56 protein-coding genes, 3 tRNA genes and 1 pseudogene (2 of these 60 running past the window's edge) are annotated in these 55,210 nt (G+C 61.4%); 32 read left to right on the top strand and 28 right to left on the bottom strand.

Annotated elements, in window-relative coordinates; all coding sequences use genetic code 11:
• Both AC5J09_RS20300 and AC5J09_RS20295 read right to left on the bottom strand, forming a co-directional pair.
• A protein-coding gene (locus AC5J09_RS20300; protein ID WP_494298346.1) for a hypothetical protein crosses the window boundary here: on the bottom strand, positions 1–264 show its 5' portion. 426 nt of this gene lie to the left of the window's left edge; the window shows 264 of its 690 coding nt (coding positions 1–264); it begins with the start codon at positions 262–264; its stop codon lies beyond the left edge, outside the window.
• A 62-nt stretch (positions 265–326) separates the two neighbouring features.
• Positions 327–599: pseudogene (locus AC5J09_RS20295) on the bottom strand (transposase domain-containing protein); the annotation flags it as partial.
• Here AC5J09_RS20295 and AC5J09_RS20290 point away from each other — a divergent pair.
• Complete coding sequence (locus AC5J09_RS20290; RefSeq protein ID WP_494298345.1) at positions 598–822, top strand: hypothetical protein; 225 nt, start codon at positions 598–600, stop codon at positions 820–822. The pseudogene AC5J09_RS20295 and the gene AC5J09_RS20290 sit on opposite strands and share 2 nt — an antisense overlap.
• Before the next feature lie 142 nt (positions 823–964).
• On the opposite strand, the gene AC5J09_RS20285 is transcribed toward AC5J09_RS20290, so the two are convergent.
• From AC5J09_RS20285 to AC5J09_RS20260, 6 genes are all read right to left on the bottom strand, one after another.
• Positions 965–1,038 (bottom strand) — tRNA-Cys (locus AC5J09_RS20285).
• A gap of 218 nt (positions 1,039–1,256) precedes the next feature.
• A complete protein-coding gene (lexA, locus tag AC5J09_RS20280) occupies positions 1,257–1,973 on the bottom strand; it encodes a transcriptional repressor LexA (RefSeq protein ID WP_379941060.1) in 717 nt (238 codons plus the stop codon).
• Positions 1,974–2,193: 220 nt separating this feature from the next.
• Positions 2,194–2,358 (bottom strand): hypothetical protein, encoded by a 165-nt coding sequence (locus AC5J09_RS20275; protein WP_013844460.1) that lies wholly within the window; start codon positions 2,356–2,358, stop codon positions 2,194–2,196.
• Between the two features lie 194 nt (positions 2,359–2,552).
• Positions 2,553–2,628 (bottom strand) — tRNA-Ala (locus tag AC5J09_RS20270).
• Between the two features lie 267 nt (positions 2,629–2,895).
• A tRNA-Ser gene (locus AC5J09_RS20265) sits at positions 2,896–2,985 on the bottom strand.
• Positions 2,986–3,179: 194 nt separating this feature from the next.
• Complete coding sequence (locus AC5J09_RS20260; protein ID WP_100675104.1) at positions 3,180–3,392, bottom strand: hypothetical protein; 213 nt, start codon at positions 3,390–3,392, stop codon at positions 3,180–3,182.
• Positions 3,393–3,842: 450 nt separating this feature from the next.
• On the opposite strand from AC5J09_RS20260, the gene AC5J09_RS20255 reads away from it, so the two are divergent.
• Genes AC5J09_RS20255 through AC5J09_RS20240 form a run of 4 tightly spaced genes read left to right on the top strand, consistent with a single transcriptional unit; the run spans position 3,843 to position 7,878 of the window.
• Positions 3,843–4,883: a septal ring lytic transglycosylase RlpA family protein gene (locus AC5J09_RS20255; protein WP_494298344.1), complete on the top strand. Its 1,041-nt coding sequence runs from the start codon at positions 3,843–3,845 to the stop codon at positions 4,881–4,883.
• Between the two features lie 56 nt (positions 4,884–4,939).
• Entirely contained in the window at positions 4,940–6,094 is a 1,155-nt protein-coding gene (locus tag AC5J09_RS20250; RefSeq protein WP_494298343.1) for a D-alanyl-D-alanine carboxypeptidase family protein, read from the top strand.
• 57 nt (positions 6,095–6,151) lie between these two features.
• Positions 6,152–6,856, top strand: coding sequence for a dTMP kinase (gene tmk / locus AC5J09_RS20245; protein ID WP_100675101.1), 705 nt, complete (start codon positions 6,152–6,154; stop codon positions 6,854–6,856).
• On the top strand, positions 6,853–7,878 hold the full coding sequence (locus AC5J09_RS20240) for a DNA polymerase III subunit delta' (protein ID WP_494298342.1): 1,026 nt from the start codon (positions 6,853–6,855) through the stop codon (positions 7,876–7,878). The genes tmk and AC5J09_RS20240 overlap by 4 nt, the downstream gene beginning before the upstream one ends.
• On the opposite strand, the gene AC5J09_RS20235 is transcribed toward AC5J09_RS20240, so the two are convergent.
• Positions 7,873–8,178, bottom strand: a complete 306-nt coding sequence (locus tag AC5J09_RS20235) for a pyrophosphohydrolase domain-containing protein (RefSeq protein ID WP_100675099.1) — start codon at positions 8,176–8,178, stop codon at positions 7,873–7,875. The two genes, AC5J09_RS20240 and AC5J09_RS20235, sit on opposite strands and share 6 nt — an antisense overlap.
• 286 nt (positions 8,179–8,464) lie before the next feature.
• Here AC5J09_RS20235 and metG point away from each other — a divergent pair, with 286 nt between their 5' ends.
• The 4 genes from metG (at position 8,465) to AC5J09_RS20215 (ending at position 13,323) form a co-directional block, all read left to right on the top strand.
• Entirely contained in the window at positions 8,465–10,015 is a 1,551-nt protein-coding gene (metG, locus tag AC5J09_RS20230; RefSeq protein WP_494298341.1) for a methionine--tRNA ligase, read from the top strand.
• Positions 10,016–10,028: 13 nt separating this feature from the next.
• Positions 10,029–10,808 (top strand): TatD family hydrolase, encoded by a 780-nt coding sequence (locus AC5J09_RS20225; protein WP_494298340.1) that lies wholly within the window; start codon positions 10,029–10,031, stop codon positions 10,806–10,808.
• A gap of 1 nt (position 10,809) precedes the next feature.
• Positions 10,810–11,646: an MBL fold metallo-hydrolase gene (locus tag AC5J09_RS20220; RefSeq protein ID WP_494298339.1), complete on the top strand. Its 837-nt coding sequence runs from the start codon at positions 10,810–10,812 to the stop codon at positions 11,644–11,646.
• Positions 11,647–11,895: 249 nt separating this feature from the next.
• On the top strand, positions 11,896–13,323 hold the full coding sequence (locus AC5J09_RS20215) for an ISNCY family transposase (protein ID WP_275596165.1): 1,428 nt from the start codon (positions 11,896–11,898) through the stop codon (positions 13,321–13,323).
• Between the two features lie 292 nt (positions 13,324–13,615).
• Here the strand turns inward: AC5J09_RS20215 and AC5J09_RS20210 are convergent, their stop codons facing one another.
• A complete protein-coding gene (locus AC5J09_RS20210) occupies positions 13,616–14,356 on the bottom strand; it encodes a hypothetical protein (RefSeq protein WP_494298338.1) in 741 nt (246 codons plus the stop codon).
• 234 nt (positions 14,357–14,590) lie between these two features.
• Here AC5J09_RS20210 and AC5J09_RS20205 point away from each other — a divergent pair, with 234 nt between their 5' ends.
• Complete coding sequence (locus AC5J09_RS20205; protein WP_324763379.1) at positions 14,591–14,983, top strand: GFA family protein; 393 nt, start codon at positions 14,591–14,593, stop codon at positions 14,981–14,983.
• Positions 14,984–15,010: 27 nt separating this feature from the next.
• Here AC5J09_RS20205 and AC5J09_RS20200 read toward each other — a convergent pair whose 3' ends face one another.
• The gene (locus tag AC5J09_RS20200) at positions 15,011–16,519 is read right to left on the bottom strand and encodes a winged helix-turn-helix domain-containing tetratricopeptide repeat protein (RefSeq protein ID WP_379940803.1); all 1,509 of its coding nucleotides are present in this window, start codon (positions 16,517–16,519) and stop codon (positions 15,011–15,013) included.
• A 132-nt stretch (positions 16,520–16,651) separates the two neighbouring features.
• On the opposite strand from AC5J09_RS20200, the gene AC5J09_RS20195 reads away from it, so the two are divergent.
• Entirely contained in the window at positions 16,652–16,864 is a 213-nt protein-coding gene (locus tag AC5J09_RS20195; RefSeq protein ID WP_494298337.1) for a DUF1127 domain-containing protein, read from the top strand.
• Between the two features lie 11 nt (positions 16,865–16,875).
• Positions 16,876–18,042 carry an MFS transporter gene (locus AC5J09_RS20190; protein ID WP_494298336.1) on the top strand — a complete coding sequence of 389 codons (1,167 nt, stop codon included), beginning with the start codon at positions 16,876–16,878 and terminating at the stop codon, positions 18,040–18,042.
• Positions 18,043–18,129: 87 nt separating this feature from the next.
• On the opposite strand, the gene AC5J09_RS20185 is transcribed toward AC5J09_RS20190, so the two are convergent.
• Positions 18,130–18,885 carry an SDR family NAD(P)-dependent oxidoreductase gene (locus AC5J09_RS20185; RefSeq protein ID WP_494298335.1) on the bottom strand — a complete coding sequence of 252 codons (756 nt, stop codon included), beginning with the start codon at positions 18,883–18,885 and terminating at the stop codon, positions 18,130–18,132.
• Between the two features lie 168 nt (positions 18,886–19,053).
• Here AC5J09_RS20185 and AC5J09_RS20180 point away from each other — a divergent pair, with 168 nt between their 5' ends.
• From AC5J09_RS20180 to AC5J09_RS20155, 6 genes are all read left to right on the top strand, one after another.
• Positions 19,054–19,635, top strand: coding sequence for a L,D-transpeptidase (locus AC5J09_RS20180; protein WP_100673983.1), 582 nt, complete (start codon positions 19,054–19,056; stop codon positions 19,633–19,635).
• A gap of 189 nt (positions 19,636–19,824) precedes the next feature.
• Positions 19,825–19,965 (top strand): hypothetical protein, encoded by a 141-nt coding sequence (locus AC5J09_RS20175; protein ID WP_003529619.1) that lies wholly within the window; start codon positions 19,825–19,827, stop codon positions 19,963–19,965.
• 162 nt (positions 19,966–20,127) lie between these two features.
• Positions 20,128–20,712 carry a hypothetical protein gene (locus AC5J09_RS20170; RefSeq protein ID WP_324763374.1) on the top strand — a complete coding sequence of 195 codons (585 nt, stop codon included), beginning with the start codon at positions 20,128–20,130 and terminating at the stop codon, positions 20,710–20,712.
• A 133-nt stretch (positions 20,713–20,845) separates the two neighbouring features.
• Positions 20,846–21,433 carry a protein-S-isoprenylcysteine O-methyltransferase gene (locus AC5J09_RS20165; protein ID WP_494298334.1) on the top strand — a complete coding sequence of 196 codons (588 nt, stop codon included), beginning with the start codon at positions 20,846–20,848 and terminating at the stop codon, positions 21,431–21,433.
• Between the two features lie 9 nt (positions 21,434–21,442).
• On the top strand, positions 21,443–22,228 hold the full coding sequence (locus AC5J09_RS20160) for a hypothetical protein (RefSeq protein ID WP_494298333.1): 786 nt from the start codon (positions 21,443–21,445) through the stop codon (positions 22,226–22,228).
• Entirely contained in the window at positions 22,225–23,109 is an 885-nt protein-coding gene (locus tag AC5J09_RS20155) for an SDR family NAD(P)-dependent oxidoreductase (RefSeq protein ID WP_338283082.1), read from the top strand. The genes AC5J09_RS20160 and AC5J09_RS20155 overlap by 4 nt, the downstream gene beginning before the upstream one ends.
• A gap of 683 nt (positions 23,110–23,792) precedes the next feature.
• On the opposite strand, the gene AC5J09_RS20150 is transcribed toward AC5J09_RS20155, so the two are convergent.
• From AC5J09_RS20150 to coaD, 6 genes are all read right to left on the bottom strand, one after another.
• Positions 23,793–24,614 carry a transporter substrate-binding domain-containing protein gene (locus AC5J09_RS20150; protein WP_494298332.1) on the bottom strand — a complete coding sequence of 274 codons (822 nt, stop codon included), beginning with the start codon at positions 24,612–24,614 and terminating at the stop codon, positions 23,793–23,795.
• A gap of 291 nt (positions 24,615–24,905) precedes the next feature.
• Positions 24,906–26,036 carry a tRNA guanosine(34) transglycosylase Tgt gene (gene tgt / locus AC5J09_RS20145; protein WP_275597970.1) on the bottom strand — a complete coding sequence of 377 codons (1,131 nt, stop codon included), beginning with the start codon at positions 26,034–26,036 and terminating at the stop codon, positions 24,906–24,908.
• Positions 26,037–27,119 (bottom strand): tRNA preQ1(34) S-adenosylmethionine ribosyltransferase-isomerase QueA, encoded by a 1,083-nt coding sequence (gene queA, locus AC5J09_RS20140; RefSeq protein ID WP_440853603.1) that lies wholly within the window; start codon positions 27,117–27,119, stop codon positions 26,037–26,039. It abuts the gene before it with no gap.
• Between the two features lie 181 nt (positions 27,120–27,300).
• Positions 27,301–27,810, bottom strand: coding sequence for a peptidylprolyl isomerase (locus tag AC5J09_RS20135; RefSeq protein ID WP_003529604.1), 510 nt, complete (start codon positions 27,808–27,810; stop codon positions 27,301–27,303).
• A gap of 24 nt (positions 27,811–27,834) precedes the next feature.
• Positions 27,835–28,407, bottom strand: coding sequence for a peptidylprolyl isomerase (locus AC5J09_RS20130; protein WP_018097677.1), 573 nt, complete (start codon positions 28,405–28,407; stop codon positions 27,835–27,837).
• A 26-nt stretch (positions 28,408–28,433) separates the two neighbouring features.
• Positions 28,434–28,925: a pantetheine-phosphate adenylyltransferase gene (gene coaD, locus AC5J09_RS20125; RefSeq protein ID WP_018097678.1), complete on the bottom strand. Its 492-nt coding sequence runs from the start codon at positions 28,923–28,925 to the stop codon at positions 28,434–28,436.
• 225 nt (positions 28,926–29,150) lie between these two features.
• Between coaD and AC5J09_RS20120 the strand changes: the two genes are divergently transcribed.
• Positions 29,151–29,282, top strand: a complete 132-nt coding sequence (locus tag AC5J09_RS20120) for a hypothetical protein (protein ID WP_003529597.1) — start codon at positions 29,151–29,153, stop codon at positions 29,280–29,282.
• Between the two features lie 243 nt (positions 29,283–29,525).
• Here the strand turns inward: AC5J09_RS20120 and AC5J09_RS20115 are convergent, their stop codons facing one another.
• The 3 genes from AC5J09_RS20115 to AC5J09_RS20105 all read right to left on the bottom strand — a co-directional run bounded on the left by AC5J09_RS20115 (position 29,526) and on the right by AC5J09_RS20105 (position 33,423).
• Positions 29,526–30,926, bottom strand: coding sequence for an MATE family efflux transporter (locus tag AC5J09_RS20115; RefSeq protein WP_494298331.1), 1,401 nt, complete (start codon positions 30,924–30,926; stop codon positions 29,526–29,528).
• A 167-nt stretch (positions 30,927–31,093) separates the two neighbouring features.
• On the bottom strand, positions 31,094–32,353 hold the full coding sequence (locus AC5J09_RS20110; RefSeq protein WP_494298330.1) for a TCR/Tet family MFS transporter: 1,260 nt from the start codon (positions 32,351–32,353) through the stop codon (positions 31,094–31,096).
• A gap of 161 nt (positions 32,354–32,514) precedes the next feature.
• Complete coding sequence (locus AC5J09_RS20105; RefSeq protein ID WP_100673993.1) at positions 32,515–33,423, bottom strand: LysR family transcriptional regulator; 909 nt, start codon at positions 33,421–33,423, stop codon at positions 32,515–32,517.
• A 117-nt stretch (positions 33,424–33,540) separates the two neighbouring features.
• Between AC5J09_RS20105 and AC5J09_RS20100 the strand changes: the two genes are divergently transcribed.
• Complete coding sequence (locus AC5J09_RS20100) at positions 33,541–34,539, top strand: aldo/keto reductase (RefSeq protein WP_494298329.1); 999 nt, start codon at positions 33,541–33,543, stop codon at positions 34,537–34,539.
• A gap of 41 nt (positions 34,540–34,580) precedes the next feature.
• On the opposite strand, the gene ypfJ is transcribed toward AC5J09_RS20100, so the two are convergent.
• Positions 34,581–35,516, bottom strand: coding sequence for a KPN_02809 family neutral zinc metallopeptidase (ypfJ, locus tag AC5J09_RS20095; protein ID WP_018097684.1), 936 nt, complete (start codon positions 35,514–35,516; stop codon positions 34,581–34,583).
• Positions 35,517–35,730: 214 nt separating this feature from the next.
• Here ypfJ and AC5J09_RS20090 point away from each other — a divergent pair, with 214 nt between their 5' ends.
• The 3 genes from AC5J09_RS20090 to AC5J09_RS20080 all read left to right on the top strand — a co-directional run bounded on the left by AC5J09_RS20090 (position 35,731) and on the right by AC5J09_RS20080 (position 40,895).
• Positions 35,731–36,774, top strand: a complete 1,044-nt coding sequence (locus AC5J09_RS20090; RefSeq protein WP_494298328.1) for a zinc-dependent alcohol dehydrogenase family protein — start codon at positions 35,731–35,733, stop codon at positions 36,772–36,774.
• Between the two features lie 201 nt (positions 36,775–36,975).
• Entirely contained in the window at positions 36,976–40,467 is a 3,492-nt protein-coding gene (gene carB, locus AC5J09_RS20085) for a carbamoyl-phosphate synthase large subunit (protein WP_494298327.1), read from the top strand.
• 83 nt (positions 40,468–40,550) lie between these two features.
• Positions 40,551–40,895 carry a DUF6894 family protein gene (locus tag AC5J09_RS20080; RefSeq protein WP_494298326.1) on the top strand — a complete coding sequence of 115 codons (345 nt, stop codon included), beginning with the start codon at positions 40,551–40,553 and terminating at the stop codon, positions 40,893–40,895.
• A gap of 3 nt (positions 40,896–40,898) precedes the next feature.
• On the opposite strand, the gene AC5J09_RS20075 is transcribed toward AC5J09_RS20080, so the two are convergent.
• Positions 40,899–42,341, bottom strand: coding sequence for an MFS transporter (locus AC5J09_RS20075; protein ID WP_494298927.1), 1,443 nt, complete (start codon positions 42,339–42,341; stop codon positions 40,899–40,901).
• Between the two features lie 318 nt (positions 42,342–42,659).
• Between AC5J09_RS20075 and greA the strand changes: the two genes are divergently transcribed.
• Together greA and AC5J09_RS20065 are read left to right on the top strand one after the other, a co-directional pair.
• Positions 42,660–43,136: a transcription elongation factor GreA gene (gene greA / locus AC5J09_RS20070; protein WP_003529568.1), complete on the top strand. Its 477-nt coding sequence runs from the start codon at positions 42,660–42,662 to the stop codon at positions 43,134–43,136.
• A gap of 80 nt (positions 43,137–43,216) precedes the next feature.
• Entirely contained in the window at positions 43,217–44,272 is a 1,056-nt protein-coding gene (locus AC5J09_RS20065) for a glycosyltransferase family 4 protein (RefSeq protein ID WP_494298325.1), read from the top strand.
• Positions 44,273–44,277: 5 nt separating this feature from the next.
• On the opposite strand, the gene AC5J09_RS20060 is transcribed toward AC5J09_RS20065, so the two are convergent.
• The 4 genes from AC5J09_RS20060 to AC5J09_RS20045 all read right to left on the bottom strand — a co-directional run bounded on the left by AC5J09_RS20060 (position 44,278) and on the right by AC5J09_RS20045 (position 47,751).
• Positions 44,278–45,300, bottom strand: a complete 1,023-nt coding sequence (locus AC5J09_RS20060; RefSeq protein WP_494298324.1) for a glycosyltransferase — start codon at positions 45,298–45,300, stop codon at positions 44,278–44,280.
• Entirely contained in the window at positions 45,297–46,328 is a 1,032-nt protein-coding gene (locus AC5J09_RS20055; protein WP_494298323.1) for a glycosyltransferase, read from the bottom strand. Before AC5J09_RS20055 ends, AC5J09_RS20060 begins: the two co-directional genes overlap by 4 nt.
• 18 nt (positions 46,329–46,346) lie before the next feature.
• On the bottom strand, positions 46,347–47,183 hold the full coding sequence (locus tag AC5J09_RS20050; protein WP_494298926.1) for a glycosyltransferase family 2 protein: 837 nt from the start codon (positions 47,181–47,183) through the stop codon (positions 46,347–46,349).
• Between the two features lie 97 nt (positions 47,184–47,280).
• Positions 47,281–47,751, bottom strand: coding sequence for an Lrp/AsnC family transcriptional regulator (locus tag AC5J09_RS20045; protein WP_003529557.1), 471 nt, complete (start codon positions 47,749–47,751; stop codon positions 47,281–47,283).
• Positions 47,752–48,185: 434 nt separating this feature from the next.
• Here AC5J09_RS20045 and trxB point away from each other — a divergent pair, with 434 nt between their 5' ends.
• The 7 genes from trxB to AC5J09_RS20010 all read left to right on the top strand — a co-directional run bounded on the left by trxB (position 48,186) and on the right by AC5J09_RS20010 (position 54,889).
• Complete coding sequence (trxB, locus tag AC5J09_RS20040; protein WP_494298322.1) at positions 48,186–49,160, top strand: thioredoxin-disulfide reductase; 975 nt, start codon at positions 48,186–48,188, stop codon at positions 49,158–49,160.
• Between the two features lie 233 nt (positions 49,161–49,393).
• Complete coding sequence (locus AC5J09_RS20035; RefSeq protein ID WP_003529555.1) at positions 49,394–50,290, top strand: LysR family transcriptional regulator VtlR; 897 nt, start codon at positions 49,394–49,396, stop codon at positions 50,288–50,290.
• 645 nt (positions 50,291–50,935) lie between these two features.
• Positions 50,936–51,226 carry an ArsR/SmtB family transcription factor gene (locus AC5J09_RS20030; RefSeq protein WP_100674004.1) on the top strand — a complete coding sequence of 97 codons (291 nt, stop codon included), beginning with the start codon at positions 50,936–50,938 and terminating at the stop codon, positions 51,224–51,226.
• 48 nt (positions 51,227–51,274) lie between these two features.
• Positions 51,275–52,396, top strand: coding sequence for an alkene reductase (locus tag AC5J09_RS20025; RefSeq protein ID WP_494298321.1), 1,122 nt, complete (start codon positions 51,275–51,277; stop codon positions 52,394–52,396).
• 70 nt (positions 52,397–52,466) lie between these two features.
• The gene (locus tag AC5J09_RS20020; protein ID WP_494298320.1) at positions 52,467–53,261 is read left to right on the top strand and encodes an aminoglycoside phosphotransferase family protein; all 795 of its coding nucleotides are present in this window, start codon (positions 52,467–52,469) and stop codon (positions 53,259–53,261) included.
• Between the two features lie 58 nt (positions 53,262–53,319).
• Complete coding sequence (locus tag AC5J09_RS20015; protein ID WP_494298319.1) at positions 53,320–53,829, top strand: GNAT family N-acetyltransferase; 510 nt, start codon at positions 53,320–53,322, stop codon at positions 53,827–53,829.
• A 46-nt stretch (positions 53,830–53,875) separates the two neighbouring features.
• Entirely contained in the window at positions 53,876–54,889 is a 1,014-nt protein-coding gene (locus AC5J09_RS20010) for a transglycosylase SLT domain-containing protein (RefSeq protein WP_494298318.1), read from the top strand.
• On the opposite strand, the gene AC5J09_RS20005 is transcribed toward AC5J09_RS20010, so the two are convergent.
• Positions 54,879–55,210: the 3' end of an NAD(P)H-binding protein gene (locus AC5J09_RS20005; RefSeq protein WP_494298317.1), read on the bottom strand. The gene runs 709 nt beyond the window's last position; the window shows 332 of its 1,041 coding nt (coding positions 710–1,041); the start codon falls outside the window, past its right edge; its stop codon occupies positions 54,879–54,881. The two genes, AC5J09_RS20010 and AC5J09_RS20005, sit on opposite strands and share 11 nt — an antisense overlap.

The following is a 55,210-nucleotide window of genomic DNA, read 5'->3' as shown; positions in this document are numbered from 1 at the left end:
GTTGCCCGCCACCAGTTCTAGCGTCGCCTTGGTTACAGATCTCATGCCAAGCCGCATGGCCGGGTGAAGGTGCATTTCTTCGTCCGGCTGATACGTGGGGAAGCAATCCGCTGCGAAAACGATGTCCTGCTCGGCTTCCTCCAGGATTCGCATGTAGGTAAACGAACCCTCTCGTCGTTCGAAGCCCAAGAGCGCCAGTCTTTCGTCGCCGACGGAGTTTAGCGCCGCAAGCAGGTCAGCTTTAATCTCTTTTTGGGTCCGCACCGTGTTTCCCTTTAACTTCCAATCACCGTCTCACAGGGCCGCAGGTCAGGCAGCTTGATCTCTTCGTCTTGACCGGCGTTAGCCTCCAACTCCTCGAGCTGCAACTCCATCTGTTCGAGAAGCCTGGCCTTGCGCTCCGAGCGGCTGCCATGGATGTCGCGCTTCAGCTTCTCGATCTCGAGCCGGAGCCGGGCAATCAGTGCATCCGAGTGCGAGTTCACCGCCTGAGCCCGAGCGGCAACGGCTTCCGCCCCACGTCGTGCCGCGCGTTTTGCGAGGATCATCGCGTGCGCACTGGTGAGGTCGTCGGCAAGCTGATCGGCCGCATCGGTCATGACGGCATGGAATCATATTCGCTCCCGCCGTGCCAGCGGTTTTGCTCATCCGGCCGACGTCGACGCCAGGTTTTTTTGCGGCATTCGCCAGTCGCCAGTCGATGCCTTCGATCAGATAGCCGAGCTGCGCCGGCCTGATCACGGCCGTGCCATCGGCCGGGCGGTTTCCAAACGAAAGCCGACCAAGCGCAAGGCAAAGAAAAATGACCCGCCGGTCTTGTAGAACGATGTTGCACGGATTTGCCGAGTGTGCCGGGAAGCCGTTGAAAATCAAGGGAATCCAGTTGCAACGAGATGCGACATCCGCATTCGCACAACACGAAGCTCTTTGCCACTTATCGCTTTGATATCATTGTGGAAAATTTTGGAGGCCTCGCCCGGAATTGAACCGGGGTACAAGGATTTGCAGTCCTCTGCGTCACCACTCCGCCACGAGGCCTCTACGATTTGCGATTTTTCAAATCGTGGCGCGGATTTAGAATGATTGCCCGCAATCCGCAAGAGGGTACATTTGGAATAGGGTCTTTTTTATTCTGTATAATATAGCTTCGGTTCTGTGGAGGCGTGGCCATAGCGCCCCAAGGCGCAATGCCCCCACTTCTAACGCGTTGAAATTGCGTACTTCCGTGAGAAACGCCTGCACACCTCGTCGGGAGGCTAGTGGTACCGCCGGATGAGGCCGACAAGCCTGCCTTGGATCTTGACCCGATCCGGACCGAATATCCGTGTCTCGTAAGCCGGATTGGCGGCTTCGAGCGCAATAGAGGCGCCCTTGCGACGGAAACGCTTCAGAGTTGCTTCCTCGTCGTCGATCAGGGCGACGACGATATCCCCGGGGGTGGCAGTGCTTCCGTTCCGGATGATCACCGTATCGCCATCGAGGATGCCGGCCTCGATCATCGAATCACCCTTGATCTCGAGAGCGTAGTGCTCGCCGCTGCCGATCATTTCGACCGGTACGGAAATATCGTGCATGTTGTTCTGGATTGCGGAAATCGGCACGCCGGCGGCAATGCGGCCCATGACCGGGACAGCGACCGACGCGATCTCGGCCGGGGGCGCCGGTTTCGGTGCGGGGGGCGGGGCCGCAGGCTTGCCCAGACTGCCTTCGATCACGCTCGGCGAAAAGCCGCGGCGGACCTGCGAAGCGCCGGCATATGCCTCCGGCAGCTTGATGACTTCGAGGGCCCGCGCGCGATTCGGTAGCCGGCGAATGAACCCGCGCTCTTCGAGTGCGGTGATCAGACGATGGATGCCCGATTTGGAGGCAAGGTCCAGGGCATCTTTCATCTCGTCGAAGGACGGCGGAACCCCGGATTCCTTCATTCGTTCATGAATGAACAGAAGCAATTCCTGTTGCTTGCGGGTCAGCATGGCGTCACTCCAGAATCGCGAAACAAATCAAGAACAGAAACTATCTGTTCCATATGTGTTCCGCAAGTGCCTAAAATTCCGTGAATACCGCTTGCTGCTGAATGCCTGCCCGCTTCTCATGCGGCGTGCGATGGCGATCGCTCGGAATCTGGGGGCAGGGGCGATACGCTCTCGCATGTTTGGCTTACAGCGGCCGGCCCAGTCGCTCGCCTATGCCATGCTAATAGGCAAGGCGCAGTCCGCCCGGCGTAAGAACGTCGAATTCAGGCTCGGGATAGGGCCCGTACCACTGAGTATAGGTCGTGTTGGTCGAGCCTGTGCTGGCGCACCCCGAAAGGGCGAAGAGGGAAAAAATTACGGCTGCCACCAAAGATTTAACAGGCATGTTTTTCTCCACTCGCGGGAGTTGCCCAGACCTCGAACGGGTCAGACTAAAACTTTCTCTCAAATCAGCTTTTTTGGCAAGCGCAGCCGAGCCGCGGCATCGCCCGGGCTCTGCAACCTGACGTCCGGCATCGGTGGATGTTAGCTCAGGTAAGATCCGTTACCTGGGTCTCCGGGCTGGACAAAAGAGGGGAATGGTGGAGTCGAAGGGAGTCGAACCCTCGACCTCCGCAGTGCGATTGCGGCGCTCTCCCAACTGAGCTACGACCCCACTGGTCACCCATTGTATAAGATTTTTCGGCCCCGCGCGCCAGTGCATTCCGTTTGCCGGCTTCACCCTTGCCGCCCGGTAGGGCACGCTGCAATTCACCCACCCGAATATCGCCCCTTCGCGATGGAGTCCCAAGCAGCTTCTTCCGCTCCGGCAGGTGACGCAGAGCGTCGGAAGGGCAGGGCAGCCACGAGCCTTGCGGCTGGGGAAGACGGCCATCAGTGACGAGAAGCTGGGAATTCCGGCGTGCCCGGATCAACTCCGAAATGGCGGAAGAGGTGGGATTCGAACCCACGGTACGCTTTCACGCACGCCGGTTTTCAAGACCGGTGCCTTAAACCGCTCGGCCACTCTTCCAGGTGATTGCGGAGCTTCGTGAAATTCGTTTCCGAGTTCTCGATAAACCGGCGATCGCTACCGGGTTTGCTGCCCATTCACCAACGGCTGGCTTTTTAGCAGCTTTGATCACAGCGTCAACTTGCTCCGGAGCATTTGCTTGCATTCGAGGCGTGCCGCGCCGCATACGCCCGTGGCACGGTTGTGGGCCATCGTCACGGGCGCCGTCCGCTGTCCGGCGCCGCAGTCGGACTTTCGTCGCCTGCCCGGGCGACGTAGGCCGCGACATCCCGACTTCTGCCGTCCAGGAGCGCCGCTCCGGCAAGCAGATAAACGGCAATCGCCAACATCGACAGGAGCATTATGCCTAGGGGGAGGCCGGTTGCCGCCCGTCGCTCCGGCGGCCCATAATCGTATCTGTCGTCCATTGCGAGATCCTCTCGGACTTGGGCCGGAGCACGGGCACCACGCCAACCGGGGACGGAGCCTCAGAGTTGCACCGACGGGAAGCTTCGGCCAGCTCTGAGGCCGCCGCACCCCGCGGCCGACGAGCCACGCGGGTGCTTATTGCGATATGTATCGGCAGGGAAACCCGGCAACGGGTTTCGGACCTTTGGCGCGCTCTATCGGACCATGGTCCAGCGACTCATTTACGTTTCGTAAACCATAGCGAGCGTTTTTTTGCCTCCGTTCGTCCTCCGGTTCGCAATTTCGCCTTGTTGTTGTCATGATTGTTCGACTGTTCCGTTTCGGGACGGCGAAATTCTCGCGGGGGGAACTACTGCACGATTGCGACGATCGTTGCGCGTTCGGTCGGATGCGCGAGCGCTGCAGGAGCGGATTTCGGGTGCGGCTTTGCGAATGATCTTGTGGGACAGATGACATCCAATAACGGTGCGGCATATCTTGTGAGGGGGCTCCGTCTCGCAGCGGTTCCGTTGCTTTGCGCGGTGCTTGCGGCCTGCGGGTCGACGTCGAGCGTCAAGAAGACCAAGTCGCGGAGCAAGGAATACTTCGCCGAGTCCGTCTATGGCGTCAAAGCCAGCCCCAGAGTCGCTACCGGAAACAACATTCCCAAGGGCGGTGGCCGCTACCAGGTAGGGAAACCCTATCAGGTCAAGGGCAAGTGGTATCAGCCGAAGGAGGATTTCGGCTACAACAAGAGCGGGATGGCCTCCTGGTACGGGTCTGCCTTCCACGGCCGGCTGACGGCCAATGGCGAGGTCTATGACAAGCATCACCTTTCGGCCGCTCACCCGACGTTTCCGTTGCCGAGCTATGCGCGCGTGACCAACCTGGAGAACGGCACGTCCGTCATCGTCCGTGTCAATGATCGCGGCCCCTATGAATACGGCCGGATCATCGACGTCTCTTCGAAAACCGCCGACCTGCTGGACATCAAGCGCAAGGGAAGCGCCAATGTTCGCGTTCAATATGTCGGTCGTGCGCCCCTCGAAGGCAATGACATGCCCTACCTCATGGCTTCGTACGTCAGGAAGGGCGACCGTGGCCCGAGCGTGATGCCGGAAGGGCAGATCGCCTCAGGCGTGATGGTGGCTTCCAACGAGCCGCTGCGCGACATGGTTCCGAATCTCCGCGCCGTTCCGGTTCCGAACAGATCGACGCTCGATGCCGGCGTGCCGGTGAACGCGCTCGCAAAGCCGGCGCAGGCCTCGGCGGCACCAAGCGCCTTCGGCGAATTCGTCGTTCTGCCGCAGATCGGCCCCATGCCGACGTCGCGCCCGCAATTGATCCCGCTGCCGGATGGCAGCATGGCCTATGCTGCGGCCTACGTCGAAGTTCGCGTCAGCGACAAGCCTTCGCCCTTCGAGGCGATCATGGTCGATCGCAATCCGCTGACCCCCGATTCCATTCTCGCCTATGCGAAGCGCCAGTACCGAAACGCCGACTCGCGCTGACGCCGGTTGAAGAGGGCTTTTCGCGCTGATATGCCCATGCAGAACCGGAGTTTCTCATGCGCATGAAGTGGCTTGCGGTCGTAGGTTTCCTCGCGGCCATCGTTTCGGGGCAAGCGGTCGCGCAGACGCCCGCCTTCGACACCAAAGCGAAGCAGATATATCTCGTCGATGCCGAGACGGGCACAGTGCTCTTTTCACGCGACGAGGATGCACCCGTCCCGCCTGCCTCGCTCGCCAAACTCATGGCGATGGAGGTGGTTTTCGAGGCCCTGGATAAGGGCGAACTGACGTCCGAGACGAGTTTCCAGGTTTCTGAACATGCGTGGCGTACAGGCGGGGCCCCCTCCGGCACTGCAACGATGTTCGCCGCGATCAAATCCAGGATCCGCGTTGCGGATCTCATCCAGGGCGCAACGGTGCAACTCGCCAATGATGCGTGCATTGTCCTGGCTGAGGGAATGGCTGGCAGCGAGGCTGCTTTTGCCGAACTGATGACCAAGCGGGCCCGCGAGCTAGGGCTGCCGGTCGCCACATTCAGGAATGCCACGGGGCTGCCGCATCCGGAAAACAAGATCACGATGCGCGAACTCGTCGCCCTTACGCGGCACCTGTACGAGGCGCACCCGAATTACTATCGGCTCTATTCGCAGCCGGAATTCGAGTGGAACAAGATCCTTCAGCGCAACAAGAACCCTCTGATCGCGGCAAATGTCGGCGTCGACGGGTTGGCGACCGGCTTTGCGGAGGGTTTCGGCTTCTCGCTCGCCGTCTCGATGCAACGCGGCGACGGCCGCGTCTTTCTCGCGATGGGGGGCCTCGAGAGCGAAAAGGAGAGAATCGACGAGAGCCGCAGGGTCCTGGATTGGGCGATGACCGCTTTCGAGAAACGGCGCATTTTCGCAGATGGTGAAACCATCGGAGAGGCGAGCGTCTACGGCGGTGCGGATTCCCGAGTGGCGCTCGTGGCGGGCAGCCCGGTCGACGTTCTGCTGCCGGTAAAAAATCCCGAACGGCTGACGGCACGCATCGTCTACAAATGGCCGCTCAACGCACCCGTGGCTGCCGGTCAGCAGGTCGGCGTCGTCAAGCTCTGGAACGGGGACAAGCTGCTGCGGGAAGTTCCCGTGAAGACGGCGAGGGCGGTCGAGTCCGGAACGCTCACGAGCCGGGCGCTCGACGCGCTGCAGGAACTGCTGTTCTTCTGGCTGTGACAAATGCGCTTTGCGACGGTTCCTTCCGCGGGACCGATCGGCTAAACAGAGACGATAATGCACGCCGATCCGGGAATTGAAGTGTCGCTGACCAAGGGTTTGTTCATAACATTCGAGGGGGGGGAGGGGGCCGGCAAGTCGACCCAGATGCGCCTTCTTGCGCAAGCGCTGAGCGCGCGCGGCTACCGCGTGCTCACCACGCGCGAGCCGGGAGGCTCCGCGGGTGCCGAAGCCGTTCGCCACGTCCTTCTTTCGGGCGCGGCGGAGTCCTTCGGAGTCCGGATGGAGGCGATCCTCTTTGCGGCCGCCCGCAGCGACCATGTCGAGGAGGTGATCCGGCCGGCGCTCCAGCAAGGAACGATCGTCCTTTGCGATCGGTTCATGGATTCCTCGCGCGTCTATCAGGGCGTGACGGGCAATCTGGAACCGGCTTTCGTCGAGACCATGGAACGCGTTGCGGTGAACGGTGTCATTCCCGACTGCACCATCATTTTCGATCTTCCCGCCTCGGTCGGGCTGGAGCGCGCCCGCCGGCGCGCCGCAAACGACAGTCCCGACCGATTTGAAAAGGAACAGCTGGCGACGCATGAAAAGCGGCGCGAAGCCTTTCTCGATATTGCCGCGGCCGATCCGGAGCGATGCCGCGTCGTCGATGCCAACCGTCCGCCGACCGCGATCGCTGCCGAAGTATTGAGTCTCGTCGAGGCGCTATTGCCGCTTGAGGGCAAGCCGCAACCCTCGAATGCGGAAGCGACGTCATGACCCCGGAACAGCCAGGTGTGCTGGAGGGCGCGCTTGCTCCCGTGATGAACAGCAAGCTCTTCGGTCATCGGGAGGCGGAAGCCTTTCTCGCGCAGAGCTACCGGTCCGGTAAGGGTCATCACGCGATCCTGATCGAAGGGCCGGAGGGGATAGGCAAGGCCACACTCGCCTTCCGCTTCGCCAATCATGTCCTGAGCCATCCGGATCCGGCAGACGCCCCCGAAAGGCTTGCCGACCCTGATCCCGCCTCTATCGTCACGAGACAGCTCGGTTCGGGCGCATCGCACAATCTCCTGCATCTCGCGCGCCCAGTGGACGAAAAGACGGGCAGGACGAAGGGCGCGATCACGGTCGACGAGGTTCGCCGCGCCGGCAAGTTCTTCGGCCAGACGTCGGGCACCGGAAACTGGCGCATCGTCATCATTGATCCGGCCGACGATCTCAACCGCAACGCCGCCAATGCCATTTTGAAGATGTTGGAGGAGCCGCCGCGCCGTTCGCTGTTTCTGGTGCTCACCCATGCGCCGGGAAAACTCCTGCCGACCATCCGCTCGCGTTGCCTGCCTTTGCGGCTGAAGCCTCTGGACACGGAGGCCCTGCGCCAGGCGCTTGCGCATCTCGGGCTCGATCTCGCGGGCCTGAATGCAGAGCGCGTCCTCGCCGCCGCAAACGGCAGCGTTTCTGAGGCGCTGAAGCTCGTCAACTATGGCGGGCTGGATATAGCCGAGGCTTTCGAAGACATTCTGGCGGGGCAGGCTGTCCGCAAGAACATGCACAAGCTGGCCGACGTGCTTTCGGGCAAGGACAGCGAAACGATCTTCGATTTCTTTTCGTCGCTGCTGTCGGGGCGCATCATGCGGATGGCTCGCGAGGCGGCGATCGCCGGCGACGTCGGCGCGGCCGAACGGTTCGCCAGGCTGTCCAGCACCGTTGGCGAACGCCTGACGCTGAGCGCGGCCTATAACCTCGACCGCAAGCAGACGGTTCTTTCCCTCCTCGATGATCTCAAGGAAGCTCTATAGGTCGGGAGCGAACTTCCATTTTCGCTCGATTGCCGCAGCCAGGTCTATATCGTTGTGGTGGGCGAAGAGCAGAACGTGGCCGAGGAGATCGGCCGTTTCGTCGGCGATCGACTGGCGCAGCGTCTCCGGGGAGACCTGCCGGTCGCGCCCCCGTCCTGTGGCGTTGTTCCAGGCCTGCGTCAGTTCCCCCATTTCCTCCTGCAGTTTCAATATAAACCAATCCGGATCACGGCTGATCGAATGCATCGCTGCATAGCCCGCCGACGCTTTCTCGAATTTTCGTCTGAGTTCGTTGAGCACACACTCTCCCCCCGTTTGTTTTTGTTTTGTTCCAGACGATCTTTCGTGTCAATCCCGTTTGATATCGCGGGAAGCCCCGCGGCTGGAGAGAAGCTTTCTCTTGCGCTCCGGGTGGAGAAGGGTATGCGAGGTTTCCGCGGAGCCCGAATTTTCCCCCTCGAAGACGGTTCACGGCCATGGTCAGGTCGCTCCGGCCTAAATTCAACGTGATCTACCGGTTTCCTACCCGAAGGCGATGCGGTAATAGCACCCCATAGTTTCTGTCCCGAGGATATCGAAGCCCGCTATGAGAGATACGTCCCCGTTCTACATCACCACCGCGATTTCCTATCCGAACGGCAAGCCGCATATCGGTCATGCCTATGAACTGATCGCGACGGATGCCATGGCACGCTTTCAGCGGCTTGACGGGCGTGAGGTCTTCTTCCTGACTGGGACGGACGAGCATGGACAGAAGATGCAGCAGACGGCGAAGAAGGAAGGAATTTCGCCGCAGGAGCTTGCCGCCCGCAATTCGGCCGAGTTCCAGAATATGGCGCGGCTGCTCAACGCCTCCAACGACGATTTCATCCGCACGACCGAACAGCGCCACCACGAGGCCTCGCAGGCGATCTGGATCCGCATGGGCGAGGCGGGCGACCTTTACAAGGATTCCTATGCCGGGTGGTATTCCGTTCGAGACGAGGCCTATTACCAGGAAAACGAGACGGAACTGCGCGGCGACGGCGTACGTTACGGACCGCAGGGAACGCCCGTGGAATGGGTGGAGGAAGAGAGCTATTTCTTCCGGCTGTCCGCCTACCAGGACAAGCTCCTCAAGCACTACGAGGAAAATCCCGACTTCATCGGTCCGGCGGAACGGCGCAACGAGGTCATTTCCTTCGTCAAGTCGGGCCTGAAGGACCTCTCCGTCTCGCGCACCACATTCGACTGGGGAATCAAAGTTCCGAACGATCCCGCTCATGTCATGTATGTGTGGGTCGACGCGCTGACCAACTACGTCACCGCCACCGGCTATCTGACCGACCCGACGGGTCCGCGCGCGAAGTTCTGGCCCGCAAACATCCACGTCATCGGCAAGGATATCATCCGTTTCCACGCCGTCTATTGGCCGGCATTCCTGATGTCGGCCGGTCTTCCGCTTCCCGAGCGCGTCTTCGCTCACGGATTCCTGCTCAACAAGGGCGAGAAGATGTCGAAGTCGCTCGGCAACGTGGTCGATCCGTTCAATCTGGTCGAGCATTTCGGCCTCGATCAGATCCGCTATTTCTTCCTTCGCGAAGTCTCGTTCGGCCAGGACGGCAGCTACAGCGAGGAGGGGATAGCGACCCGCATCAATTCCGACCTCGCCAACGGTATCGGCAATCTCGCCAGCCGTTCCCTGTCGATGATCGTCAAGAATTGTGACGGCCAGATTCCGCTCTGTGGACCGCTGACCGACGAAGACAAGGCGATGCTCGCCGCCGCCGACTCGCTGATCGACACCGCACGCGAGGAAATGGGCAAGCAGCTCATTCATCGCGCACTTGCGGCGATCATCGCTGTCGTTTCCGAGACCGACCGCTACTTCGCAGGCCAGGAACCCTGGGCGCTGAAGAAGACCGATCCGAGCCGCATGGCAACCGTGCTTTACGTCACGGCGGAGGTCGTTCGCCAGGTCGCGATCCTTCTGCAGCCATTCATGCCGGAATCGGCGGGAAAACTCCTGGATCTCGTCGCCGTACCGGCCGACCGTCGCGATTTCGCCCATCTCGGCGAAGCCGGGCGCCTCGTGTCCGGAACGCCGCTCGAAGCACCCAAGCCGGTCTTCCCGCGCTACGTCGCGCCGGAAGCCTGAACGAGACGAAAGCATGCTGATCGACACCCATTGCCATCTCGATTTTCCGGATTTTGAGGCCGAACGCGACGCAATCATCGAGCGAGCGCGCGAGGCCGGCGTGGCGCAGATGGTGACGATTTCGACCCGGGTGAAACGGTTCGACACGATCCTCGCCATCGCCGATAAATATCCGAGCGTCTTCTGTTCCGTCGGCACGCATCCTCATAATGCCGATGAGGAACTGGACGTGACGGCCGACGATCTCGTTCGGCTCTCCGCCCATCCCAAGGTCGTCGCGATCGGCGAGGCGGGGCTGGATTATTTTTACGACAACGCGCCGCGCGACGCGCAGGCGGAGGGATTGAGGCGGCATATCGCGGCGGCGCGAACAACCGGACTGCCGCTCGTCATCCATAGCAGGTCGGCCGACGACGATATGGCTGCGATTCTAACCGAGGAATCGGGGAAGGGCGCCTTCCCCTTCCTTCTCCATTGCTTCTCGTCCGGCCCGGACCTCGCCCGAATCGGCGTCGAGCTCGGCGGCTATGTGTCCTTTTCGGGGATCCTGACATTCCCGAAATCCGAGGAACTGAGGGACATCGCCAGGACAGTCCCGCGCGATCGGATGATCGTCGAGACGGACGCGCCCTATTTGGCACCGAAGCCCTTCCGCGGCAAGCGCAACGAACCGGCCTACGTGGCGCACACGGCCGAGGTGCTGGCGCAAGCCATCGGCGTCTCCAGCGAGGAGATTGCCGAAATCACCACCGAAAACGCCTTCAGGATCTTCTCGAAGATGCCGAGGCTTTGAAATGGCATTTCGGCGGGTCTTCACCATTCTGGGCTGCGGCTCGTCGCCGGGCGTGCCGCGCATCACCGGTGATTGGGGCGCCTGCGATCCGTCGAACCCGCGCAACCGTCGCATGCGAGCGGCCTTGCTCGTAGAACAGTTTGCGCCGGACGGCGGCAAGACGACCGTGGTGATCGACACCGGCCCGGATTTCCGAGCCCAGATGATCGCGGCGAATGTACGCCACATCGATGCCGTGCTCTACACCCATGCCCATGCGGACCATCTGCACGGGATCGACGATCTGCGCGGTTTCGTCATCGAGAATCGCAGGCGCGTGCCGATCTGGGCCGATGCGTTCACGATGGCCCGTATTCGCGACGGCTTCCGCTATTGTCTGGAGTTGCCGCCAGGCAGCGGCTATCCGCCGATCGTCGAGCCGTACGTTATTCCCGACGACCTGCCGCCGTTGACCATCCATGGCGCCGGCGGGCCGATCTCGTTCGAGCCGCTGATGCAGTTTCACGGCAACGTCCATTCGCTCGGCTTCCGCATCGGCGGTTTTGCCTATTGCAGCGACGTCAGCGACTTTCCGGCAGAAACGGTCGGGAAGCTCGGCGGGCTCGATCTGCTCGTCATCGACACGCTGCAGTACAAATTTCACCCGAGTCACTTGTCTCTGGTGCAGTCGCTCGTGTGGATCAACCGACTGCGGCCGAAACGCGCCGTGCTCACGCATATGCATGTGCCGATGGATTACGAGACCGTGTGCGCCGAGACGCCGGATCACGTCGAGCCGGCTTACGACATGATGCGCATGGAATTCGATATCGACCGGCCGTCGGCGGAAGACGCATAAAGTCCCATATCAGAGATCTTATATAAGTCACTGATCCGATGCGACTTACGCCTCTCTCGGATCACAGCGGCTTGTTCCATAATCTATCTTATGCGATGTTTACATGTAGCGGCAGTTTAGAGATGCGACATATGAGCCAGTTAGAGATGCGACAGTCGTCGCCTCTCGGGATGCTGGTCAAACGTCAACGTTTGGAAGGAAGACTGGCGACGTGAAGCGTGGTTGAGACCATGAGCGTTCGGAGTCGTCATGTCTTGTTTGATCACCATGTCGCAGAAGGAATTGCATCGTCTTGAACTCATACAGCGGATTCGCGGTGGCAGCCTGACCGTCGTCGAGGCGGCCGCGTTGCTTCGTCTCAGCCGCAGTCAGGTCCACCGGCTGTTGCAGGCCTATGACCTGGACGGCGCCGACGGTCTCGTGTCGAAGAAGCGCGGCCGTCCGAGCAACCGGCGTCATAGCGAGGATTTCCGCAACCTGGTGCTCGATCTGGTGCGTGAGCATTACGGGGATTTTGGACCTACGTTGGCCGCCGAGAAGCTGCTGGAACGCCACCGGATTGCCGTCAGCAAGGAGACGCTGCGTCAGTGGATGATGGAAGTCGGCCTCTGGGTGTCGCGACGCGAGCGCAAGAAGCGGGTTTTCCAGCCGCGCGGCCGGCGCGATTGTTTCGGCGAACTCGTTCAGATCGACGGCTCGCTTCATTGGTGGTTCGAGAACCGCGGTCCCAAATGCGCCCTGCTCGTCTATATCGACGATGCCACCGGCAAGCTGTTGCACTTACGCTTCGCCGGATCGGAGAACACCTTCGACTATCTGCACGCGACGAAGGCCTACCTGCAGCAATGGGGCAAGCCGATCGCCTTCTATAGCGACAAGCATGGCGTCTTCCGCACCACCCATGCTTCCAAGAAGGACAGAACCAGTGGCCTGACGCAGTTCGGACGAGCCCTTTATGAACTCAACATCGACATCATCTGCGCCAACACCCCGCAGGCCAAGGGACGCGTCGAGCGCGCCAACCAGACGCTGCAGGATCGCCTCGTCAAGGAACTGCGGCTGCGCGGCATCGACACGATCGCCGCGGCGAATGCCTATGCGCCGGAGTTCATGGCCGACTTCAATCGCCGCTTTGGCAAGGCGCCGCGCAATCCGAAGGACATGCACCGGCCGTTTGCCGCGCATGAGAACCTCGATGGCGCGATGTGCCGCAAGGAGATCCGCAAGCTGTCGCAGTCGCTGACGCTGCGCTATGACAAGGTGATGTTCATCCTCGATCCGACCGACCTCGCCACGGCGCTGGCCGGCAAGAAGGTCATTGTCTGCGACTATCCCGACGGTCGCCTCGAGGTCACCCATGAGGGGACGTCCCTGCCCTACAGAACCTTCGACACGCTGCGCTCGGTGCACCGCTGCGAGGTGGTTGAGAACAAGCGCCTTGATGACATGCTGGCGGTGGTGGCCGAAATGCAGGCCGGACGAGAGCAACAGCGCAGCAAGGGCGGGCCGCGCCGCACCGGCCAGACGGACCATATGTTCGGCATTCGCGACGGCAGCCAGAGCAATGGCTATCAAAAGCGCGGCACGAAGCCTGGCCGGAAGACGGATTTTACCAAGGATCCGGTGGTCATCGCCAAGCGCCAGCAAGCCCTTGCGCAGCTGAAAGCGGCGGAGTGATCGGGATGTCAAAGCTAAAGTTTATCTTGCAGCTGGAGCCATCCGCCGCCGACCGGGCTGCGCAACCCTGACCAGCTCCACCCGGCCGGCGGCTTGCGTCTCCGTACTTTTTAAATATAGCAACTTGCAAATGCAGTAGTAATGGATAGGATGTTGTCGCGTTTCTAAGTTGACTACTTTGTCTCATCTTTAAATAGCTGTGACATTACATGTAGCGGGGGTACATTCTATTTCCAAGTGCGACATGGCAATGAAAACAATGGCTTGCCTCTTGCAGATCTTTGCATGTGTCTCAAGAGATAGTGATCTCGGCTTCTGTATCGGATTCCAACTCTAAACAGGCTGTCCATAGAGGTGTTTTGTAATAGGTACCGTCCTGCAGAAAATCTAGCCCTTCGCGCTCTTCCTGCAGCAATCCCAGCCAGCACAAGGGCCGAACAATGTCGTAGCGGAACTCCGCTCTGATCGTCGAAGCTTGGATAATCATATCTGCTTGCGCCAGCGAGTACGACTCGCTCGGGTATAACTCGCTCACCAGGTCGTCCAGCGAACAGCCCTTTCTCGCCTTGATATTGATAAGATTGAGAAAGACGTGCCACCACCGCATCCGCACGCGCACATCGTCCCGTGTCTGCCCGTAGTCGATATAGGCATAAAGATAGTCCGTCGCGATCTGATCGAAGAAGGTGTGGGGTCTTGCAAGAAAATCCCGACCGCGTTTGGTGGGAAACAGTCGGTCTTTTTTTCGCCGCACAAGCCTTAGGTGCTTGAGCATGTCGTGGACCACCGAAAGCGGCGGCATGTCAGCTTCGTTCAGAACCTTGTTGACGCTGTATAGGTCCTCCGGCGTGTTGCCGGGCCAATCGAAGTGAACAGCGGCCCAGTGCACAAACTTACGGTTCATCGCACCGGACGCAGTCAGACCGATGCCGCCTTCGGTCTCGGCATAGGAGATGGCCATGACCATGCCGCGAACCAGTGGCGACATGGCCACTACGTCCACGTCCGCAACGAGCTTAATTTCCGGAAGCATTGCGCGCGCTCCTGGCGAATCCGGTCGCTTGAATTTATCCGGAACGATCTCCCAAGAGCGCGGAGATTGAAACCCCGAAAAGCTAAGCAAGGGAAAGAAAGCCCCTCACCCGGCCCGGCTCTTGCAACCCGGACCAGCCCGTCACATTCTACCAGATAGACATGCGACAAGCCGCACCTCTCGGGATGCCGGACAACGTCAACGCTGGACCGCTTGTTTTAAGGGAGACACGGTATGGACCGATTCACAGGCGGTTGCCTGTGCGGCAACTTGCGATTGGTGGCGTCGGGACGACCATACCGAGTCGGTCTCTGCCATTGTCTCGACTGCCGCAAGCATCACGGGGCCCTTTTTCACGCGTCCGCCATTTTCCCTGAGGATTCTGTGACGGTCGATGGCGAGACACGCGATTACGCCGGTCGGCATTTCTGTCCCCGTTGCGGCTCGACCGTCTTCGCACGCACCGGAGACGAAATCGAGGTGAACCTGGGATCCCTGGACGCCCCGGATCAATTGACGCCAACCTACGAAAGCTGGACCGTTCGTCGCGAATCCTGGCTGCCGCCGTTTCCCCTCAAGAGACGATACGAGCGGGATCGTGATGAAACGAGTCGCTTCGAGGAATAGGCCCCACGAACGGACGATGGATACGCGTCACTCCGGTAGACCCGCCTTGCGGTAACCGTCAACGAAATGCGCAAGCGTCACAGGGTCGCGGAACGGCTCCGTACTCGCCCAGTGTCGGGTTGTGAAATGCGGGTTGGCGACGAGGAACAGTTCGACCTCGGCGCGCGCCTCGTCGAGCCGGCCCAGTTGGGCAAGGCTTGCCGCCAGGAAACGTCGCGAGCTGGTACGATACGTCTCGTCCCTCCGCAGTGTCTCGACGGCGGCTTCGTATTCGCCGGCGGCATATTGGGCCTGGCCGAGCGTCAGATAGTACCAGCTTGCCGGAAACGGGTTCAGCCGGAACGCCTTGCGGATGTGCTCAAGGCCCTCCTCCACCCGCCCGGCCAAGACCGCTATGTCGGATAAAGTCGCCCAGGTATCGGCCTCATTCGGGTCGAGCTCGATCGCCTTGGCGAATTCCGCATCCGCCTCGGCGAAGCTGCGCTCATATGCAAGCAGGTTGGCCAGCACCCAATGGCAGCCGGCATCGTTCGGATCGATCGCCACGGCTTTGCGTGCCAGTTCCAAAGCAATGCTACGGTTCGGCTCGACCGGTTCGCCCCAATGCACCCATCTCATCCAGTGGTTCATGGCAAGCCAGCGATTGGCCTCGGCATATTCCGGATCAAGCGAAATCGCGCGCGTGAGCATCAGATGCGCTTCCCGCGCCGTCTGAGGCGAATCATCGATCAGTTTGCGCGCCCGCACACAGAGATCGTAGGCCTCGAGATTCTTGGGGCGATTGCGCGGCGGCTGTGGGCGCAGCCGGCCGAGCAACGCCTCCACGATCTTGCCGGTGACCTCGTCCTGAACTGCAAAGATATCTTCGAGGCTGCGATCGAAGCGTTCCGCCCATAGATGATTGCCGCTCACCGCATCGACCAGCTGTGCGTTGATGCGCACGCGCCCCGCGGCGCGTCGTGCGCTACCCTCCAGCAGATAGCGTACGCCAAGGTCCGCAGCGATCTCGCGCACGTCCCTCGCCTTTCCTTTGAAGGCGAAGGCCGAGTTGCGCGCGATGACGAAGAGGCCGGAGATCCTGGACAGGTCGGTGATCAGGTCTTCGGTCAACCCATCCGCGAAGGAATCCTGCTCCGGATCGCTGCTGAAATTAACGAAAGGCAACACGGCGATCGATGGTTCGTTGGGCAGCGCCAGTGGATTTCGCTTCGCGCCACCGACCTGTTCGACAGGGCCCGTGAAGCGGTAGCCGACCCGCGGAACCGTGGCGATCCATTCTCCGCCGTCGGGGGGCGCACCAAGCATTTTCCGCAGCTGCGCGATCTGGACGGTGAGGTTGCCTTCCTCGACCGCCCTGCCCGGCCACGCCGCATCCATCAACTCGGCTTTTCCCAGGATTTCGCCCGGCCGTCCGGCGAGCGCCTCAAGCAGCTTCAGCCCGCGATAGCCGACGGCGACGGGATCATCGTTCCGAACGAGCGTTCCCGCACCCGGATCAAGGACGAACGGACCAAAGACGATGCGCGATCGCTGCATAGGCGCATCTATAGTGCGTTTGGAAGTTTTTGAGAACTTTTTGGAGGAGCTTAATTACGACGCTTTTCGCATCCCGCAGAATCGTCCTCCCCAGGTCGAGGGCTCTGCCCCTTAAGCCGTATGGAGGTTGCAATGAACGATACCCCCTCCGTTATGACGGAAATGCCGCGTCGGCCCTACCGCCTCGCGACCCTTCGAAGCATTATCGCGACGTGGGAGGAGCGGAAGCGCTTTCGCTGCGAACTTGAGCAGAAGTTGAAGGACGATCCGCATTTGATCTGCGATATCGGTCTGACGAGGCTTGAGGCCGAGGCGGAGATCGCCAAGCTCTTCTGGCAAGTATAGGCGTAGTCTGCATGACCACTGAAAGCACGACATTATCGCTCCACGAGCGGATCCCATGGGCCGCCATGGCCGGCATCATCGCCACCGTCACGGTGTTCGCCGTGGCACAGGGGCTTACCTATCCCCTGCTCAGCTTCATCCTGGAGCGGCAGGGGACGACGCCCGGCCTGATCGGCGTGTCCGCGGCGATGACCCCGCTGGGTTTCATCGTATCCGCCCTCTTCATACCGGCACTGGCGCGGCGCATTGGCGGGGCGCGGCTTGCGATCCTGTGTTCGGGCCTGGCCGCGCTCACGCTGATCGCAATCGGCTGGTCGCGGGAGGTCTGGATCTGGATGCCGCTGCGTTTCCTGCTCGGCTTCTTCGCCAATCCGCTTTACGTGATCAGCGAGACCTGGCTGCTCTCGATCACGCCCGCGCGGCGGCGCGGCCGCATCATGGGACTCTATTCGTCGATCGTCTCGGGCGGCTTCGCCATCGGCCCGCTCTCGCTCGGTCTTGTCGGCACGCAAGGGTGGCCGCCCTTCATGGTCGGCATCGTCGCCTTCCTTCTCTGCGGGCTGATCGTGCTTGCGGTCGTGCCGCACCTGCCGAAGATGCCACATGAAGGCGAAGCGACATCGGTCGGAGGCTTTTTCGCACTGGCGCCGCTCCTCTTGTTCGCGGTTTTCGCCGCCGCCGCTTTGGAGCAGACCCTGCTTTCCCTGTTCGCGGTCTATGGCGCGGCGCTCGGCAGCACAGAAGGGCGCATCGCCTCGCTCATCACCTGTTTCATCGCAGGCAATGCCGTGCTGCAGATATTGCTCGGGCGGGTGGCCGAACGGTTCGGGTCGCTGCGGACGATGATGCTCTGCGCCTTGGCTTCACTGGGTGGCTGCCTGCTGCTGCCGGCGATCTTCGAATCATGGCTCATCTGGCCGCTCTTTTTCGTCTGGGGCGGAGCCTCGTTCGGAATCTACACAATGTCGCTGATCCAGCTCGGCGAACGTTTCACCGGCCAGGCCCTGATCGCCGGCAACGCGGCCTTCGCCTTCGTATGGGGCATCGGCGGCATCGTGGGCTCGCCCGCGACCGGACTGGCGATGCAACTGATCGGACATCAGGGGCTGCCATCGTCCCTTGGCCTGCTTTGCTTCGTGCTGGCCGTGTTTCTCGTGGCAGAGAGACGGCGGATCTGACCGGGAATTGCGTCGTGCCGCGGTCCAACAAATTGAAACTATGCACTTCCGGACGGAATGCCGTTATCCACCTTTCCCGGAAGTGCTCTAATGCGCCGTAAAGGCACCGTCGACCGGATGATAGCTGCCGGTGATGAAGCTCGCCTGTTCCGACAGCAGGAAACAGACGAGAGCCGCAACTTCCTCCGGTTTTCCCCGCCGGCCGAGCGGCTGCAGCGCTTCCAGGCGTCGTGTCTTCGCCAATTCCGAATGTCCCGACAGAAGCGGCGTTTCGATCCAGCCGGGACCGACCGCGTTGACGCGAATCCCCATTCTTGCATATTCGATCCCGGCAGCTTTGGTGAGCCCCACCACCCCGTGCTTGGCGGCGGTGTAGGCAGACGCGGTGGGCAAGGCGACCGCGCCGAGAATCGAGGACATGTTGACGATGGCGCCGCCGCCCTTTCCGAGCATGGCGGCGATCTGGTATTTCATACAGTAGAAGACGCCGTTCAGGTTGACTTCTATCAGCCTGCGCCAATCTTCGAGCGGGTAGTCCGCGGTCGCTTTGCGCGGCCCCTCTATGCCTGCGTTGTTGACCGCCAGATGCAATCCGCCGCATTCCCGCGCGGCGTAGGCGACCATCTGCTCCACCGCCCCCGCGTCGGTGACGTCGACGGTGAAATCTCGCGCCCTACCCCCCGCTGAGCGAATCTCGGCGGCGACGCTGCGCGCCGCTTCGGCGTCGCGGTCGGCGACGATCACTTCCGCACCCTCGCCGCCAAGTTGCCTGGAAACGGCGGCGCCGATGCCGGAACCCGCGCCGGTCACGATTGCGATTTTTCCTTCCAGGCCAAGTTTCATCGTGCCGCTCCTTGTCTCCGCTGCTTCCCGGAACCAGTCGATCAGACGCCGGTTCCGGTCGCAAGAGGTTTCATCCTTGCGGTCGTAACCGTTGCAAGGCTTGGCCGACACGCGCTTGGGTGTTAAACACGAAATCGTAGGGACTCACAATTTACTCAGCAGGTGAGAATGGAGAACGATCGCATTACGCGCCGGGTACTCGTGCTGGGTAGCCTGGCTCTATTGGCCTCCGGTTGCAGTTCGTTGCGACCAGCCGACAGCCCGCAAACGGCCAGGACCCGTATAGACCCACGATACCGCAGGCAGGAGGTCGCCTATTATGGCGGCGAAGCGCCCGGAACGATCGTTGTCAATACGGGAGAACGCTATCTCTATTATGTTCAGGGTGGCGGTTCGGCGATTCGCTACGGGATCGGCGTAGGTGAGGAAGGCCGCACTCTCAAAGGCCGGGCGAAAATCGGCCGCAAGGCGGAGTGGCCCTCCTGGACGCCGACTGCAAACATGATTCGCCGCAAGCCGCATCTGGCACAATATGCCGGCGGAGTGAGCGGCGGGTTGCATAACCCGCTTGGAGCCGCGGCCCTCTACCTTTACCAGGGCGGAAACGACACTATGTTCCGGCTGCACGGGACGAACGAGCCCTGGACGATCGGGCAGGCCGTATCGAGCGGGTGCATTCGCTTGACGAACGACGACATCGTCGATCTCTACAGCCGTACCCCGGTGGGTACGACCGTGCTGATCGTTTGATGGCGTTTTCCGTTACATTTCGGTATAAATGACTAAGCCCCGTGTGTTCCGACGCGGTTGATAACCCGGTAACCATAAAGCGGTTATCAACTGTGTCCTTTCTGCACTAGGCCCCGGCGCAAATCGCCACTATTACTTGAAGTGTTGCCTTCGATAACCCATTCCGACTATTGAGGAAAGGACTACTTGATGAGCCGAATTCTAGTTGTGATGATTGCGTTGCTTTCCGTTGCCGGCCTCACCGCGTGTGATACGATCGGCAAAGGTAAGGGTAAGGCCCCGCCGCCTGCTGCCGTCGATACGGTAGAGCCGGCGCCGGTATACAAGTAACAGTGACTTTGCGCCGTGGGAGAGCTCAACGAGCGCTCTCCCACGGCGCGTTATTCAGGCTAGACCGGCTGTGAGACTGACGGCATAGTACGTGTCAAGAACTCCAGCAAGCCGGCCCGAGGTCTGGATTGTCAGAACTCGGAAGACAATCTAAGTGGTGTGATGACGCTTGCACGAGGCCGCATATCCTTTGTGATCTTGGTCGCACTGGCAGCAGCAGCATGCCAGACACAAGACAAAAATCCCGAACCGCGCTACGTTTCCAGCAGCCTGAATGGGCCGGCGAAACTCGAATCTCAAGCGCGAGAGCAGGGATATTTCATCGAATTTCGTTCCCGCTACGCGCTGAGCTATGGCCACACCTACGTCATCTACGGGCGCACGAACAAGTCTGGCGCGGTCGTTCAGCGTCAGGTTGCCGGCCTTGCACCGGCCACACTCGATCCGGCGCCGTATGTCCTTGGCCATTTCGTGCCCGTTCCCGCCGAAACCGGCGCGAGCGACGGTGATCTCGAGGAAGAATACCGCTCGGCAAGCTGGCGCGTCATGCTGACGGAGGCGGAATACAACAAGGTCGTGGCTTTCATCGACAAACTGAAAGCCAGGTCGAAGGTCTGGCACGCGTCGCTGTACAACTGCAACGCCTTCGTGGCCGAAATCGCCCGCTCCATGGGCTATAAGACGCCCGGCATCTGGCTTAGACCGCAGGAATTCATTACAAGGCTTCGGGAGATGAACGGAGGTTGAGAGGCGACGGGCACAGAGCTCGCGATCCAGCCGTCACCGTTCGATATAGAATCACGCTGCGAAGCATCGGCTGAAGAAGGTTCCCGCCCGATCGTTGACGCCAGGCGCATGCTAAGGATTTGGGGAACTAGACATGTCGGTATCCTCCATCGGCGAGATCGCCTGGGTGCTCGGAATCGTTGCCTGGTACTTGATTCGCCGCCCTTATGAACGCCGGGCCAAGCGCGTGCGAGTCGTCAGCCATCGCCGCTCAACCTCCGAGATGCTGGGGCTGGCGGCCGCCCTGCTCGGCCTCGCGATCATTCCCGCTTTTTATGTCGCAACCGGCATCCCGGAAGGAGCCGACCGCCCTGCCCGGCTCTGGGCCGTCGTGGTCGGTGCCGCGATTTTCTGTCTGGCCATGTGGGTCTTTCGCAGAACCCACAAGGAACTCGGGCGCAACTGGTCGATCACGCTCGAGATTCGCGACAAGCACGAACTGATTCGCCGCGGTCCTTACGCCCTGGTCCGCCATCCCATGTATACTTCGTTCCTGCTGATGGGCGTCGGCCAGGCGTTTCTTCTGCCGAACTGGGTCGCAGGCCTGGCGGGTCTTGCCGGTTTCGCGGTCCTCTTTCTTCTGAGGGTGGACAAGGAGGAACGCATGATGATGGAAATGTTCGGCTCTGAGTATCGCGACTACATGGCGGACACCAAGCGGATCATTCCGTACATTTACTAGAGGTGCATGATGCGAGGCCGAGCCCTCAAGCTTTCAGCGTCTCGGCGCCTGGTCGGGGATCTCATGCGATTTTCGATGAAGGTGCCGCGGGTGAGCGTGCAGCGGCGGATGAATCTCGGGCCGTTGCTCAAGGCCAGAACATCGCTTGAAAGCAGACCATCCTGGACCGCGCTCTTCCTCAAAGGATACGCCCTTCTCGCGCAGGAGACGCCCGAGTTGCGGCGCGCTTACGTCAAGTTTCCCAGACCGCAGCTCTACGAGTATCCCGGAAGCATCGCTTCCATCGCACATGAAAGGGAGTACGAGGGCGAACGAATCGTGCTGCTGACGACGATCAAGAATCCGGAGCGCCGTTCGATCGCGGAGCTGGGGTCCTTGATGCAGACGGCGCGAACCAGCCCCGTGCTGGAGGTCAAGGAATTCCGGCGCGCCTTGAAGATCGCCCGCCTCCCCGGCCCTGTCAGATGGCTTCTAATGTGGCTCGGTTTGAATATCGGCCGGCAAAGGGCGCGCCGTTTCGGTACATTTCAGCTGTCGGTCTATTCGGGCCTCGGCGCAGAATCGCTTAACCCTCTCACGCCTTTGACCTCACTTCTGAATTACGGCCCGATCGACAAGGATGGCTCGGTCACGGTGCGTATCCACTATGACCACCGGGTCATGGACGGCGCCAACGTCGCGCGCGCCCTCGAGCGGTTCGAGAGGATATTGAACGGTGAGATCACCGCCGAGTTGGAGGGGCTTGCATCTGGGCGCGACGTGACCGCTGCGGCAGGTTCCGGGGCAGCGCAATGACTTCGGGGGGTCAAAGTCGCCCGGCCGTAGTCGTTGTCGGTGCATCGCGGGGAATCGGCAAGGCAATCGCCGAAGTGGCCGCGAGGGATGGCACGCCGGTCGTAATGGTAGCGCGTTCGGCCGAATCACTGGCGGCCGCCGCCGACGGTATCCGGAAGGCCGGAGGCGAGGCGTTCACGGTCCCGCTGGATTTCCTGGCTGATGACGCGACGCTCGGTCTCGAGAACTTCCTGTCCGCAAACGGCCTGTTCTGCGACGTACTCGTCAACAGCGCCGGTTATGGATTGCGCGGAGGGGCGACGGTCCTGCCGCTCGGTGAACAGCTCGGCCTCGTCGACCTCAACATCCGCGCCCTTACCGAACTCACCCTGCGTTTCCTGCCGGCAATGGTCGCGCGCGGTCGCGGCGGCGTCATCAATCTCGGTTCGGTCGCAAGCTTCACGCCGGGTCCGTATATGGCGCTCTACTATGCCAGCAAAGGTTTCGTCCGCTCCTTTTCGGAAGCGCTACATCAGGAACTGCGTCGCACCGGCGTGACCGTCACATGCGTGGCGCCGGGCCCGGTATCGACGGAATTTCTGGCAACCTCCGGCGCCAATCGCGTCGCGCTGTTCAAGATCCTGCCCAAGCTCGAGTCGGGCTATGTCGCTGAAAAGGCCTGGCGCGGCTTCAAAGCAGGCCGCCGCCTTGTCATACCCGGCATTGCGTCCAAGCTGACGATCCTGTTGGCGACAGTGGTCCCGTCGGCGATCATGCTGCCCCTGATCGGCCGATTGCAGCGCAGGAGCAAAGATCCGTGCCCCTGCGGATCCGGAAAAAGTTTCACCTCGTGCTGCGGTGCCCGCGGCAATTCGCTCGGAATCACCACGCAGAGTCGATAGCGAAGTATTCGCGGAACGGCGAGCGACCATGAAACACCGGCCTCTCCGATGAGGTCGAGCCTCTACGATCGATGAATAACAGATTAAATGGCGTCCATATCTCCTTGATAATCAAGCGACATCGTCGAAGCCCCTTCTATAGCGTTTCACTGTGCCATTGAAACAGTGAGACGCTATAGCTCTCTGAAACTACGCGCTTTCGGGCAGAGAACCGCCACACCTTTCTTGCAAGTGCTCTAACAAAGGCCAGTTTAGATTCGGGATTCCCGCAGCGGTTTGTTTTGTTTGATCTCCTCATTCCTGTGCTTGTCACAGGAATCCAGCCAGACCAAGTCCTTGGGCTGAAAGAACGCTTCCCGCGCCGCAGACGCGGCGCTGCTGGATCCCTGTGACGAGCACAGGGATGAGGGTAGAGAGGGTGCGGTCCCTCGGCGCGTTTCATAAACCGTGACGATAGTAAGGCGGCGCGGAAGCTCCCGCCCGTATACAGCGTCCCGCTTCGCTTCGATGTAGTGGCCACACATCTCGGTCCCTCATTCCTGTGCTTGTCACAGGATCAGCTCCCATGGACGGCCGGGCGGCCTTTCCCTGACACGGGAAGAACCAGAGCATCGGGTCCTGGAAGACCGGATGCTCTGGTCGTGGCTTCAGCACCTCCGAAGAGCGCCGGCGTCGTGATGTTGTCAGTCCTTGCTGTAGTCGGCGCCGTACCACTTGGTCGTCAGTTTTCCGAGTGTGCCGTCTGCCTTCATCGCTTTGATGATTTCACCTATTTTGGCAGTCCATTCCGGGTCGCCTTTATCGGCAATGACGACCGCGGGCGACCGAAAGGGATAGACATCCTCGAGGATACGGACGGGATAGTCGTTTCTGACTGCATTTTTTGCGGTCTGCTCGGGGGCGATGACCGCGTCCAACCGAACACCGTTGCCAAGACGCAGGTCGTCGAAGGGCATCATGGAATCGGGAAACGTGCGCACCTCGCCCGGTTCGAGTTTGTATTGAACCGGCGGCAAGCCCGGCGCATCGATCTCCAGGCGACGGTTGATGAAGTCTTCGGACGCCGTGCCTGTCTCGACGCCGATAACCTTACCATTCAGATCTTCTTCCGATTGAATGCCGCTTTCGGCATGAACGACGTAGACGTAAGGGCTGTAATAGTAGATTCCGGCGAAATCGATGACCTCTGCGCGCGCCTTGGTCGGAGCGACGGAACCGACCCCGAGATCGAAACGGCCCTGCCAGTGCCCCCCGGTCATGGTTGCCCATTCCGGAGTTTCGAAACGCACGTTCACGCCCAACCGGTTGCCGATTTCTTTGGCGACATCAATGTCAAAGCCGACAAGGACATTGTTTTCATCGAGGAACCCCTGCGGCGGCCAGCCGACATTGGTGGCGACGACCATCTCTTTTCTCTCATTGACGCGATCAAGCGTAGGGCCCGCCACTGCCGAACTGCAAAATATAAACAGAGACGCCGATGCTATAGCAGCAAATCTTTTCATGTTTTCTCCTACCCCCGTTGAACGTTCAACAACTCCTTGGACGTTTTTTTTGCTGGGATAGTTCTACAAACGGACGCCGTCCGCAAACCCATTTATTAGAATTGTGCTATCGGAATTTCCGATTCCACCTTCCGAAATCGGTTCTGATAGCTTCGGGTTGTCGAAATGAAACCAGCACCGCCGGAGGGTCCAGTTCGTTTCTGTCGGTGGAAGGCCGTCGGCGACGGCGTCGTTCAGGGGAGCCAAACTTTCGGGCGCGCAGATCGCAGTTACCGGCGGGCCGCGCGAAGATCACACCGGTGGCAGATCGCCGCGCTGCCAGCCTTCCATGGTCTCCGCCATGAAATCGGTATAGCGCCCTTCTTCGATCGCCTTGCGGATGCCGGCCATCAACTCCTGATAATAGGCCAGATTGCTCCAGCTGAGCAGCATGCCGCCGAGCGATTCGTTTGAACGAATCAGGTGGTGCAGGTAGGCGCGCGAATAGTCGCGAGTCGCCGGACAGGAAGACTGTTCGTCGAGCGGGCGAATGTCTTCCGCATGTCGGGCATTGCGCAGATTGATGCGGCCGTAGCGCGTGAAGGCAAGCCCATGGCGTCCGGAGCGGGTCGGCATGACGCAGTCGAACATGTCGATCCCATGCGCGACCGACTTCAGGATATCGTCCGGCGTTCCGACGCCCATCAGATAGCGCGGCTTGTCGGCCGGCAGGACGGGGCAGGTCACGTCGAGCATGCCGAGCATGACCTCCTGCGGCTCACCAACGGCCAGCCCCCCGACGGCATAGCCCTTGAGGTCCAGATCCCGGAGGGCCAGGGCCGAGCGTTCGCGCAGCCTGGGAATGTCGCCGCCCTGTACGATGCCGAACATCGCCCTCCCCGGCTGATCGCCGAAGGCGACCTTGCAGCGCTCTGCCCAGCGCAGCGACATTTCCATCGCGCGCTCGATCTCGTCCGGTTCCGCCGGCAGCGCCACGCATTCGTCGAGCTGCATCTGAATGTCACTGCCGAGCAGGCCCTGGATCTCGATCGAACGTTCGGGCGACATATGATAGAGCGCGCCGTCGACATGGCTCTTGAAGGTAACGCCCTGTTCGTTGAGCTTGCGCAGGCTTGACAGCGACATGACCTGGAAGCCGCCGCTGTCGGTCAGGATCGGCCGCTCCCAGCGGATGAACTTGTGTAGTCCGCCAAGCCTGGCAACCCGTTCGGCGCCCGGGCGCAGCATCAGGTGATAGGTGTTGCCCAGAATGATATCGGCGCCCAGATCGCGCACCTGGTCGAGATACATCGCCTTGACCGTGCCGACGGTTCCGACCGGCATGAAGGCAGGCGTACGGATCGTCCCGCGAGGGGTCACCACTTCGCCACGGCGCGCATTGCCGTCGTTGGCAAGCAGTTTGAATTGAAACGCTTCGGTCATCTAATCTTTCCGGAAGAGCAGGCTCGAATCGCCATAGGAATAGAATCGGTACCCCGTTGCGATCGCATGCGCATAGGCGGCGTGCATCGTCTCGAGCCCCGCAAAGGCCGAGACGAGCATGAACAGGGTCGATTTCGGCAGGTGGAAATTGGTCATCAGCATATCAACCGCGCGGAAGCGATAACCCGGCGTTATGAAAATCCCGGTTGCGCCCGACCAGGGACGGATGCTTCCGTCTTCGGCGGCTGCGCTCTCGATCAGCCGAAGCGATGTCGTGCCGACACAGACGATGCGGCCGCCGCGTTCGCGCACGGCATTGAGCTTCGCAGCGGTCATCGGATCGACGTGACCGATTTCCTCGTGCATCACGTGGTCGGCGGTATCGTCTGCCTTGACGGGGAGGAAGGTTCCCGCACCTACATGCAGCGTGACGAAATACCGTTCGATCCCGGCCTCGTCCAGGCTGGCGAAAAGCCGGTCGGTAAAGTGCAGCCCCGCAGTCGGCGCGGCTACCGCCCCTTCCTCGCGCGCATAGACCGTCTGGTAGTCGGTCCGGTCCCGTGCATCGTCGGCACGCTTGGATGCGATGTAAGGCGGCAGGGGAATGTGTCCGACGGCCATGATCGCCTCATCGAGCGAGGGGCCCGAGAGATCGAAGCGAAGCGTCACCTCGCCGGCATCGCCTTTCTCCTCGACCACGGCCTCCAGCGATCCGAGCAGGCAGGCATTGCCGCCATGACCGAAGCTGATCCGGTCACCCGGCTTCAATCTGCGGGCCGGACGGGCGAAAGCTTTCCAGCGACTGGGCGCAACCCGCATATGCAGCGTCAGCGACACGGGCGTGCTTATGTCCTCACCCCGGTAGCGGACGCCTTCGAGCTGCGCCGGTATGACCTTGGTGTCGTTGAAAACCAGCGCATCGCCCGGCCGCAGGAATGACGGCAGATCGAGGACGCCGCGATCTTCGAGAACCGGTTCGCCGTCGGGGCGAACGACGAGCATGCGGGCGCTGTCGCGCGGGCTTGCGGGCCTCAGCGCAATCGAATTTTCCGGCAGGTCGAAATCGAACAGGTCTACGCGCATCTATGGTATCAATTAAAAGCAAACCCGCCCCGGCGGCTCGCGCGCGATCGGGGCGGGCAGGTCAGTGCGCTACAGCGCCGCGCGTCTGACAAGACGCGCGAAGATCGCCGCAGCACGTCGAACCGCTGCATGTTCCGTCCTTGGATCGATGACGATCCAAGGCAACATGCAGTAGCGCAGATCAGGCGTCGGCGGCAACCCGCATCGAAACGATGGTATCCGGATCGCGGACCGGTTCGCCGCGCTTGATGTTGTCGATATTCTCCATTCCTTCGACGACCTGGCCCCAGACCGAATACTGCTTGTTGAGCCAGGGAGCGTCGGTGAAGCAGATGAAGAACTGGGAATTGGCCGAGTTCGGCATCTGGCTGCGCGCCATGGAGCACGTTCCGCGCACATGTGAAACGTCGGAGAATTCGGCCTTCAGATCCGGCTTCGAGGAACCGCCCATGCCCGCGCGGGACGGGTTGAATTGCTCGCCGCCGGTCTTGCCGTATTGCACGTCACCGGTCTGGGCCATGAAATCCTCGATCACGCGGTGAAAGACCACCCCGTCATAGGCGCCTTCACGCGTCAGTTCCTTGATGCGGGCGACATGGCCCGGAGCCACGTCCGGCCGCAGCTCGATCACCACCCTGCCCTTTGTGGTTTCCATGATGATCGTATTTTCCGGATCCTTGATCTCGGCCATGATTCTTCTCCTTCTGTTTCAGTCTTACCTGCCGACCTTAACGCTGATCATGCGATCTGGATCGGCGACGGCACCATTATTGGCGTCATCGCCGAGCTTGATCTTGTCGACATTCTCCATGCCTTCGACCACCTTGCCGACGACCGTGTACTGGCCGTTGAGGAAATCGCCCGGTGCGAACATGATGAAGAACTGCGAGTTGGCACTGTTTGGATCCTGGGCGCGGGCCATACCGACCGTGCCGCGCTCGAAGGGAACGTCGGAGAACTCGGCCGGAAGGTTGGGCTTGGACGAGCCGCCGGTTCCAGCGCGATCGGGCTGGTAGCCGTCCTTCACGTCGCCGAACTCGACGTCGCCGGTCTGGGCCATGAAGCCCTTGATGACGCGATGAAAGGCGACATTGTCATATTCGCCCGCCGCGGCCAGTTCCTTGATCTGCTGGACGTGCTTCGGGGCGATATCCGGACGCAGTTCGATGACCACCGGACCATCCTTGAGCTGAACCGTCAGAATGTTTTCGCCGGACTGCGCCAGCGCACCTCCCGTGAAGGTTGCGAGCGCCAAGGCTCCGGCAAAAGCGAATTGGAGAATCTTCATTGGGACTCCTTGCGTGATGTAAAGCTTTATTTGCGCTTTGCCTGCAGCGCCTGGTGAACCGCCCCGGGGACGAAAGCGCTGACGTCACCGCCCATAGCCGCGATCTGCCGAACCAATGTGGCCGTAATGGGCCGCGAGGCGGTACCTGCCGGCAGGAACAGGGTCTGAATGTCAGGGGCCATCTGCCGGTTCATGCCCGCCATCTGCATCTCGTAGTCCAGGTCCGTTCCATCGCGGAGCCCCCGGACCAGCAGCCTTGCGCCGTGCTTGCGGGCGGCATCGACCACGAGATTGTCGAAAGAGACGACGGAGATGTCGGCTGCCCTCTCCGGCAGCGTCTCCTCAAGCGCGGCCCGGATGAGATCCGCCCTTTCGTCGAAAGTGAAAAGCGGCGCCTTACCGGGATGAACTCCGATCGCGACGATGACCTTAGCTGCGACGTTCAATGCCTGGACGAGTACATCGAGATGCCCGTTGGTGATCGGATCGAAGGAGCCGGGATAGAAAGCCGTGGTCATCGCGCCTGTTTCCGTTTGGTGAAGCCTTTTGTCACGGACGGCCGCGGACCGCAAGGGTTGTACGATCCTTGCTTCCTGTTCCCCCGGAAACATCGTCGGCAAAATGGTGAATGCTAGATGAACGCAACGTTCAAGAGGGTTTCACACCGCAAGTCTTAGTGTGGAGCCAAGTCGACGGGAACTTTTTTCAGTACCTGCCGTTTAAAACCACGAAAGGAGACGGCCATGGGACTTGCTCTATTTTCGATGGCGATGTTCTTCGCGATGGTCGTTGCGACGATCCATGCGCTGCGAGACGAGGACCGTGACCGCGCGACCGTGCTGTTGCCGCTGGCCGATAGACGCAGGCGCAAATGACGAATTCTAATATCGTGGCTCGCCACAGTTGAAACCAATGCCTCCAGGAAACTTCTCGCCGGAAGTTTCACAAGCGATCCCATTCTTCCCCTGATGCGATCGCTTCTACAAGCCGGACGGTCTCCCCTGCCCGTCCGGCTTTTTCTTTGCGCACATGCCCTGCCTTTCTGGCTGGATACCTGTGACAAGCACAGGAATGAGGAAATCAAACAAGACGCCGCGGGTATCCGATCTCGACAGGCCTTAGCCGGCCGGGGCCACGCTCACCCTGCGGAGGAGACGGAAGAAGCGCCAGTTGAGCAACAGCGCCGCAGACGCAAGACCGAGGACGAAGCCGAACCAGACGCCGACGCCGCCGAAACCCAGCGGAAAGGCAAAAGCCCAGGCGCAGAAAAAGCCGATCGGCCAATAGGCGATCATCGCCAGGATCATCGGTATGGTCGTGTCCTTGAGGCCGCGCAGCATGCCGGCGGCAATGGCCTGCAGGCCGTCGACGAGCTGGAAGGCACCGGCGATGACGATCAGTGGTCCTGCAAAGGCGAGAACCTCGGCTGCATCGGGCCGCCTCGTATCGAGGTAGAGGCCGGCAAGCTCGTGCGGAAACAGGGCGAAAATCGTGCTGCCGACGGCAGCAAAGCCGACGCCGAGCGTCAGCACGGCAATTGCGGCACGCTTCACGCCTACCATGTCGCCGCTGCCATAGGCCAATCCTATGCGAACCGTTCCGGCCTGCGCCAGCCCAAGCGGGATCATGAAAGCGATGGACGCGAACTGGAGTGCTATGCCGTGGGCAGCCAGTTCGATGGTTCCGATCGTGCCCATGAGCAGCGAAGCCACGGTAAACAGGCTGACTTCCGCGAGAATCGTCACGGAGATCGGAATGCCGAGATAGACCACCTCTCCGAAAGCGGGCCAATCCGGCCGCCAGAAGCGGACGAACAGCTCGTAGCGATGCAGTTCCGGCTGCCGGCGGATATAGCCTATCGTCAGGGCCGCACCGAGCAGGGCCACGCCGAGAGCGGCGACGGCCGCTCCGAAGATGCCCAGCTCCGGAAAACCGAAATGGCCGAAAATCAGGACATAGCAAAGCGCGGCATTCAGAACCAAGGTCACGAGCGTCACGTAGAGGATCACCCCTGCCCGCTCGAGCCCGCTCAAGAATGCCCTGAGGACCATGAAAATGAGGCTGGGGAAGATCGCCCATTGCGCGATATGCAGATATTCTCCCGCAAGCGCAGCGACTTCGGGTTTCTGCCCGGCAAAGAGAAGGATCGGCTCGGCCATCCAGAGGACCGGCGCAGTCAGCACGCCGTAAAGCAGCACCACCCACATGCCCATGCGTACCGAGCGCCGCACGGAGACCTGATCGCCCCGGCCCTGCGCCTGAGCAACCATGGGGACCACCGCATTGGCAAATCCGCTGCCGAATATGAAGACCGTGAAGAAGACCTGCGTCGCGAGGATGATCGACGCCAGCTGGGTGGCGCCCAGCTGGCCGACCATGAGCACGTCCGTCGTATTGATTGCCAACTGGGCCAGCTGGGCGCCGATAAACGGCACGCCAAGATAGAGGCTCGCGCGAAAATGCGTGGGCCATGAATTGTCGCTCTGCGCAAGCACGAGGTCTTTGGTCGCGGTCAGCATGAGGAATCCTGGCTCTGCACCGGCAATGGGCAAAGGGCAAAATGAAGAAGAGAGAACGAATTAGAGCACCACCAGGGCTTGCGCCAGCGGTAAAGGCCGAACTGCTCGATTTTTCATCGATCGATCAAGAATATTGATCAATCTGGAGGCAGGGAAGCCACGGACCGCTATGCCTCCGTCACGCTCGGAACGGCATCCTGGATGACATTTCCCCGGCCGGCGCGGACCTTGGCAAGGAAAATCACCAGCGCGGCGACGATCAAACAGCCTGCCAGGGCATAGGGGGCGCCGGAAAAGCGATAGGCGGCTGCAGGGTCGGTGAAGAAGGCGAAAATTTGCGTGAACATCAGAGGCCCGAGGATCGTGGTGATGCTGGATATGCTGGTGAGCGCACCTTGCAGCTCGCCCTGTGCCGAAGGCGGGACATGGACGGAGGCTATGCTGCGGAGCGGTGGGTCGGCGAGGCTTTCGAGCGCCGTCGCGACGATCACCGCATAGACCATCCAGCCTTCCCAGGCGGCCGCATAGCCGGCCATCCCGAGGGCTGTGAAAGTGAGTCCGAGCGCTGCCGTTCGCCTTTCTCCCAGTGCGGGCACGACGCGGGGGAGCACCAGCGCCATCACGATTGCGCCGCCGACACCGAAGATCCCCAGCGAAAGTCCGATCTGCCCTTCGCTCCACCCGTAGCGATAGGAAGCAACGAAGGACCAGACGGCCGGGTAGACGGCGTGAGCCAGCCAGTAGAGGAAGAAGACGAGGCCTACCCAGCCGATCCCCGGATAATGCCGCATCTGCTTGAGCGCGCCGAGCGGATTGGCCCGATGCCATTCGAAGCGGCGCCGGTTGGCCGGGGCGAGCGTTTCCGGCAGGAGAAAGACCCCCATGATGAAATTGACGAAGGAGAGCGCTGCAGCACCATAAAAGGGCACTCTCGGGCCCAATTCGCCAAGGAAGCCTCCGATGACCGGGCCGAGCGCAAAACCGGTGCCGAAGGCAATGCCGATCAGCCCGAAATTCTTGGCGCGGTTCTCATCGTCGCTGACATCGGCAATGTAGGCGGATGCGGTGCCGAAGCTCGCGCCGCTGATGCCGGCAAGGCTGCGTCCGATGAAGAGCATCCAATAACTGGTCGCAAGCGCACAGATCAGGTTGTCGATAGCGAATGTCAGCACGGAGGCGAGCAGGACCGGCCGACGCCCGAATCGATCGCTCAGATTCCCGATAAGCGGTGCGAAGAGAAATTGCATCGCCGAATAGACGAGCAACAGCCACCCGCCGTCGATAGCGGCCTCGCCGACATCCGCGCCCGTCAGCTCCTCCAGATAGGTCGGCAACACCGGGACGATGATTGCGATGCCCATGATGTCGAGGAAGAGAATGAGGAAGACCAGGAACAGGCCGCGTCTCACGAATTTCTTGTCGAGCATGAAGCTCCCTCCCCGCTTTCCGCCGGAGCGGAGACAGAACGTGAACGACGTTACCAGATTAGGTGTAACGGCTTGCCTGATCCGAAACAATACGTGAACATGTCAAAGTTTAAGATGGTATCGATCGGTTGTGCTGATAGCTCGTATAGCCTCCGCGTGCATCATTGCCCCGCATGCCGCTGCTCCGACTTCAGGAAGTCCACGAAGGCGCGCACGGGCGCCGGCAGGTGCCGGCGACCGGCATAGTAAAGGAACGGCCCGGGAAAGCTGGTCTCCCATGCTGCGAGGATGCGAACCAGTCTCCCGGCCTCGATCTGCGGCATCAGGAACTCCTCGAAGGTACGGATCACCCCCAGGCCGTCGACGGCCGCGCCGAGCTCGAGGTCGACCGAATTGGCGAGCACTGCCGGCGGCGGCGCAATATTCATCGCCATTTCTCCCTCGCCAAATTCCCACGGCAGCGAAACGCCGTTCTGGAATCGGTGGCGGATGGTCGCGTGGTCGAGAAGATCGCGCGGATGTCGCGGTTCGCCGTGCCGGGCGAGATAGTCCGGAGCGGCCGCTGTGATGTAGCGCTGCACGCGCGGACCGATGGGAATTGCGATCATGTCCTTCTCGACGCGCTCCTCGTAGCGCACGCCGGCATCGAAGCCGGCGGCAAGCACATCGATGAAGCCATCCTCGGCGGTGACCTCCAAGGTGATCGCCGGATGCGCTTTCATGAATCGGCCGACGAGCGGCGGCAGGATGACCCTTGCGACGATGGTCGGAACGTTCAACCGCAATGTACCTGCCGGACTGCCGCGCTCGCTCGCCACCTGATCGAGCGCTCCGGCAATCTCCCCGAGCGCCGGCGACAGCCGCTCGAGCAAGCGCTTGCCCGCTTCCGTCGGCGTGACGCTGCGCGTCGTGCGGTTGAGCAATCTGACGCCGAGTCTCGCCTCCAGCCGTCGCAGGGCTTCGCTGAGCGCCGAAGCGGAAACGCCGCGCTTGCGGGCGGCCGTACGAAAGCTGCGCTCCCGTGCAACCGCGGCAAAGGCGTCGAGATCGGCAAGCGGCAGATCATGCATTGTACAAAATTCAGAACAAGTCGTTTGGCTTGTGGGTGATTATCGCACACTGCCATCCGAAGTAAACATGCATCGACGCAAGCGGCCGCGGGACGGCCTCATCAAAGGAGAAACGAGATGCATATGGTTTCGCTCGGGAATTCCGGTCCGAATGTCTCGGCAATCGGGCTTGGCTGCATGGGAATGTCGGGCATGTACGGTCCGTCCGATCGCGCGGAAAGCATCGCCACCATTCATGCGGCCCTCGATGCGGGCATCACCCTGCTCGACACCGGCGACTTTTACGGCATGGGGCACAACGAGATCCTGATCGGCGAGGCGCTGAAGGGACGCAATCGAGACCAGGTGCAGTTGAGCGTCAAGTTCGGCGCATTGCGGGATCCGGCCGGCGCATGGCTCGGTTACGATGCACGCCCGAACGCTGTACGCAACTTTCTCGCCTATACGCTGCAGCGCCTTGGTGTCGAATATATCGACGTCTATCGCCCCTCCCGTCTCGATCCGAACGTGCCGATAGAGGAGACGATCGGTGCCATTGCCGACATGGTAAAGGCAGGCTATGTGCGCCATATCGGTCTCTCCGAAGTCGGCGCGGACACGATAAGGCGCGCGGCAGCCGTTCACCCGATCTCAGACCTCCAGATCGAATATTCGCTGGTTTCGCGCGGCATCGAGGACGAGATCCTGCCGGTCTGCCGCGAACTCGGCATCGCCGTCACGGCCTACGGTGTGCTGTCGCGCGGGCTGATCAGCGGCCACTGGCAGAAAGATGCCGCAAAGGGCGGCGACTTTCGAGCGATGAGCCCCCGGTTTCAGGAAGGAAATGTTGAGCGAAACCTCGCCTTGGTCGAGGCGCTCAGACGCATCGCCGAGGCCAAAGGCGTTACCGTCGCCCAGATCGCCATCGCCTGGGTCGCCGCTCAAGGTCATGATATCGTGCCGCTCGTCGGTGCGCGCCGGCGGGACCGTCTCGCCGAAGCACTCGGCGCGCAGGCGGTCCGACTGGATGCTGACGACATGTCTGAGATCGAAAGCGCCGTACCGAAAGGCGCCGCCGCCGGTGCGCGTTATCCGGAAGCACAGCTCGTGCACATGGACAGCGAGCGGCAGAGATGACGAAGGAACGCCGGACCGGGCAACCCGGTCCGGCATTGTGATCAGATAGCGCCGGAGAAGGTGTCGCAATCCGACATCTTGCCGCTGTCGAAGCCCCGCTGGAACCACCGCATCCGCTGCTCGGACGTGCCGTGATTGAAACTTTCCGGGACGACATAGCCCTGCATGCGCTTCTGCAGGGTGTCGTCGCCGATCTGGGTCGCAGCGTTCAGCGCCTCCTCCAGATCGCCACGCTCCAGCAGCCCCTTCTGCTCGGTGTATTTGCCCCAGATTCCGGCGAAGCAGTCCGCCTGCAGTTCGACCCGGACCGACATCTGGTTCGCCTCGGCCTCGCTCATGCGCTGCCGCATTTCATTGAATTTGGGCAATACGCCGATCAGGTTCTGGACATGATGGCCGACTTCGTGCGCAAGCACATAGGCTTGGGCAAAGTCGCCGGAGGCTTCGAATTTCTGGGCCAGCTCGTCGAAGAAGCTCATATCGAGATAGACCTTGCGGTCGCCCGGGCAATAGAAAGGACCCGAGGCGGACGAGGCAAAGCCGCAGGCCGAGCGGACCGAGCCGCTGAACAGCACCAGCCTCGGTTCTTCATATTGCTCGCCGCTTGCCTGGAAGATGCCGTTCCAGGTGTCCTCCGTCTCGGCAAGAACCGTGGCCATGAAGGCCTTCATCTCTTCTTCCTCGGCCGTGCCCTGCGGCGCCCCCGAACCGTCGCTCTGCTCGAAGCCCGGCATGTTCGCCGGGCCCCCACCCTCGAGCACCTGGAGCATGTCGATGCCCATCGCCTTCAGGACGAAATAGAGAATGACGAGGAAGATGAGCGTGCCGAAGCTCATGCCGCCGCCGGCGCGACGCATTCCGCCGCCACCACCCGGCAGGCGGAATCCACCGCCACGACCGAAAGGACCGCCTCCCCGGGGGCCGGCCCCGCGTTGATCCTCGATGTTTCCGGACTGGCGGCGGCCCTTCCATTCCATGATCTGTCCTCCAGAAGGCGTCGCCTCTACTTTAGCGCGCTGAGTGATTTTATAAGCCGGGGCGGCAATCCTTGTAAAACGCAATCGCCGTCACCCGGTTGCATGCGACGCATCGTTTTGTCGAGCGGAGCTGCCGGCGCAAAGGGCAAGGGCCTCAGGATTGACGCTCGCGCCGTGTTCGGCTCCAATGGAAAGCAGGCGACGGGAGGAACAGATGAAGGCAGTGCGTCTGGAGTCGGTGGGCAATATCTCCGTTCGGAACGTCGAGATTCCCGTGCCTGGGCCTGACGATCTGCTCGTCAAAGTGGAAGCCTGCGGCATCTGCGGGACCGATCGTCATCTTCTTCATGGAGAATTTCCGTCGACGCCGCCGGTAACGCTCGGCCATGAATTCTGCGGCATCGTCGTTGAAGCGGGGAGCGGCGTTCGAGACATCGCACCGGGTGCGAGGATTACCGGAGATCCCAACATCTCCTGCGGTCGCTGCCCCCAGTGCCAGATGGGCCGGGTCAATCTCTGCCGGAACCTGCGCGCGATCGGCATCCATCGCGACGGCGGCTTCGCCGAATACGTCCTGGTGCCGCGCAAGCAGGCGTTCGAAATTCCGCTTACTCTCGATCCCGTGCACGGCGCTTTCTGCGAGCCTCTCGCCTGCTGCCTGCACGGTGTCGATCTTTCGGGCATCAAGGCGGGCTCGACGGTGGCGATCCTGGGCGGCGGCGTGATCGGCCTGCTGACGGTGCAGCTCGCGAGGCTCGCCGGCGCCACGACGGTCATTCTGTCGACACGCCAGGCAGCGAAGCGTCGTCTGGCCGAGAATCTCGGCGCCACCGCATCGGTCGACCCATCGGCCGGCGACGTCATCGAGGCGATCGCGGGTCCGGCAGGTCTCGTCCCCGGAGGGGTCGATGTCGTCATCGAGTGCGCCGGAGCACCGGAAACGGTGAAGCAGTCGACGCGCCTCGCCAAAGCGGGCGGTACGGTCGTGATCCTCGGCGTGCTGCCACAAGGCGAAAAAGTCGAAATCGAACCGTTCGACATTCTCTTCCGCGAGCTCCGCGTGCTTGGTTCCTTTATCAATCCCTTCGTCCACCGCCGCGCGGCCGACCTGGTCGCGGCAGGCGCGATCGAGATCGACCGGTTGATTTCACGGCGCATATCGCTCGATGAGGCGCCTGATGTCATTTCAAATCCCGCCGCTGCCGGCGAGGTGAAGGTATTGGTGATCCCGTCCGCCGAGCGGGTGGCGCAGCAGTAGCGATTCCATAGGAGAACGTTGGTTCGAGAGGCGGAACAAATATCTTCGCTTTCTTGTCGATTCCCGAATTTTCGGGGTTCCGCTGGCGAAAACATTTGCCTATAAGCCGCTTCTAGCCTGAAAAGACCATCAATGCGCGACCCGGCCGGTGACCTCCCAACCTGGCCGGTTTTTCGCGCAGCTAGAAACGGATGATTGCCCATGCCGAAGCGCCAAGACATCAAATCGATCCTCATCATCGGCGCGGGGCCGATCGTCATTGGTCAGGCATGCGAATTCGACTACTCCGGCACCCAGGCGTGCAAGGCGTTGAAGGAGGAAGGCTACCGCGTCATCCTGGTCAACTCCAACCCGGCGACGATCATGACCGATCCGGGACTGGCGGACGCGACCTATGTCGAGCCGATTACGCCCGAGGTCGTCGCCAAGATCATCGCCAAGGAACGCCCGGACGCCCTGCTGCCGACCATGGGCGGACAGACGGCGCTCAACACGGCCCTGTCGCTGCGCCGCATGGGCGTGCTCGACCGCTACAATGTCGAGATGATCGGTGCGAAGCCCGAGGCGATCGACAAGGCGGAAGACCGTGCCCTGTTCCGCGAGGCCATGGCGCATATCGGCCTGGAGACGCCCAAGTCGCGGCTGGCGAACGCCACGGACATCAAGGACCACGACCGCAAGTCACACGAGGCGGAGCGCTCGGCCCTCAAGGCGAAGCTTTCCGGTGACGAACTCGACAAGGCGCTGGACGAACTCGAAAACCAGTGGAACCTGGGCGAGGGCGATCGCAAGCAGCGCTATGTGAACCATGCCATGGCGATCGCCGCACAGGCGCTCGACGATGTCGGCCTCCCCGCGATCATCCGACCGTCCTTCACGCTCGGCGGCACCGGCGGCGGCATCGCCTATAACCGTTCGGAGTTCTTCGAGATCGTGGGCAGCGGTCTGGACGCGTCGCCGACGACGGAAGTCCTGATCGAGGAATCGGTCCTCGGCTGGAAGGAATATGAAATGGAGGTCGTCCGCGACAACGCGGACAACTGCATCATCATCTGCTCGATCGAGAACATCGATCCGATGGGCGTCCACACGGGCGATTCGATCACCGTTGCGCCGGCGCTGACCTTGACCGACAAGGAATATCAGATCATGCGCAACGCCTCGATCGCGGTGCTGCGCGAGATCGGCGTCGAAACGGGCGGCTCGAACGTCCAGTTCGCCGTCAACCCTGAGAATGGCCGCCTCGTCGTCATCGAGATGAATCCGCGGGTCTCGCGCTCCTCCGCACTCGCATCGAAGGCCACCGGCTTCCCGATCGCCAAGATCGCCGCCAAGCTCGCCGTCGGCTATACGCTCGACGAGCTCGAGAACGACATCACCGGCGGCGCGACGCCCGCATCCTTCGAACCCTCGATAGATTACGTCGTCACCAAGATCCCCCGCTTCGCCTTCGAGAAATTCCCGGGCGCCGAGCCGACGCTCACGACCGCAATGAAGTCGGTGGGCGAAGTCATGGCGATCGGCCGGACCTTCGCCGAATCGCTGCAGAAGGCGCTGCGCGGGCTTGAGACCGGGCTGACCGGACTTGACGAAATCGAGGTTCCCGATTTCGACGACAACGGCGACGGCCGCAATGCCATCCGCGCTGCGCTCGGCACGCCGACGCCGGACCGCCTGCGCATGGTTGCCCAGGCGCTGCGTCTCGGCATGAGCGAAGCCGAAGTGCATGAAGCCTGCAAGATCGACCCCTGGTTCATTGCCCAGTTCAAGGCGATCGTAGACATGGAGGCGCGCATCCGCGAGCATGGCCTGCCCACCGACGCCGAGAACCTGCGCATGCTGAAGGCGATGGGCTTCTCCGACGCCCGGCTTGCGACGCTTACCGGCAAGCGTCCGAAAGAAGTGGCAGAGCTCCGCAACGCACTGAACGTGCGCCCCGTCTACAAGCGCATCGACACCTGCGCGGCCGAGTTCGCATCGCCGACCGCCTACATGTATTCGACCTACGAGACGCCTTTCGTCGGTGCCGCCCGGTCGGAGGCGCAGGTTTCCGATCGGAAAAAGGTCGTCATCCTCGGCGGCGGACCGAACCGGATCGGCCAGGGCATCGAATTCGACTACTGCTGCTGCCATGCCGCCTTCGCACTGAAGGACGCCGGCTACGAAGCGATCATGATCAACTGCAACCCGGAGACGGTTTCGACAGATTACGACACCTCCGACCGGCTCTATTTCGAGCCCCTGACGGCAGAGGACGTGATCGAGATCATGCGTGCCGAACAGGAAAACGGCACATTGCACGGCGTCATCGTCCAGTTCGGCGGCCAGACTCCGCTGAAGCTTGCCGAAGCGCTGGAAAAGAACGGCATCCCGATCCTCGGCACCGCGCCGGACGCGATCGACCTCGCCGAGGACCGTGATCGCTTCCAAAAGCTCCTGATGAAGCTCGACCTCAACCAGCCGAATAACGGCATTGCCTACTCCGTCGAGCAGGCCCGCCTCGTCGCCGGCGAAATCGGCTTCCCGCTGGTCGTGCGCCCGTCCTATGTTCTCGGCGGTCGCGCCATGCAGATCATCCATTCGGAAAGCATGCTGCAGAGCTATCTGCTCGATACCGTTCCGGGGCTGGTTCCTGAAGATATCAAGCAGCGCTATCCGAACGACAAGACCGGCCAGATCAACACCTTGCTCGGCAAGAACCCGCTCCTCTTCGACAGCTACCTGACGAATGCGATCGAAGTGGACGTCGATTGCCTTTGCGACGGCAAGGATGTCTTCGTTTCGGGCATCATGGAGCATATCGAGGAAGCCGGCATCCACTCGGGCGACTCCGCCTGCTCGCTGCCGGTGCATTCGCTCGGCACGGAGATGGTCGACGAGCTGGAGCGTCAGACGGGAGCGCTTGCCAGGGCGCTGAATGTCGGCGGTCTGATGAACGTGCAGTTCGCCATCAAGGACGGCACCATCTATGTGCTCGAAGTGAACCCGCGCGCTTCACGCACCGTTCCTTTCGTCGCCAAGACGATCGGCGCGCCGATCGCCAAGATCGCCGCCCGCGTCATGGCCGGCGAAATGCTCGACGAGGCGATCGCCGCCTATGGCAAGAAGCCGGATCCGCGCAACCTGAAACATATCGCCGTCAAGGAGGCCGTGTTCCCCTTCGCCCGCTTCCCGGGCGTCGATACGCTGCTTGGCCCGGAAATGCGTTCGACCGGCGAGGTCATCGGCCTCGACACCGACTATGCGCTGGCCTTTGCCAAGTCGCAGCTCGGTGCCGGCGTCGACCTGCCGCGCGACGGAACGGTTTTCGTTTCGGTTCGCGACGAGGATAAGGAACGGGTGCTGCCCGCGATTCGCATTCTCGCCGATATCGGCTTCAAGGTCATGGCGACCGGCGGCACGGCGCGCTTCCTCGGCGAGCAGGGCATCGTGGCAACCAAGATCAACAAGGTCCTGGAAGGACGGCCCCATGTCGAGGACGCCATCCGCAACCGGCAGGTCCAGCTCGTGATCAACACGACCGACGGCAACAAGGCGATCTCCGACTCGAAATCGCTTCGCCGTGCGACGCTGATGCAGAAGGTGCCCTATTACACGACGATGGCCGGCGCCGAGGCCGCGGCACTCGCCATCAAGGCACTGAAGGCAGGCAACCTCGAAGTGCGTCCGCTGCAGAGCTACTTCGAAGCCTGACCATTGCGGATTTACGCTTCTGAACGCAGCCTGAATGTCCGATTCAGGCTGCGTTCCATTGCCGCATGGTTCCATGCCCCGACATGCGGAAACGGATCACCCGTGACGCGCATGGTTGGGGCAACGACATGCAGCTATATTTCTTCGATCTTCATTGGGATGACGATTGTGTCACCGATGACGAGGGCATCCTTCACTTCGATGAGGGATCGGCGCTCTATTACGCCCAGCGCATTGCCGACAGGATCGGCCGCGACGCGGATTATGGTTCCCTGAAGGTCGCGATACGCTCGCAGGCAGGCGCGCTCCTTGCAACGGTCACGCCTTCGCAGGGCCGCGCCGCCGAACAGGAAGCCCTGCTCGGCCGCCGCCCCGGCCTGTTCCCGCATCCGTTCAAAGCCGGCCTTGCGCCGGCCGCCGCTCGGTGAACGCTACTGGATGGCTGCCCTGCCCTCGCATCGCGCCAGCCGCAGGGTCCTGATCCCGAAGAAGAGCGACGCGGCGGCGAGAACGCAGCCGAGCGCGAAAACGCTCAGCATTGCCGTCGAAATCACCCGAGCGCTGACACCTTCGTCGAATCCTCCGGCATTGGCGACCGCTCCGAAAACGGCCGCGCCGATCGCGTAGCCGGCGGATTGCAGCGTCGGCAGCAGCGCCGAGGTCTTGTCGCGTTCCTCGATGGTTGAGACGTTCATCAGCAGCTGGCTCAGCGTTCCCCAGCAAAGGCCGAAACCGGCTCCGACGGCGCTCTGGCTGACGAAGACGAGGCCGTATTCGCCGGAGCCGACGGCGAGCGTCAATCCGCCGAGGCCGAGGCAGAGGAACAACGGCCCGGTCCAGACCAGCCGTACGCGCGTCTCGTGAGAGCGAAGGCTCGCGACGATGATTGCCGTCAGGCTCCAGGATATGGCCATCAGGGCATTCGAGAAGCCGGCGGCGGTCGGACCGAAACCCCAGAGATGTTGCAGCGCGTAGACGAGATAGACGGAGCCCGAGGCCTGTGCCAGAGGCATCAGCAACACGACCCAGAGCCCTGTTCCAAGCGGGCGGTCGAACGAAAACGCGCCGAAGGGGAGGATGGACTGCGGCGATCGGCGGTCGAAGCGAACGGTTGCGACGAAGACCGCGAGTGCCGCCGCCAGCAGCGCCGACATCCTGTAGCCGTCGGCAGCCGTATTCGAAAGCGAGATCAGCATTATGCCGAAGCCGAACGCCACGAGGCGCAGCAAGGGAACCGGTCCGGCCGCCCTTGGACCTTGCTTTGGCTGACGAAGGATTGCGACGACGAGCGCTATGAAGATTGCGGCTGCCGGTATGTTGACGAAGAAGGCCGCACGCCAGGACCAATATTCCGTGAGCAGGCCGGATATCAGCGGCCCCCCGAAGGCGGCGGCAGCCCATACGATCGCTTCTGCGCCGAAGATCTTGGGCACCAGCCGCTGTGGAAAGAGCTCCGGTATCAGCGCGTAGCACAGGGCGGCAATGATACCCTCCCCAAGGCCCTGAAGCACTCTCCCGGCCAGAACCTGCGGCATGCTGCTCGCCATCGTCGCGATGGCCGTGCCCGTCGCGAAGACGAGCGCGGCAACGATCAGCGTGTTGCGCGCACCGAACCGGACCTTCAGGCTTGCCGCCAAGGCGCCACCGACGATGGCGAAAACGAGGTAAAGCGTGAAGGCCCAGGACAACAGGGCGGCTCCGCCAAATTCCGCGACGGCCGTCGGCAGTGCCGTCGAGACGAAGAACTCGTTGAAGGCAAAAAGCGCGACGCCAAGGCACAGCGTCACGGTAGCGGCGAGGTGGCGCGGCCGAAGGAGCTCGCTCCAGCTCCCCTCCTCCACGTCGATCTCCGTCTGCGGCGCCGGACCGGCCACTTGTGATTCCTCTTCGACTAAACTCATGATTCGGCCCCGTGTGGTTGGTATGGAGCCGGCACTGATACGACCTCAATCGCGGTTGAGGTAAAGAGGCTTTACTGAGAATCTCACCTTTATCCCAACCCGCCGGAAGCCGCGGATCGACATGACGTGCCGCGCGAGGATCGCGAAAAATCTGGCTTTCGGACTTCGGATTCTGTTATAAGATCGGTTCGGTTTGTTCGGACGGTTCCGGTGCTTGCGCTCCGGAGGCCGTTTTCTTTTGCGCTGGCGCCGCCGAAAGGCGGCGCCGCGTGTTTGATGAAGGATGATGAAATGGTCGACAAGGTGCCCATGACACAGGGTGGATTCGTCAATCTGCAGGAGGAGCTGCGCTGGCGCCAGCAGGAAGAACGGCCGCGCATCATCGAAGCGATCGCCGAGGCCCGCGCCCATGGCGACTTGTCGGAAAACGCCGAATATCATGCGGCAAAGGAAGCCCAGAGCCATAACGAGGGAAGAATTTCCGAACTCGAAGACCTGATTGCGCGCGCCGAAGTCATCGATCTTTCGAAAATGTCCGGATCGAAGATCAAGTTCGGCGCCAGGGTGAAGCTCGTCGACGAGGATACGGAAGAAGAAAAGACCTATCAGATCGTCGGCGATCAGGAGGCCGACGTCAAACAGGGACGCATCTCCATCTCCTCTCCGATCGCCCGCGCGCTGATCGGCAAGGAGGTCGGCGACTCGATCGAAGTCAATGCACCGGGCGGGTCCAAGGCATATGAGATTCTCGCCGTTCAATGGGGCTGACCTGCCTTTAGGGGCGCGCCGGCCCCGCGCCGCCCCTCCTCCCTCGAATTGATTGTCGCAGGCGCAAGGAGAGCGCACAGGTGGTCGATATCCGCGACGTCGAAGTGATCGCGCCCAATTTCAAGCAGCGCCTGTCCGGCGTCACCTCGACAATCATTCAGCTGGTGCCTGTGCAGCGTGCCCTTGGACAGAAGATCGCGGTTCTCGGACCGGGCCTTCCCAAAAGCCTTCCTTCGGTCCGCTTTCGCGATCTCATTCATCTCTGGAAGAGGCCCGAAGGCCGGCCCTGCCGCGTTTGGCACGCGCGCCGAAACGTCGAAATGCTCCCGGCCATCCTGCTGCGCGACCTGCTGCGCATGAAGATCCGGATCGTCTTTACCTCCGCTTCGCAGCGCCGGCATACCGGCTGGAGCAAGTTCCTCATCCGCCGGATGGACGCGGTTATCGCCACCAGCGGCAGGACGGCCGCCTATCTCGATGTACCGAACACCGTCATCCTGCACGGGATAGACACCAAGCGCTTTCAGCCACCCTTCGACAAGGCGGAGGCGAAGAAGGCGCTCGGCCTCGATCCCGCGAAGAAATTCGTGGGATGCTTCGGGCGCGTACGACATCAGAAGGGGACCGACCTCTTCGTCGACAGCATGATCGCCCTCCTGCCCTGCCGCCCGGGCTGGGGCGCTATCGTTGCCGGGCGGGCCACCGGCCCTCACCTCGCCTTCGAGTCGGAACTGAAGGAACGCGTCGCCAAGGCCGGTCTCTCCGACCGGATCCTGTTCGTAGGCGAACACACGAATATTCCCGACTGGTACCGCGCCCTCGATCTCTTCATCGCCCCGCAACGCTGGGAAGGCTTCGGCCTGACGCCGCTCGAAGCAATGGCGACCGGGGTCCCCGTCGTGGCAACCGATGTCGGCGCGTTTTCGGAACTGGTAACCAGCGGTTCCGAAGAGACCGGCCTCATCATTGCGGCCGACGATCTCAAGGCGATGGTCGATGCGGCAGCCGCTTTCATGGACGACCTGCCGCGGCTTGCCGCCGCCGGCGCCAACGGTCTGGCACGGACCGCCGAAAACTTCGCCATCGAGCAGGAAGCCCGCGCGATCGGAGCGGTTTACGAAAGCCTGATGCGCTGATCTGGCTACGGCTTCGAGGCAAACAGCTGCAGATAGGCGTCAGTGATCGCTTCCCTTGAGAACTGACCGACAAGCGTCTCGTGTCCGCGCTCGGCCAAGCGCGTGCTCAGGGAATTGTCGGCCACGATCTGCTCGATGGCGCGGGCGAAACCTTCGGCATCGCCGATATCGACCATCAGGCCGTTTTCGCCGTCGCGCATGAACCATTGCGGCCCCTCGGAACGGGTCGATACGACTGGCGTTCCCTGGGCCCATGACTCGAGAATGACGTTGCCGAGCGGCTCGTGGCTGGACGACATCACGAAGACATCGGCCGCAGCCAGGAAGGGCCTCGTGTCTTCCTGCCAGCCGGCAAAGCGAACGCGGCTGGAAACGCCGAGGTCCGTCGCGAGCTTGTGCAGATTGTCACGCTCCTCTCCATCGCCAAGCAGCCAGAGATAGATCCCCGGCAGTCTGGCGACCGCTTCGATCAGCGTATGAAACCCTTTCCGCTCGACGAATCGGCCCATGGACATCACCACGGGCGCATCGGCTGGCGTATCGAGCATTGCCCGGTCTATCGCCTCGACGCGCCCGGTTCCGGTGAAATTGGAGATGACCCTTATCTCCCGTTTCCAGCCGAGACCTCGAACGCGCTCGGCAATTCCCGGCGTGTTGCACACGATGCAGTCGGTGTTTCTGAAATAGCTCAACCGGGTCGGATAATCGCCGAGGCGCGAGATCTTGAGTGCGCCTTTGTAGTTCGGCATCAACTCGCTTGCCCGGGGCGCCCAAGCCATCAGGACATCGGGCTTCTCGCGCCGGGCCATGTGCTTCACCTTCAACGGCAGCAGGATCCGATCGAGCGAGAAGTTCCGAAAATGGCTCTCCCGGATCTTCGCGGCGCCTTCGATGTCTCGCCGCCAGCCGCGTCCGGGGCGGATGATCGCCGACTGCTCGACGCCGCGTTCCGCAAGCGCATTGACCAGGTGTACGAAGAAACGCTCGGCGCCGCCGTCCTTGCCGAAATGAAAGTGAGTGACTTTCATCGCTTTGCGACACCTCTGTCGAAAAGGTCGAGATAAGCGTCGGTGATCGCTTTTTCGGAGAAGCGCGTGCGCAAGGTTTCGCGGCCGCCGGCGCTCAGCCTCTCGCGAAGTGCCGGATCGTCGCGTAGCCGCCGAATGGCCTCTGCAAGACCCACGTCATCGCCGCAATCGACCATGAGAGCATCGCTCTCATGCGTCATCACCCAGGATGGCCCCTCGGCGCGAGAGGCTATCGTGGGCTTTCCGGCGCCCCAGCCTTCGAAGCAGACATTGCCGAGAGGCTCGTGCGACGAGTTGATGACGAAGGCGTCGCCGGCGGAGAGAAAACCATAGGCGTTGGTCTGCCATCCGGTGAAGCGGACGCGATCGCGAAGCCCGAGTTCGTCGGTCAGCTGCTCGAGCTGCTCTCGTTCCGGACCATCCCCGACCAGCCAGAGATAGGTGTTGTCCACCTCCTTCACGGCGCGGATGAGCCCTGCGAAACCCTTGCGTTTGACGAAGCGGCCCATGCCGACCACGACGAAGGCATCCGCCGGCGTCTGCAGGTCGGCCCGCGCTACGGGCGATGCAGGCTTTGCGCGGGTGAAGTTCGCGATCACCTCGATGTCGCGCTTCCAGCCAAGTTCGCGAACCTTGGCGGCCATATCCGGTGTGATGCAGACGAGTGTCTCGACATTGGTATAGTAGCCGAGATGTTCGGGATAATCCCCCAGCCGGGAAATGCGAAATGCCTTGGCGTGAGCCGGCATGAAGCGGCTCGCCCGCAACTGCCAGGCCATTATGACGTCCGGCTCGAACGCGCGAAGGACCCGGTTCATCCGCCATTTCAGGAGGAAGCGGGAAAGCGAAATGCGCCGAAAAACCCCTTCATAGATCGTAGCACTGTTCTCCAGGTCCTTACGCCAGCTGCGGCCCGGGCGGATCAGTGCGCGTTGTTCGACGCCCCTCTCATGCAGCGCATTGACGAGATTGACGAAGAACCGCTCCGCACCGCCCTCCGTGCCGAAGTGAATATGCATGACCTTCATGCCGAACCCCTTGATCGATCAATGCGAAAGCGCATCATCCACATTCGGGCGCGCCTTCAGAGCGTGCCGCTGGTAGATCTTCGCCGCCGTCAGGAAGGCATAGACCGCCCCGGTCATGGCCTCGATGAACCCCGACAGGCCGCAGCGCCAGAGACCGTTGCGGAAATAGAGCCTGAGAAAATAGATCGGCGGGGTGAAGATGAGCTTGTAGAAGCGCGGCCGTTTTCCGGATTCGACCTGCTGGTCCGCTTTCAGCGTCGAATATTTGTTTTCCTTCAGGATCTGCTCGTCCATGACCAGCGGACGGAAATGAAGGAGACTGCCGGTCCGGGCATTGTCGACGTTACCCTCGGGAACGATGCCTTCATGGACTTTCTGGCTAAGGTCGTAACGTCCCTTGCCGCGCCGGATCAGCCGCAAGTTCCGCCGCTCGCGGACGTTTTCGGGGGTGTAGCCATAGCCGATCAGATAGGGACGACGCGCCACGCGCCAGCCGACGGTTTCGGCCGAGGCTGCGAGCAGCTCAGGCAGCAATTCCCGCAGCGCCTTGTCCAATCTTTCGTCCGCATCGATGTTGAAGCACCAGGGCTGGCTGCATTGCTCGAGCGCGAACTGCTTCTGCCCGGCATAGCCGCGCCACGGCTCGTACATGAAACGGATGGGCCATCCCGCGTCGATGTAGGATTGAACCAAAGCGGCGGTGCCGTCCGTCGATCCGGAATCGACGATCACGATTTCCGCACACCGCTCGAGGCTCTCGATGCATTTGCCGAGATAGGCCTCCTCATTCAAGCAGATGATGAAGGCTGAAAGCGGAATCTTGGGGGTCGTATGGCCGTCCCGCGTCGCCGGAATCGGCAGGGTTCCCTCGCTCTCGTCCTGGTAATTGCTCAATTCATTCGGTCCGCGGGGCGTTTGGTTGCGATGCTCGGCGGCCGGGCCGCCCTGCACATCAGATTTCTACCTGACATGCGTCCTTCACTTGACGGATCGTCAGCATCGTCCGCACCGTGTCGACATTCTCGGTGGCGGTCAGCTCTTCAATAACGAAATCCTGAAAGCTCGCAAGGTTTTCGGCCACGCACTGCAGCAGAAAATCCGATTCCCCGGAGACCATCCAGGCCTCGCGAACAAGGGGCCACGAGGCGGTGCGGGCGGCAAACGCCTTCAGATTGGCATCGGACTGGTGCTTGAGGCCGACCATGCAGAAGGCGACGAGGTCGTATCCCAGCGCGGACGCGTTCAGAAGCGCACGATAGCCTCTGATGACGCCGGCCTCCTCGAGCTTGCGCACGCGGCGCAGGCACGGAGGAGCCGAGATCCCCACCCTCTCGGCCAGTTCCACATTCGTGATTCGGCCGTCGTCCTGCAGTTCGCGCAGTATCTTCATATCGATGGCATCGAGCTCGACGCGTACGACCATTGCCCAAATCCCCAATCCTGCCGGCCTTGCGGGGAAGGCCCCGTTTTATCCGCCGATCAACTGCACCACAGGCCGTAACCGCAGCACCTATCCGTCCGCACCAAAAGGGCGCCTGGCGGCGGCTGCCCCCAGGCTGTCTCCGTGCTTGGGTAGCACGTAACCGAATGCCGATACGAGAGCGCTTGCAGTTGCATGCACAAAAACCTTGTGCGCCCGGGCGCTGGAGCGTGTTATGCCGGTGCTGCGGGTCAAAACCGATGCAAATATGCCCGATCTGGTGTCAAATCGACGCTGACCACGCAACCACTTGTGTGTATCAGAGGACGCGCCCTTGAAAGTGCGCGCTGTGAATACCTAAAGTAAGGCAATATTTGCATTGGCGGATTGCACCGGAGGACGCTCCCTGCTCTCTCCGGCGGACGAAGGACAAAAGCATGACTGCGCGCCACACGAAAGTGTTGATTATCGGTTCCGGCCCTGCCGGTTATACCGCGGCCATCTATACGGCGCGAGCCATGCTTTCGCCGGTCCTCATCGCCGGTATGGAACAGGGCGGCCAGCTGATGATCACCACGGATGTGGAGAACTATCCGGGCTATGCCGATCCGGTCCAGGGGCCCTGGATGATGGAGCAGATGCTGAATCAGGCGATCCACGTCGGCACCGAAATCGTCAACGACCTCGTAACCGACGTCGACCTGTCCGTCCGCCCCTTCCGCATCAAGACGGATAGCGGCACGGATTGGTCGGCGGACGCCTTGATCATCGCCACCGGCGCCAAGGCGAAATGGCTCGGCATCGAAACCGAGCCGACCTTCATGGGATTCGGCGTTTCCGCCTGTGCCACCTGCGACGGGTTCTTTTATCGCAACAAGGATGTCATCGTCGTCGGCGGTGGCAACTCCGCGGTGGAGGAAGCACTTTATCTCTCCAATCTGGCGAAGACCGTCACCGTCGTTCACCGCCGGGATGCTTTCCGCGCGGAAAAGATCCTGCAGGAGCGCCTTTTCGCAAAGCCGAACGTCAAGGTGATTTGGGACCACGAGGTTCTGGAATATCTCGGGACGCCCGCAAAGCCGCCGATGCCGGCCTCGGTCAATGGCGTGAAGCTTCGCAACACCAAGACCGGGGAAACATCCGACATGTCCATCGACGGCGTTTTCGTTGCGATCGGTCATGCGCCTGCGGTCGAGCTCTTCAAGGGCAAACTTCGCCAGAAGTCGAACGGGTATCTCTGGACTGCGCCGGATTCCACCGCGACGGACGTCCCGGGCGTCTTCGCCGCAGGCGACGTGACCGACGACATCTATCGGCAGGCGGTTACCGCCGCCGGCATGGGTTGCATGGCTGCGCTCGAAGCGGAGAAATACCTGGCGGGTCATATGCCCGTCGCAATTGCAGCCGAATAGAAGCTGCTAAACAGGGCACGCGCCGGGATCGGGGGCGCGGCTCTGCGAGCGCGGGATGAGGAAAAGTGCGTGCGGTTTTCCGCCGTATCCCGCGTCTCAACTTATTAGAATCGATCACGTTCATGATCTTAGGTCGATCCGACCAAGATTATCGTGATCTAGGGAACAGATGCATCGGTCGTCTCCGGAGAAAAGTGGCAAGCTTTTCCGGCTGAGCCTTTATGGGGGATTCTATGTCGCTGGACTGGGACAAACTGCGCATTTTCCATGCGGCGGCCGAGGCTGGCTCGTTCACGCACGCGGCAGACAAACTCCACCTTTCGCAGTCGGCGATCAGCCGGCAGGTCAGTTCGCTCGAGCAGGATGTCGGTATCAAGCTCTTTCATCGGCACGCCCGCGGCCTGATCCTCACCGAACAGGGCGAAATGCTCTATCGCACCGCGCACGACGTGCTGATGAAGCTCGAAAGCGTCAAGGCGCAGCTTAGCGAGACGACGGACAAGCCGAGCGGAAAGTTGCGGATCACGACCACGGTCGGCCTCGGCCAGGGGTGGCTGACCGACAAGATCCAGGAATTCATGTCCTTGTATCCGGAAATCCAGGTACAGCTCATCCTCGACAACGAGGAACTGGACGTGAACATGCGTCATGCGGACTGCGCCATCAGGCTGCGGCAGCCGCAACAGTCGGATCTGATCCAGCGCAAGCTCTTCACCGTGCACATGCATGTCTATGCCGCGCCGTCCTACATCAACAAATATGGCGAGCCACAGTCGCTTGACGATCTCGACAATCACCGGATCATCACCTTCGGCGAGCCCGCCCCCAACTATCTGCTCGACGTTAACTGGCTGGAGATTGCCGGACGCGATTCCGACAATCCGCGCATTTCGCATCTGCAGATCAACAGCCAGACATCGATCAAGCGCGCCTGCCTGCTCGGCATCGGCATCGCCATGCTTCCGGACTATATCGTCGGCCGCGATCCCGGTCTCATTCAACTGCCGATCAGCGCCGACATCCCCTCTTTCGATACCTATTTCTGCTATCCGGACGAATTGAAGAACGCGGCGAAGCTGAAAGTCTTCCGCGATTACATCGTCGCTAAAGCGAGAAACTGGAACTTTTGACGTTCCGTTCAATTGCCCGATTTGTGAGCAATTGCCAGCTTCTTGCGTAAGCCTTTGTTATTGTATGTCTCTTTTCGAACGAGAGCGAAGCTCCTCGCGAAGCGCGTCCTTGTGCGCTGCAAAAATGAGCAGCGATGCGCAAACGGCATGGCTGTCATGCATATTAAATGATTGCCGACAGCCCAAAAAAGCAGCATACCACACTCAGCTGATGCATCTTTGGTGGCTTCTCCTCCCAGTGCCACCGCAGCAGCTGTTCCCCTCTGGAGGTTTTAATTACCTTCACAACTACAAGGGCCCAAGTTTTCTTGTGGCCCTCTTTTTTTGCCTGCGGGAGCCCCACAGCCTTCAGTTGCGAAAATCTTCGGAACGGCTATTGAAAGCGGCTACGGCCCTCCCCATATCTCTTTCAGCTGGTGCATCTAGCGGCTTTCTCCTCCCCAGCCGCTGCAGCAGCTGTTCCCCTCTGGAGGTTTGAAACCTTCACAACTGAAAGGGCCCAAGTTTCTTGTGGCCCTCTTTTTTTGCCCGCGTTTTGCCCGGCATTCACACGTCATTTGGGACCTCGGTATTCACGACGTTGTGACTTCCTGTATCGAATTTTAGCGATATATATATGGAAGAAACTAAATACGTCGAAATACGATGGATAGAGACGAAATCCTCAAAGCACTGGCGCATCCGACGCGCATGGAGATCCTGACCTGGCTGAAGGAGCCGCAGACGCATTTCTCCGGCCAGGAGCATCCGCTCGACATGGGCGTCTGCGCAGGGCAGTTCGAAAGATGCGGCCTGTCGCAGTCGACGGTTTCATCTCATCTCGCCGTGCTGCAGCGCGCCGGTCTGGTGACGACCCGCCGCGTGGGCCAGTGGGTCTTCTATCGGCGCAATGAGGAGACCATCGCAGCGTTTCTGAAGACCATCGGCGATCTCTGATTTCCCCCACTTCCTCCCAAGTCTCAACCGCAATGGAAAGGGCAATCCATGGCCTCTCTCTTCGACCCGATCACGATCGGCGATATCAGCCTCAGCAACCGCGTGGTGATGGCACCTCTGACCCGGAACCGTTCACCCCAGGCCGTGCCCAATGATCTGAACGTCGCCTATTACGAACAGCGCGCATCCGCCGGCCTGCTCATCACCGAAGCGACGGCGATAAGCCACCAGGGCCAGGGCTATGCCGACGTGCCGGGCCTTTACAAACCGGAGGCCCTCGCCGGCTGGCGCAAAGTCACGGATTCGGTTCACAAAGCCGGTGGCAAGATCGTCGTGCAGATGTGGCATGTCGGGCGGATATCCCACGACTCGCTCCAGCCGCAGGGCGGCAAACCGGTCGCCCCTTCCGCTATCCGCGCCAAATCGAAGACCTATCTCGTCAATCCCGATGGGACCGGCAGCTTTGCCGAAACCTCCGAACCGAGGGCGCTCGAACTGGCGGAGATCGCCGGCATCGTCGAGGATTACCGCAAGGCTTCTCGGGCCGCGATCGAAGCCGGTTTCGACGGCGTCGAGATCCATGCTGCCAACGGCTATCTGATCGACCAGTTCCTGCGCTCCGGGTCCAATGAACGCACGGACGCCTACGGCGGCTCGATCGAGAACCGCGCCCGCTTTCTCTTCGAGGTGGTCGATGCCGTTACCAAGGAGATCGGCGCTGGCCGGGTCGGGATCCGCATCTCTCCCGTGACCCCCGCCAACGACGCCTTCGATCCGGATCCGCAGCCGCTCTTCACCTATGTCGCCGAGGGCCTGGCCCGCTATCCGCTCGCCTATGTGCACGTGATCGAGGGCGCTACCGGCGGGGCGCGCGACCATCAGCAGGGTGACCGGCCCTTCGACTACACAAGCCTCCGTGCCGCCTACGCAGCCGCCGGCGGCAGGGCGGCCTGGATGACGAACAACGGTTACGATCGCGATCTGGCGCTGAAGACGGTCGAAAACGGCGAAGCCGATCTGGTTGCTTTCGGCAAACCCTTCATCGCCAATCCGGATCTCGTTCGTCGTTTGAGAGACAACGTGCCCCTGAATGCGCCGGACCAGGCGACCTTCTATGGCGGCGGCGCCAAGGGTTATACGGATTACCCATCGCTCGAAAACGTCGCCTGAATCGATAAAGGCAAGGAGCCCCGCCCGATGCGCGGGGCTCCTTGCGCAGCGAATCGATTATGCTGCCCCGATGTTCACGTCCTTCATCGATGAATGGTCTCTAGAGCCCGCAGGCGACCCCATACTCACGCGGACGAGCCGTCTCCTGCCCGTTCGCTGGCGCGGCCTGCCGGCGATGCTCAAGGTGGCAGACGAGCCGGAGGAAAGATTTGGTGGGCAGTTGATGCGATGGTGGGATGGCCACGGCGTCGCCCGGGTCTACGCCGCAACCGAAAGCGCCATCCTCCTCGAACGGTCGGAGAGCCGCCGATCGCTTTTTCATATGGCGATGACCGGCAGCGACGACGACGCCACCCGGATCGTCTGCCGCACCGTTGCCGCGCTGCATGCACGACGGCCCTCCACGCCGGGGGGCCTCGCACCGCTCGAGCGCTGGTTCCAGGCGCTGGACCCTGCAGCCCGCGCCCATGGCGGTATTCTCAGGACCTGTGCAGACGCTGCCCACCATCTCCTATCCGCGCCCGAAGACCCGGTCGCACTGCATGGAGACATTCACCACGGCAACATTCTCGACTTCGATGCCCGGGGCTGGCTCGCCATAGATCCCAAGGGCCTCTATGGCGATCGCGGTTTCGATTACGCCAATCTTTTCTGCAATCCGGAGCTTCCCGTCGTAACCGCTCCGGGGCGGCTATCCGGACAGCTTGCAATCGTCGCCCATGAGGCGCGGCTGGAGCCGAAGAGGCTCCTTCAGTGGATCATCGCCTATGCCGGCCTGTCGGCGGCCTGGTTCCTTGGCGACGGAGAAAGCCCGGAAAGCACCTTGGCAGTGGCCGCGATTGCCGCCGCGGAGCTGAGCGGCTAGTGGACGGGGAGAAACTCGGCTGTTGAGCCGACAAGTCCGCTGGACCCGGAGGAAGAGTATGGAAATCAGAGATGCCGCAGAGACCGATCTTCCGGCGATATGCGCGATCTACAACGACGCTGTGGCGAACACGACGGCGATCTGGAACGAGACCCTTGTCGACGTCGCCAACCGGAAAACCTGGCTGAAAGCACGCAACGCTGCCGGCTTTCCGGTGCTTGCCGCCCTTTCCCCTGACGGCGAGGTCGTCGGCTACGCCTCCTTCGGCGAGTGGCGCGCCTTCGACGGATACCGGCACACGGTCGAGCACTCGGTCTATGTGCGGACGGACCAGCGCGGCGGCGGCATAGGCCGGGCGCTGATGCTCGCGCTCATCGATCGGGCCGAAGCACTTGGCAAGCACGTGATGGTCGCGGCGATAGAGTTGGCAAACCTGCCGTCGATCCGTCTCCATGAGCAACTCGGTTTTCGTGAGGCCGGTCATATGAAGGAAGTCGGCACGAAATTCGGCCGATGGCTCGACCTCACCTTCATGCAACTGATCCTTCGCACCGGTTCTCCGGACTGAAAGCTTTGCAGCCCGATTTCTCGTCCGCAACGAAGATGCTATCTATATGCACTCGTTGGTCGCCGAGGGCCGCATGGTCGCGTACGAAAAGGCAGGCACAAGCTTTATCCGGAGCACCCTGAAGGGACGTCTGGCACGCGTCGCCGCGGCCGTATTGTCCGTGGTCATGTGTTTTGTCTCCGCCCACTCCGGGGCTGCGGAGGCACGCACCGACGCGCCGGCTCCGCCGCGGAAGTGCCTCTACTCGGGGGTGTCCACGGCAAACCCCTTCCTCCGTCTCTGCATCAGCCCCGACAATTTCGCCCGCGACGTCTGCGGCATCATCGAACATTACGCCAAGGCGAACGATCTGCCCGCCGCTTTCTTCGCCCGTCTGATCTGGCGCGAAAGTCTTTTCCAGCCGGACGCCATCAGCCCCAAGGGCGCAGAAGGAATTGCCCAGTTCATGCCCGCGACGGCAAAGCTGCGCGGCCTCTCGGACAGCTTCAACGCGGTGGCGGCGCTCGGCAAATCCGCCGAATATCTGAGGGAGCTCAAGTCCCGGTACGGCAATCTCGGTTTTGCGGCGGCGGCCTACAATGCCGGCGAAGCAGGCCTGGAGCGCTTCCTGGAAAAGGACCGTCTACCCTATGAAACGCGGGATTACGTGCTGGCGATCACCGCCTATTCGGTCGAAGACTGGCGCGACAACCCACCGAAGTCGCTCAACATCGAACTCGACAAGGACAAAAGCTTCCTCGATGGCTGCGTCGCGCTTGCCAATACGCGGCGCTTGCGCGAGCTGGTTATCGCCGATGAAGCCGTCTGGGCGCCCTGGGGCGTTCAGCTTTCGGCCCACTATCAGAAGTCCATGGCGCAGCGGCTGTTCCTGAATGCCGTGAAAAGATTGCCCGCTCCGATCAACAGCGAAAAGGCAGTTCTGGTGCGGGAGCGCAATGCCAGCTTCGGGTCCAGGCGCCGCTACGCTGCCCGCATCGGCCGGCAGACGCGCGCCGAGGCAGACCAGCTTTGCGCCGCCATCCGCAAGAGCGGTGGCGTCTGCGTCGTGTTCAAGAACTGACGGATGCACGCCCCAGCGCGTTGTCGCTATGCCCTGCGGGGAAATTGTTGCTCGTTTCACTGCGCAGGCAATCGAGAGACGCAAGCGTCGTTGCGACGGCTTGGTCGATCGGCGTATGCGGCTCTTCGCCCAGCAGCGCGACAAGGCGATCGTTGCGCATTTCAAGCGGCTTCCGCCAAAGATAGCGCATCTCCTTAACTTCCCGAAAGAACGGGACGAAGGGCGACGCCAGCGTGACGAGCCACCACGGAAAGGTCCGAACCCTTAGGTGCGGCCTGTCCGCCGCACGTCTGATCGCGGCGATCATTCCGGTGCCTTCAT

The organism is Sinorhizobium sp., assembly GCF_059070375.1.
Note: the sequence above shows the minus strand (reverse complement) of the source record. Positions and strands in the feature narration are given on the sequence as shown.

Coding starts and splice junctions, on each gene's coding strand:
- AC5J09_RS20250 (WP_494298343.1), top strand. CDS start 4,940: ATGCGCATGAAGTGGCTTGCGGTCGTAGGTTTCCTCGCGGCCATCGTT.
- AC5J09_RS20080 (WP_494298326.1), top strand. CDS start 40,551: ATGCGGAAACGGATCACCCGTGACGCGCATGGTTGGGGCAACGACATG.
- AC5J09_RS20150 (WP_494298332.1), bottom strand. CDS start 24,614: ATGAAAAGATTTGCTGCTATAGCATCGGCGTCTCTGTTTATATTTTGC.
- AC5J09_RS20165 (WP_494298334.1), top strand. CDS start 20,846: ATGTCGGTATCCTCCATCGGCGAGATCGCCTGGGTGCTCGGAATCGTT.
- AC5J09_RS20100 (WP_494298329.1), top strand. CDS start 33,541: ATGCATATGGTTTCGCTCGGGAATTCCGGTCCGAATGTCTCGGCAATC.
- AC5J09_RS20255 (WP_494298344.1), top strand. CDS start 3,843: ATGACATCCAATAACGGTGCGGCATATCTTGTGAGGGGGCTCCGTCTC.
- AC5J09_RS20220 (WP_494298339.1), top strand. CDS start 10,810: ATGGCATTTCGGCGGGTCTTCACCATTCTGGGCTGCGGCTCGTCGCCG.
- AC5J09_RS20180 (WP_100673983.1), top strand. CDS start 19,054: ATGGAGAACGATCGCATTACGCGCCGGGTACTCGTGCTGGGTAGCCTG.
- AC5J09_RS20215 (WP_275596165.1), top strand. CDS start 11,896: ATGTCTTGTTTGATCACCATGTCGCAGAAGGAATTGCATCGTCTTGAA.
- AC5J09_RS20210 (WP_494298338.1), bottom strand. CDS start 14,356: ATGCTTCCGGAAATTAAGCTCGTTGCGGACGTGGACGTAGTGGCCATG.
- AC5J09_RS20035 (WP_003529555.1), top strand. CDS start 49,394: ATGTCGCTGGACTGGGACAAACTGCGCATTTTCCATGCGGCGGCCGAG.
- AC5J09_RS20015 (WP_494298319.1), top strand. CDS start 53,320: ATGGAAATCAGAGATGCCGCAGAGACCGATCTTCCGGCGATATGCGCG.
- coaD (WP_018097678.1), bottom strand. CDS start 28,925: ATGACCACGGCTTTCTATCCCGGCTCCTTCGATCCGATCACCAACGGG.
- AC5J09_RS20110 (WP_494298330.1), bottom strand. CDS start 32,353: ATGCTCGACAAGAAATTCGTGAGACGCGGCCTGTTCCTGGTCTTCCTC.
- AC5J09_RS20225 (WP_494298340.1), top strand. CDS start 10,029: ATGCTGATCGACACCCATTGCCATCTCGATTTTCCGGATTTTGAGGCC.
- metG (WP_494298341.1), top strand. CDS start 8,465: ATGAGAGATACGTCCCCGTTCTACATCACCACCGCGATTTCCTATCCG.
- AC5J09_RS20135 (WP_003529604.1), bottom strand. CDS start 27,810: ATGGCCGAGATCAAGGATCCGGAAAATACGATCATCATGGAAACCACA.
- trxB (WP_494298322.1), top strand. CDS start 48,186: ATGACTGCGCGCCACACGAAAGTGTTGATTATCGGTTCCGGCCCTGCC.
- AC5J09_RS20115 (WP_494298331.1), bottom strand. CDS start 30,926: ATGCTGACCGCGACCAAAGACCTCGTGCTTGCGCAGAGCGACAATTCA.
- queA (WP_440853603.1), bottom strand. CDS start 27,119: ATGCGCGTAGACCTGTTCGATTTCGACCTGCCGGAAAATTCGATTGCG.
- AC5J09_RS20160 (WP_494298333.1), top strand. CDS start 21,443: ATGCGAGGCCGAGCCCTCAAGCTTTCAGCGTCTCGGCGCCTGGTCGGG.
- AC5J09_RS20200 (WP_379940803.1), bottom strand. CDS start 16,519: ATGCAGCGATCGCGCATCGTCTTTGGTCCGTTCGTCCTTGATCCGGGT.
- AC5J09_RS20205 (WP_324763379.1), top strand. CDS start 14,591: ATGGACCGATTCACAGGCGGTTGCCTGTGCGGCAACTTGCGATTGGTG.
- ypfJ (WP_018097684.1), bottom strand. CDS start 35,516: ATGGAATGGAAGGGCCGCCGCCAGTCCGGAAACATCGAGGATCAACGC.
- AC5J09_RS20055 (WP_494298323.1), bottom strand. CDS start 46,328: ATGAAGGTCATGCATATTCACTTCGGCACGGAGGGCGGTGCGGAGCGG.
- AC5J09_RS20010 (WP_494298318.1), top strand. CDS start 53,876: ATGCACTCGTTGGTCGCCGAGGGCCGCATGGTCGCGTACGAAAAGGCA.
- AC5J09_RS20155 (WP_338283082.1), top strand. CDS start 22,225: ATGACTTCGGGGGGTCAAAGTCGCCCGGCCGTAGTCGTTGTCGGTGCA.
- AC5J09_RS20090 (WP_494298328.1), top strand. CDS start 35,731: ATGAAGGCAGTGCGTCTGGAGTCGGTGGGCAATATCTCCGTTCGGAAC.
- lexA (WP_379941060.1), bottom strand. CDS start 1,973: ATGCTGACCCGCAAGCAACAGGAATTGCTTCTGTTCATTCATGAACGA.
- greA (WP_003529568.1), top strand. CDS start 42,660: ATGGTCGACAAGGTGCCCATGACACAGGGTGGATTCGTCAATCTGCAG.
- AC5J09_RS20275 (WP_013844460.1), bottom strand. CDS start 2,358: ATGCCTGTTAAATCTTTGGTGGCAGCCGTAATTTTTTCCCTCTTCGCC.
- AC5J09_RS20170 (WP_324763374.1), top strand. CDS start 20,128: ATGACGCTTGCACGAGGCCGCATATCCTTTGTGATCTTGGTCGCACTG.
- AC5J09_RS20190 (WP_494298336.1), top strand. CDS start 16,876: ATGACCACTGAAAGCACGACATTATCGCTCCACGAGCGGATCCCATGG.
- AC5J09_RS20290 (WP_494298345.1), top strand. CDS start 598: ATGACGGCATGGAATCATATTCGCTCCCGCCGTGCCAGCGGTTTTGCT.
- AC5J09_RS20025 (WP_494298321.1), top strand. CDS start 51,275: ATGGCCTCTCTCTTCGACCCGATCACGATCGGCGATATCAGCCTCAGC.
- AC5J09_RS20060 (WP_494298324.1), bottom strand. CDS start 45,300: ATGAAAGTCACTCACTTTCATTTCGGCAAGGACGGCGGCGCCGAGCGT.
- AC5J09_RS20045 (WP_003529557.1), bottom strand. CDS start 47,751: ATGGTCGTACGCGTCGAGCTCGATGCCATCGATATGAAGATACTGCGC.
- AC5J09_RS20020 (WP_494298320.1), top strand. CDS start 52,467: ATGTTCACGTCCTTCATCGATGAATGGTCTCTAGAGCCCGCAGGCGAC.
- AC5J09_RS20175 (WP_003529619.1), top strand. CDS start 19,825: ATGAGCCGAATTCTAGTTGTGATGATTGCGTTGCTTTCCGTTGCCGGC.
- AC5J09_RS20030 (WP_100674004.1), top strand. CDS start 50,936: ATGGATAGAGACGAAATCCTCAAAGCACTGGCGCATCCGACGCGCATG.
- tmk (WP_100675101.1), top strand. CDS start 6,152: ATGCACGCCGATCCGGGAATTGAAGTGTCGCTGACCAAGGGTTTGTTC.
- AC5J09_RS20120 (WP_003529597.1), top strand. CDS start 29,151: ATGGGACTTGCTCTATTTTCGATGGCGATGTTCTTCGCGATGGTCGTT.
- AC5J09_RS20185 (WP_494298335.1), bottom strand. CDS start 18,885: ATGAAACTTGGCCTGGAAGGAAAAATCGCAATCGTGACCGGCGCGGGT.
- AC5J09_RS20195 (WP_494298337.1), top strand. CDS start 16,652: ATGAACGATACCCCCTCCGTTATGACGGAAATGCCGCGTCGGCCCTAC.
- AC5J09_RS20240 (WP_494298342.1), top strand. CDS start 6,853: ATGACCCCGGAACAGCCAGGTGTGCTGGAGGGCGCGCTTGCTCCCGTG.
- tgt (WP_275597970.1), bottom strand. CDS start 26,036: ATGACCGAAGCGTTTCAATTCAAACTGCTTGCCAACGACGGCAATGCG.
- carB (WP_494298327.1), top strand. CDS start 36,976: ATGCCGAAGCGCCAAGACATCAAATCGATCCTCATCATCGGCGCGGGG.
- AC5J09_RS20260 (WP_100675104.1), bottom strand. CDS start 3,392: ATGGACGACAGATACGATTATGGGCCGCCGGAGCGACGGGCGGCAACC.
- AC5J09_RS20105 (WP_100673993.1), bottom strand. CDS start 33,423: ATGCATGATCTGCCGCTTGCCGATCTCGACGCCTTTGCCGCGGTTGCA.
- AC5J09_RS20130 (WP_018097677.1), bottom strand. CDS start 28,407: ATGAAGATTCTCCAATTCGCTTTTGCCGGAGCCTTGGCGCTCGCAACC.